47 protein-coding genes (2 of these 47 only partly in view) are annotated in these 57,671 nt (G+C 64.4%); 23 read left to right on the top strand and 24 right to left on the bottom strand.

Annotation, left to right across the window (positions count from 1 at the left end; genetic code table 11):
* Window positions 1-505: the 5' portion of a phosphoribosylamine--glycine ligase gene (purD, locus tag HD883_RS08850; protein ID WP_179586344.1), read on the bottom strand. The gene continues 782 nt to the left of window position 1, outside the view; 505 of the gene's 1,287 nt are visible here — the first part of the coding sequence; its start codon is at window positions 503-505; its stop codon lies off the left edge, out of view.
* A gap of 6 nt (window positions 506-511) precedes the next feature.
* Entirely contained in the window at window positions 512-1,237 is a 726-nt protein-coding gene (locus HD883_RS08845) for a YebC/PmpR family DNA-binding transcriptional regulator (RefSeq protein ID WP_179586346.1), read from the bottom strand.
* A gap of 265 nt (window positions 1,238-1,502) precedes the next feature.
* On the opposite strand from HD883_RS08845, the gene HD883_RS08840 reads away from it, so the two are divergent.
* Window positions 1,503-3,098 (top strand): helicase HerA-like C-terminal domain-containing protein, encoded by a 1,596-nt coding sequence (locus tag HD883_RS08840; RefSeq protein WP_179586347.1) that lies wholly within the window; start codon window positions 1,503-1,505, stop codon window positions 3,096-3,098.
* Between the two features lie 158 nt (window positions 3,099-3,256).
* Here HD883_RS08840 and HD883_RS08835 read toward each other — a convergent pair whose 3' ends face one another.
* The 6 genes from HD883_RS08835 to upp all read right to left on the bottom strand — a co-directional run bounded on the left by HD883_RS08835 (window position 3,257) and on the right by upp (window position 10,207).
* Window positions 3,257-4,888, bottom strand: a complete 1,632-nt coding sequence (locus HD883_RS08835) for a DHA2 family efflux MFS transporter permease subunit (protein WP_179586349.1) — start codon at window positions 4,886-4,888, stop codon at window positions 3,257-3,259.
* Window positions 4,889-4,912: 24 nt separating this feature from the next.
* Window positions 4,913-6,253, bottom strand: coding sequence for an HlyD family secretion protein (locus HD883_RS08830; protein ID WP_179586351.1), 1,341 nt, complete (start codon window positions 6,251-6,253; stop codon window positions 4,913-4,915).
* A 65-nt stretch (window positions 6,254-6,318) separates the two neighbouring features.
* Window positions 6,319-7,758 carry an efflux transporter outer membrane subunit gene (locus tag HD883_RS08825; RefSeq protein WP_179586353.1) on the bottom strand — a complete coding sequence of 480 codons (1,440 nt, stop codon included), beginning with the start codon at window positions 7,756-7,758 and terminating at the stop codon, window positions 6,319-6,321.
* Window positions 7,759-7,852: 94 nt separating this feature from the next.
* Window positions 7,853-8,350, bottom strand: coding sequence for a MarR family winged helix-turn-helix transcriptional regulator (locus tag HD883_RS08820; RefSeq protein WP_179586355.1), 498 nt, complete (start codon window positions 8,348-8,350; stop codon window positions 7,853-7,855).
* A gap of 155 nt (window positions 8,351-8,505) precedes the next feature.
* Complete coding sequence (locus HD883_RS08815; RefSeq protein ID WP_179586357.1) at window positions 8,506-9,537, bottom strand: AI-2E family transporter; 1,032 nt, start codon at window positions 9,535-9,537, stop codon at window positions 8,506-8,508.
* A gap of 19 nt (window positions 9,538-9,556) precedes the next feature.
* Window positions 9,557-10,207, bottom strand: a complete 651-nt coding sequence (gene upp, locus HD883_RS08810) for a uracil phosphoribosyltransferase (protein WP_179586359.1) — start codon at window positions 10,205-10,207, stop codon at window positions 9,557-9,559.
* Window positions 10,208-10,322: 115 nt separating this feature from the next.
* Between upp and HD883_RS08805 the strand changes: the two genes are divergently transcribed.
* The 6 genes from HD883_RS08805 to HD883_RS08780 all read left to right on the top strand — a co-directional run bounded on the left by HD883_RS08805 (window position 10,323) and on the right by HD883_RS08780 (window position 18,864).
* On the top strand, window positions 10,323-11,300 hold the full coding sequence (locus HD883_RS08805; RefSeq protein WP_179586361.1) for a quinone oxidoreductase family protein: 978 nt from the start codon (window positions 10,323-10,325) through the stop codon (window positions 11,298-11,300).
* Window positions 11,301-11,343: 43 nt separating this feature from the next.
* Entirely contained in the window at window positions 11,344-12,243 is a 900-nt protein-coding gene (gene lpxO / locus HD883_RS08800; RefSeq protein ID WP_179586363.1) for a lipid A hydroxylase LpxO, read from the top strand.
* Between the two features lie 452 nt (window positions 12,244-12,695).
* Window positions 12,696-13,931 carry an NAD(P)/FAD-dependent oxidoreductase gene (locus HD883_RS08795; protein WP_179586365.1) on the top strand — a complete coding sequence of 412 codons (1,236 nt, stop codon included), beginning with the start codon at window positions 12,696-12,698 and terminating at the stop codon, window positions 13,929-13,931.
* 45 nt (window positions 13,932-13,976) lie between these two features.
* Window positions 13,977-16,076, top strand: coding sequence for a hydantoinase/oxoprolinase family protein (locus HD883_RS08790; protein ID WP_179586367.1), 2,100 nt, complete (start codon window positions 13,977-13,979; stop codon window positions 16,074-16,076).
* Window positions 16,073-17,836 (top strand): hydantoinase B/oxoprolinase family protein, encoded by a 1,764-nt coding sequence (locus tag HD883_RS08785; RefSeq protein WP_257022091.1) that lies wholly within the window; start codon window positions 16,073-16,075, stop codon window positions 17,834-17,836. The genes HD883_RS08790 and HD883_RS08785 overlap by 4 nt, the downstream gene beginning before the upstream one ends.
* A gap of 35 nt (window positions 17,837-17,871) precedes the next feature.
* The gene (locus HD883_RS08780; RefSeq protein WP_179586369.1) at window positions 17,872-18,864 is read left to right on the top strand and encodes a tripartite tricarboxylate transporter substrate binding protein; all 993 of its coding nucleotides are present in this window, start codon (window positions 17,872-17,874) and stop codon (window positions 18,862-18,864) included.
* Between the two features lie 10 nt (window positions 18,865-18,874).
* On the opposite strand, the gene HD883_RS08775 is transcribed toward HD883_RS08780, so the two are convergent.
* The gene (locus tag HD883_RS08775; RefSeq protein ID WP_179586371.1) at window positions 18,875-19,603 is read right to left on the bottom strand and encodes a GntR family transcriptional regulator; all 729 of its coding nucleotides are present in this window, start codon (window positions 19,601-19,603) and stop codon (window positions 18,875-18,877) included.
* Between the two features lie 322 nt (window positions 19,604-19,925).
* Between HD883_RS08775 and HD883_RS08770 the strand changes: the two genes are divergently transcribed.
* From HD883_RS08770 to HD883_RS08730, 9 genes are all read left to right on the top strand, one after another.
* The gene (locus HD883_RS08770; protein ID WP_179586373.1) at window positions 19,926-21,239 is read left to right on the top strand and encodes an aromatic ring-hydroxylating dioxygenase subunit alpha; all 1,314 of its coding nucleotides are present in this window, start codon (window positions 19,926-19,928) and stop codon (window positions 21,237-21,239) included.
* 12 nt (window positions 21,240-21,251) lie between these two features.
* Window positions 21,252-22,697 carry a glutamine synthetase family protein gene (locus tag HD883_RS08765; protein ID WP_179586375.1) on the top strand — a complete coding sequence of 482 codons (1,446 nt, stop codon included), beginning with the start codon at window positions 21,252-21,254 and terminating at the stop codon, window positions 22,695-22,697.
* A gap of 64 nt (window positions 22,698-22,761) precedes the next feature.
* Window positions 22,762-23,958: an ABC transporter substrate-binding protein gene (locus HD883_RS08760; protein WP_179586377.1), complete on the top strand. Its 1,197-nt coding sequence runs from the start codon at window positions 22,762-22,764 to the stop codon at window positions 23,956-23,958.
* A 28-nt stretch (window positions 23,959-23,986) separates the two neighbouring features.
* Complete coding sequence (locus HD883_RS08755) at window positions 23,987-24,850, top strand: branched-chain amino acid ABC transporter permease (RefSeq protein ID WP_179588657.1); 864 nt, start codon at window positions 23,987-23,989, stop codon at window positions 24,848-24,850.
* On the top strand, window positions 24,847-25,842 hold the full coding sequence (locus HD883_RS08750; protein WP_179586379.1) for a branched-chain amino acid ABC transporter permease: 996 nt from the start codon (window positions 24,847-24,849) through the stop codon (window positions 25,840-25,842). The genes HD883_RS08755 and HD883_RS08750 overlap by 4 nt, the downstream gene beginning before the upstream one ends.
* Entirely contained in the window at window positions 25,839-26,591 is a 753-nt protein-coding gene (locus HD883_RS08745) for an ABC transporter ATP-binding protein (protein ID WP_179586381.1), read from the top strand. The genes HD883_RS08750 and HD883_RS08745 overlap by 4 nt, the downstream gene beginning before the upstream one ends.
* Window positions 26,588-27,292 carry an ABC transporter ATP-binding protein gene (locus tag HD883_RS08740; RefSeq protein WP_179586383.1) on the top strand — a complete coding sequence of 235 codons (705 nt, stop codon included), beginning with the start codon at window positions 26,588-26,590 and terminating at the stop codon, window positions 27,290-27,292. The genes HD883_RS08745 and HD883_RS08740 overlap by 4 nt, the downstream gene beginning before the upstream one ends.
* 173 nt (window positions 27,293-27,465) lie before the next feature.
* Window positions 27,466-27,792 carry a helix-turn-helix domain-containing protein gene (locus tag HD883_RS08735; protein WP_179586385.1) on the top strand — a complete coding sequence of 109 codons (327 nt, stop codon included), beginning with the start codon at window positions 27,466-27,468 and terminating at the stop codon, window positions 27,790-27,792.
* Entirely contained in the window at window positions 27,792-29,087 is a 1,296-nt protein-coding gene (locus HD883_RS08730) for a type II toxin-antitoxin system HipA family toxin (protein WP_179586387.1), read from the top strand. Before HD883_RS08735 ends, HD883_RS08730 begins: the two co-directional genes overlap by 1 nt.
* Window positions 29,088-29,168: 81 nt before the next feature.
* Here the strand turns inward: HD883_RS08730 and HD883_RS08725 are convergent, their stop codons facing one another.
* Both HD883_RS08725 and pepN read right to left on the bottom strand, forming a co-directional pair.
* On the bottom strand, window positions 29,169-30,185 hold the full coding sequence (locus HD883_RS08725) for a class 1 fructose-bisphosphatase (RefSeq protein ID WP_179586389.1): 1,017 nt from the start codon (window positions 30,183-30,185) through the stop codon (window positions 29,169-29,171).
* Window positions 30,182-32,887, bottom strand: a complete 2,706-nt coding sequence (pepN, locus tag HD883_RS08720; RefSeq protein WP_179586391.1) for an aminopeptidase N — start codon at window positions 32,885-32,887, stop codon at window positions 30,182-30,184. Before pepN ends, HD883_RS08725 begins: the two co-directional genes overlap by 4 nt.
* A gap of 197 nt (window positions 32,888-33,084) precedes the next feature.
* Here pepN and HD883_RS08715 point away from each other — a divergent pair, with 197 nt between their 5' ends.
* Complete coding sequence (locus tag HD883_RS08715) at window positions 33,085-33,789, top strand: DUF4136 domain-containing protein (RefSeq protein WP_257022086.1); 705 nt, start codon at window positions 33,085-33,087, stop codon at window positions 33,787-33,789.
* 64 nt (window positions 33,790-33,853) lie between these two features.
* On the opposite strand, the gene HD883_RS08710 is transcribed toward HD883_RS08715, so the two are convergent.
* Both HD883_RS08710 and HD883_RS08705 read right to left on the bottom strand, forming a co-directional pair.
* The gene (locus tag HD883_RS08710; RefSeq protein ID WP_179586393.1) at window positions 33,854-34,477 is read right to left on the bottom strand and encodes a TetR family transcriptional regulator; all 624 of its coding nucleotides are present in this window, start codon (window positions 34,475-34,477) and stop codon (window positions 33,854-33,856) included.
* Window positions 34,478-34,957: 480 nt separating this feature from the next.
* Complete coding sequence (locus HD883_RS08705) at window positions 34,958-35,320, bottom strand: H-NS histone family protein (RefSeq protein WP_179586395.1); 363 nt, start codon at window positions 35,318-35,320, stop codon at window positions 34,958-34,960.
* A gap of 246 nt (window positions 35,321-35,566) precedes the next feature.
* On the opposite strand from HD883_RS08705, the gene HD883_RS08700 reads away from it, so the two are divergent.
* Together HD883_RS08700 and HD883_RS08695 are read left to right on the top strand one after the other, a co-directional pair.
* Window positions 35,567-36,118: a YaeQ family protein gene (locus tag HD883_RS08700; RefSeq protein ID WP_179588659.1), complete on the top strand. Its 552-nt coding sequence runs from the start codon at window positions 35,567-35,569 to the stop codon at window positions 36,116-36,118.
* A 238-nt stretch (window positions 36,119-36,356) separates the two neighbouring features.
* Window positions 36,357-37,610 carry an SAM-dependent methyltransferase gene (locus HD883_RS08695; protein WP_179586397.1) on the top strand — a complete coding sequence of 418 codons (1,254 nt, stop codon included), beginning with the start codon at window positions 36,357-36,359 and terminating at the stop codon, window positions 37,608-37,610.
* A 10-nt stretch (window positions 37,611-37,620) separates the two neighbouring features.
* On the opposite strand, the gene ypfJ is transcribed toward HD883_RS08695, so the two are convergent.
* The gene (ypfJ, locus tag HD883_RS08690) at window positions 37,621-38,490 is read right to left on the bottom strand and encodes a KPN_02809 family neutral zinc metallopeptidase (protein ID WP_179586399.1); all 870 of its coding nucleotides are present in this window, start codon (window positions 38,488-38,490) and stop codon (window positions 37,621-37,623) included.
* 468 nt (window positions 38,491-38,958) lie between these two features.
* Here ypfJ and HD883_RS08685 point away from each other — a divergent pair, with 468 nt between their 5' ends.
* From HD883_RS08685 to HD883_RS08675, 3 genes are read left to right on the top strand one after another with little or no spacing between them, the layout of a single operon-like run.
* Window positions 38,959-40,206, top strand: coding sequence for an efflux RND transporter periplasmic adaptor subunit (locus HD883_RS08685; RefSeq protein WP_179586401.1), 1,248 nt, complete (start codon window positions 38,959-38,961; stop codon window positions 40,204-40,206).
* Window positions 40,207-40,258: 52 nt separating this feature from the next.
* Window positions 40,259-43,432: an efflux RND transporter permease subunit gene (locus tag HD883_RS08680; protein WP_179586403.1), complete on the top strand. Its 3,174-nt coding sequence runs from the start codon at window positions 40,259-40,261 to the stop codon at window positions 43,430-43,432.
* A gap of 1 nt (window position 43,433) precedes the next feature.
* Entirely contained in the window at window positions 43,434-44,882 is a 1,449-nt protein-coding gene (locus HD883_RS08675; RefSeq protein ID WP_179586405.1) for an efflux transporter outer membrane subunit, read from the top strand.
* 194 nt (window positions 44,883-45,076) lie between these two features.
* Here HD883_RS08675 and HD883_RS08670 read toward each other — a convergent pair whose 3' ends face one another.
* The 5 genes from HD883_RS08670 to HD883_RS08650 all read right to left on the bottom strand — a co-directional run bounded on the left by HD883_RS08670 (window position 45,077) and on the right by HD883_RS08650 (window position 51,841).
* Window positions 45,077-46,045, bottom strand: coding sequence for a Bug family tripartite tricarboxylate transporter substrate binding protein (locus HD883_RS08670; RefSeq protein ID WP_257022084.1), 969 nt, complete (start codon window positions 46,043-46,045; stop codon window positions 45,077-45,079).
* 161 nt (window positions 46,046-46,206) lie between these two features.
* Window positions 46,207-47,160, bottom strand: coding sequence for a Bug family tripartite tricarboxylate transporter substrate binding protein (locus HD883_RS08665; RefSeq protein ID WP_179586407.1), 954 nt, complete (start codon window positions 47,158-47,160; stop codon window positions 46,207-46,209).
* A 147-nt stretch (window positions 47,161-47,307) separates the two neighbouring features.
* The gene (locus tag HD883_RS08660) at window positions 47,308-48,729 is read right to left on the bottom strand and encodes a sensor histidine kinase (protein WP_179586409.1); all 1,422 of its coding nucleotides are present in this window, start codon (window positions 48,727-48,729) and stop codon (window positions 47,308-47,310) included.
* A complete protein-coding gene (locus HD883_RS08655; protein WP_179586411.1) occupies window positions 48,720-49,406 on the bottom strand; it encodes a response regulator in 687 nt (228 codons plus the stop codon). The genes HD883_RS08660 and HD883_RS08655 overlap by 10 nt, the downstream gene beginning before the upstream one ends.
* Before the next feature lie 68 nt (window positions 49,407-49,474).
* A complete protein-coding gene (locus HD883_RS08650) occupies window positions 49,475-51,841 on the bottom strand; it encodes a penicillin acylase family protein (RefSeq protein WP_179586413.1) in 2,367 nt (788 codons plus the stop codon).
* A 599-nt stretch (window positions 51,842-52,440) separates the two neighbouring features.
* On the opposite strand from HD883_RS08650, the gene azu reads away from it, so the two are divergent.
* Window positions 52,441-52,866: an azurin gene (azu, locus tag HD883_RS08645; protein ID WP_257022449.1), complete on the top strand. Its 426-nt coding sequence runs from the start codon at window positions 52,441-52,443 to the stop codon at window positions 52,864-52,866.
* A 160-nt stretch (window positions 52,867-53,026) separates the two neighbouring features.
* Here the strand turns inward: azu and HD883_RS08640 are convergent, their stop codons facing one another.
* The 5 genes from HD883_RS08640 to HD883_RS08620 form a co-directional block, all read right to left on the bottom strand.
* Complete coding sequence (locus HD883_RS08640) at window positions 53,027-53,218, bottom strand: hypothetical protein (protein ID WP_179586417.1); 192 nt, start codon at window positions 53,216-53,218, stop codon at window positions 53,027-53,029.
* A 176-nt stretch (window positions 53,219-53,394) separates the two neighbouring features.
* Window positions 53,395-54,177: a YdcF family protein gene (locus HD883_RS08635; protein ID WP_179586419.1), complete on the bottom strand. Its 783-nt coding sequence runs from the start codon at window positions 54,175-54,177 to the stop codon at window positions 53,395-53,397.
* A gap of 15 nt (window positions 54,178-54,192) precedes the next feature.
* Entirely contained in the window at window positions 54,193-55,539 is a 1,347-nt protein-coding gene (locus HD883_RS08630; protein ID WP_257022448.1) for a THUMP domain-containing class I SAM-dependent RNA methyltransferase, read from the bottom strand.
* A 560-nt stretch (window positions 55,540-56,099) separates the two neighbouring features.
* Entirely contained in the window at window positions 56,100-56,522 is a 423-nt protein-coding gene (locus HD883_RS08625; protein ID WP_179586421.1) for a CopD family protein, read from the bottom strand.
* 27 nt (window positions 56,523-56,549) lie between these two features.
* Window positions 56,550-57,671 carry the 3' portion of a glutamate-5-semialdehyde dehydrogenase gene (locus HD883_RS08620; protein WP_179586423.1) on the bottom strand. Its footprint extends 150 nt past the window's final position, so only the last 1,122 of its 1,272 coding nucleotides appear in the window; the start codon falls outside the window, past its right edge; the stop codon is at window positions 56,550-56,552.

Below are 57,671 nucleotides of genomic sequence, written 5' to 3'. Positions count from 1 at the left end.
TGCTGTCGATGGCGTCGTGCGCTTCCTGCACGGTGGTCGCAACGACCACGCCCTTGCCGGCCGCCAGGCCGTCGGCCTTGACTACGATCGGCGCGCCTTCGGCGTCGATATAGGCATGGGCCAGGGCAGGGTCGGTAAAGGTCTGGTACTTGGCGGTCGGGATGTGGTGCCGGACCATGAAGGCCTTGGCGAAATCCTTGGAGCTTTCCAGCTGCGCGGCGGCTTTGGTGGGGCCGAAGATCTTGAGCCCGCGCGAGCGGAAGACGTCGACCACGCCGGCGGCCAGGGGCGCTTCGGGGCCGACAACCGTCAGCGCGATGCCTTCCTGTTCGACGAAGTCGGCCAGGGCCGCGGAGTCGGTGATGTCGACGTTGTGCAGATAGGGATTGAGCGCCGTGCCGCCGTTGCCCGGGGCAACGAACACTTTTTGTGCCTTGGCGGACTTGGCCAGTTGCCAGGCAAGGGCGTGTTCGCGGCCACCGGAGCCGATAACGAGAAGTTTCATCTTGGCTTACGCGTCCATGACAGCAGTGGTGTAGACCTCCTGGACGTCGTCCAGGGATTCAAGGGCATCCAGCAATTTCTGCATTTTTTCGGCGTCTTCGCCGGTCAGGACGGCTTCATTCAGGGCTTTCATGACGACGCCGTCGACCTCGGCCTTCAGGCCAGCCTTGTCGAAGGCGGCCAGGACGGCGGGGTAATCGGGTGGCGAGGTGATGACTTCGATCAGGCCTTCTTCGTCGGTGATGACGTCTTCGGCGCCCGCTTCCAGCGCGACTTCCATGACCTTGTCTTCGGAGGTGCCCGGTGCGAACAGGAACTGTCCGCAATGCTTGAACATGAATCCCACGGACCCTTCGGTGCCGAGGTTGCCGCCGTTCTTGGCGAACGCGTGGCGCACGTCGGCCACGGTGCGGGTGCGGTTGTCGGTCATGCAGTCGACGATGACCGCCGCGCCGTTGATGCCGTAGCCTTCGTAGCGGATTTCTTCGTAGTCGGCGCCATCGGCACCGCCCGCCCCCCGCGTGACCGCCCGCAGGATCGTGTCCTTGGGCATGTTGGTCGCGGTGGCCTTGTCCCAGGCGAGACGCAGCCGGGGGTTGGCATCGGGATCGGGGCCACCGGCGCGCGCGGCGACGGTGACTTCACGGATGATTTTGGTCCACAGCTTGCCGCGTTTGGCGTCTTGGCGCCCTTTGCGGTGCTGAATATTGGCCCATTTGCTATGTCCGGCCATGGGATTCGCTTGTTGTAAGTCGGGGAATCCACCATTTTAGCTTGTACGGCCAGCCCCGACGCAAAACTGCTGAATCTGGGTTCGGATACGACACTCATGGTGTGCAAGCGGTGTTAATCAGGGCACCGTGGATCTGGCTTCGCCAGTCCACCAGTGCCGCCCCTGGGGGAGGCGCGAAGCGCCCAGGGGGGGGGCGAATGCCTGGGTTCGGATACGACACTCAGCGGGGCATATACTCGTTTTTCTCAACAGCAGGTTATGCACCATGGCCGACCCTATCCTGATCGCGAAACACGGCAGCACCGAAGTTTTCCTTCTTCCGGGTATGGCCAACCGGCATGGCTGCATCACCGGGGCGACCGGGACTGGCAAGACCGTTACGTTGCAGGTGCTGGCCGAGGCGTTCTCTGCCCAGGGCATCCCCGTATTTCTGGCCGACGTGAAGGGCGATCTGACCGGCCTGACCCAGGCAGGCACGCCATCCCCCAAGCTGACGGAACGCCTGGCTTCGCTGGGCATGGACACGCCCGTCTGGCGCGCCAGCCCCGCTACGCTATGGGACGTATTCGGCCAGCAGGGCCACCCGGTGCGCGCCACCGTGTCCGACATGGGACCGCTGCTGCTGGGCCGGATGCTGAAACTGAATGACACCCAGGCCGGCGTGCTGTCCATGGTGTTCCGGATCGCCGACGACAGCGGCATGCTGTTGCTGGACATGAAAGACCTGCGGGCGATGCTGCAGTACGTGGGCGACAACGCGGCGCAATTCAAGACGCAATACGGCAACGTGTCGGCCGCGTCGGTGGGCGCCATCCAGCGCGGGCTGCTCGCACTGGAAGACCAAGGCGGCGATCAATTCTTTGGCGAGCCCATGCTCAACATCGACGACCTGATGCAGACCGACGCGCAAGGCCGCGGCATCGTCAACATCCTGGCGGCCGACAAGCTGATGCAGTCACCCACCCTGTACGCCACCTTCCTGCTGTGGCTGCTGTCCGAGCTGTACGAACACCTGCCCGAGGCGGGCGATACCGACAAGCCGCGCTTCGTATTCTTTTTCGATGAAGCGCACCTGCTGTTCAAGGACGCGCCCAAGGCCTTGCTCGACAAGATCGAACAGGTGGTCCGGCTGATCCGGTCCAAGGCGGTCGGCGTGTATTTCGTGACGCAGAACCCGCTGGACATTCCGGACACGGTGCTGGGACAGCTGGGCAATCGCATCCAGCATGCCTTGCGGGCGTTCACGCCGCGGGATCAGAAGGCGGTGAAGTCGGCGGCCGACACGATGCGGCCGAACGCCGGGCTGGACATTGGCGCCGCGATCACCGAGCTGGGGGTGGGCGAGGCCCTGGTGTCGGTGCTGGACGAGAAGGGCCGGCCCTGCCCGACAGAACGGGTGTACATCGTGCCGCCCGCGAGCCGCATCGGGCAGGCTACCCAGGCCGAGCGGGAGGCGGTACGCGCCGGATCGCTGGTGGCCGGGGTCTACGAGACGGCGGTGGATCGCGAGTCGGCGTATGAAAAATTGACGCAGCGGGTGGAGGCAGCGCCTGCGGGAGCCGGCAAGGGCGCACCGGATGCGGGTCGGGACGGCGGTTCGTCGACGTCGACAGCGTCACCGATGCCCGTGCCCACGGCGGGCCGCGGTGAACCCGCCGTTGCCGACGAACCCGCATCCGGCGGCATGATGGACGGCTTGCGCGACGTGCTGTTCGGCAGCACCGGGCCCCGCGGCGGCCGCCATCCGGGCATGCTGGAATCGGTGGCCAAAAGCGCCGCGCGATCGGTGGGATCGCAAGTGGCGCGCGAGATCACGCGCGGCCTGCTCGGGTCATTGCTGGGCGGGCGCAAACGGCGGTAAGACGCATCGTGCTGTCTCGCCGGATATCGCCGGCAAAGGGCCAGCCGCTGACCTTCAACCGGCACCGCGAGCCCTCAGGAACGCACACAAAAAGGCGCCGATCCTGCTGCATGCAGTGATCGGCGCTTTGTCATCGAGGCGGTCGCCAGGCAGGCCGTTTAGTGCGCGCCGCCCCCATCCGCCGGCTTGCCACTTGGCTTGCCGGGCCGGGCGAACCACACCATGGCAATCAGGATCAGGAAGATGATGCCCGAGGCGTAGAAGATGTCCGTCACGGCCATCGTTGCCGACTGGGCGCTGATCAGGCCGTTCAACGACGCGAGGGCCGATTGCGGCGACATCCCGTTGGCCTGCATGCCCTGCAACGCGGCTTGCGCAGCGGCGTTCCCTGACGTGATGTTTTCGGTCAGGTGCGCGTGATGCATTGACGTGCGGTTTTCCCACAGCGTGGTCGAGATCGACGTGCCGAAGGCGCCGGCCGTGATCCGGCAGAAGTTCGACAGGCCCGATGCGCTGGCGATCTTGTCGGGCGGTTGCCCTGCCATGGTCAGCGACACCAGCGGCACAAAGAACGCGGCCATGCCGGCGCCCTGGATCAGGGTCGGGATCAGCAGCGAGTTCATGTCGACCTGCGGCGTGAAGTTGCCCCGCATGAAGCTGACGACCGCGAACACGATAAAGGCGGCGGTGACCAGCAGCCGGGGGTCGGTCTTGGCCAGCATCTTGCCGACGATGGGCGTGAGCACGATGGCCAGCAGGCCCACCGGCGCCGTCACCATGCCGGCATCGGTGGCCGGGTAGCCCATGACCGTCTGCAACCACAAGGGCAGCAGCACCACGTTGCCGAAGAACACGCCGTACGCAACCGACAGGGTGACCGCGCCGACCGTGAAATTGCGGCCCTTGAACAGGCGCAGGTCCACCACCGGATGCCTGTCGGTCAGTTCCCAGATGATGAAGAACACGAACGCGACGAAGGCCACCAGTGCGAGCACCACCACGGTGGTGTTCTCGAACCAGTCCAGTTCCTTGCCCTTGTCCAGCATGATCTGGAAGGCGGCCACCCACACCACCAGCAGCGTCAGGCCGATGGTGTCGATGGGCAGTTTGCGGGTCGGCGATTCGCGCTTGCGATAGATCATCCACGTCACCCAGGCCGACAGCAGGCCGACCGGAATGTTGATGTAGAAGATCCACGGCCACGAAAAATTGTCCGAGATCCAGCCGCCCAGCAGCGGACCGGCCACCGGCGCAACCAGCGTCGTCATTGCCCACAAGGCCAGCGCGATCCCGGATTTTTCCTTGGGATAGCTGCCGAGCATCAGTGTCTGCGACAGGGGAATCATCGGCCCGGCGACCAGCCCTTGCAGCACGCGGAAGGCGATCAGCGATTCCAGGTTGGGGGCGAGGCCGCACAGCCACGATGCCAGGATGAACAGCAGGACCGAACCGATGAACAGCCTGACCGTGCCGAAACGCTGCGTGAGCCAGCCCGTCAGGGGCAATGCAATCGCATTGGCCACGGCAAAGGACGTGATGACCCAGGTGCCCTGGCTGGTACTGACGCCAAGGTTGCCCGAAATGGCGGGCAGGGACACGTTGGCGATCGACGTATCCAGCACATTCATGAACACCGCGGCCGACAGCGCCAGGGTGCCCAACGCGCGCTGCATGCCTTCGAGCGGTGGATGGGCGGCCTGGCCGGGCGGCTTGCCCGGAGGCGCCGCGGGCCGGTCGGCCGGGGCGGCGCCGTCGCGCGGAAAGGAAGCGGTAGAAGAGGCCGTTGTCATGGGGAATCCGTTTGCGGCAATGCCTTACAGCGTGCCGACGGCACGGCGATTGGCGGCGGTGGCCGTCGTGGACTGGCGTTGCGCCGTGGCGTTGCCACGGGCAGGCGACCGGGTTGCGGCCGACGCGGCGGCATTGCCCTGGCGCACGTCACCCGACCGCTTGCCCAGGTTGTCGGCGATCGTCGCGGCGACCAGCTTGTCGGCGTCTTCCGACGTGTGATCCAGCGCCGTGGTGCTGTAGGCGGTGGCGTTGCGGCTGCCTTCGGACAGCGTCTTGCCGTCGGTCGACGTGATGTCCACTTCCGCCTGCATCGACAGGCCGACGCGCAGCGGATGCGCTTCGACTTCCTTGGGGTCCAGCGCGATGCGCACCGGCAGGCGTTGCACGACCTTGATCCAGTTGCCGGTGGCGTTCTGCGCAGGCAGCAGCGCAAAGGCTGCGCCCGTGCCCGCGCCCAGGCCGGCCACGGTGCCGCGGTATTCGACCTTGGATCCGTACACGTCAGCCGTCAGCTTGACCGGCTGGCCGATGCGCATCTTGCCCAGCTGCACTTCCTTGAAGTTGGCGTCGACCCAGACCTGGTCCAGCGGGACGATGGTCATCAGCGGCGTGCCCGGGGCCACGCGCTGGCCGACCTGCACGCTGCGCTTGGCGACATAGCCGCTGACCGGCGCGGGCAAGGACGACCGCGACAGGTTCAGATAGGCCTCGCGCACTTTGGCGGCCGCGCCCAGCACGTTGGGGTGCTGTTCGACGGACGTGCCGTCTGTCAGGGCGGTATTGGTGGCGAGCTGTTCGCGCGACGCGACCAGGGCGGCCTTGGCCGAGGCCACGGCCGACTTGGCGTTGGCCACGGTGGTTTGCGCATGCAGCAGTTCTTCACCGCTGACGGCGCCGGTGGCGGCCAGTTCTTCGCGGCGCTTGAGGTCGGCTTGCGCACGCGCCAGATCGGATTGCGTCTTGTCGATGTCGGCCTGGCGCACCGTGATGTTGGCGCCCAGCGCACCGTTGTTCGCGTACAGGGTGCGCACCTGGCGCACCGTCTGCGCCAGCGCGGCCTGGGCCTGGTCCAGCGCCACCTGCGCATCGGCCCGGTCCAGTTGCACCAGTACCTGGCCCGCCTTCACGAAGTCGGTGTCATCGGCATTGATGGCCGACACGGTGCTCGCGATCTGCGGCGTGATCTGCACCAGGTTGCCCTGGACGTAGGCGTCGTCGGTGTCCTCGAAATGACGGGCCACGATGGCCCAGTAGGCGCCGTAGCCGATCGCGCACAGGACAAAAACGCCGGCGGCGGTCAGCAGCAGCCGCTTGCGTTTTGGGTTGGACGCCGGTGCGGCGTTGGGAGTCTGAGCGTTTTCCATGGAAAGCCTCGGTGTTCGATAGATAAATAATTGTTGTGATGAGGGCGGTCGTCGTCAGCGCGGGATCAGCGCCTCGTGGCGGCTACCGTGGCCGGGGGCAGGGCGGTCAGGCTGTCGGGCAGCGCCACGCCGCCTCCCAGCGCGCGGGCCAGCGCCACGTCCAGCGTGAAAGCGCGCGCCTGCAGATCGGTATCCAGCCTTTCCTGCGCCAGCACGGTGCTTTGCGCGGTCAGCACCGTCAGGTAGTTGCCCAGCCCTGCCTTGTAGCGTTGCAGCGCCAGGTCGTAGGCCTCTTGGGTGGCCTGCCGCGCCTGTCGCTGTTCGTCGGCCTGGCGGCCCAGCGCGCGGATGGAATCCAGGGTGTCGCTGACTTCATGCACCGCGTCGATCACGGCCTGGTTGTAGCTGGCGATGGCCAGATCGATGTCGGCCTGCCGCCCCTGCAGGTTGGCGTTCAGGCGGCCCCCTTCGAAGATCGGGAGCGTGATCGCCGGGCCGATACCAAAGATGCCGCTGCCGCCTTCCAGCAGCTTGGGAAAGCCGAGCGACGACACCCCGGCAAACGCCGAGATGTTGATGTCCGGGTAGAAGGCGGCCTTGGCTACGTCGACGTTGCGCTGCGCGGCTTCGACACGCCAGCGGGCGGCCACGATTTCGGCCCGGTGACCAACCAGCGACAGCGGCACGTTGGCCGGCGCGGCATATGACGGCGCCGCCAGCGTCACCGGCTGCAGCCCGGCCACCCGGTCCGGACCGGCGCCCAGCAAGGCGGCCAGCTGATTGCGTTGCAGGGCGATGGCTTCATCGACCTGGGCGTTGTCGGCACGGGCCTGCGCCAGCAGCGATTCGGCCTGCTTGACCTCGACGCGCGTGTCGATGCCATTGCGGAAACGTTGCTGGGTCAGATCGAACACCCCGCCGCGCTGCTTGATCGCGTCTTCCAGCACCGCGTGCTGCGCGAACAGACGCTGCAGGTTGAAGTAGGACGCCGCTACCGAACTCATCAACACATTGCGGGCGGCGTGGGTTTCGGCTTCGGCCGCGCGCGATTCGGACAGCGCGGCTTTCAGCGCCGACCCGTTGCGATTCCAGAAGTCGAAGTCGTAGCTCAGGTTCAGGGCCAGGCGCGCGTCCGTGCGGATCGTGCCCCCCAGCGGCGGCGGCACGATGCCGTTTTCGGTATAGCGCTGGCGCGTCGCGGTGGCCGTGGCATTGGCCTGCGGGTACAGCGCGGCGTTGGCCGAACTGGCGTTGGCACTAGCGCGCGCCAGGCGGGCCTGCGCAGTCACCAGACTCGGGCTGCCGGTCACGGCATCGGCGATCAGCGCATTCAGCTGGGGATCGTTATAACGCTGCCACCATTGCTGGTCGGGCCACTGCATGGCCGGCGTGTCCTGCGCCCCCAGGGTCGCGACGTCGAGCGGACGGCGGGTGCTGCCGTTCGGGTCCATATGCGCGCAAGCGGCCAGGGCGATGACCAGCGGCGCAAGCAAGAAGGTTTTCATGGCGTAGTCTTACAGGAAGCTGAATATTGTTGTTTAGTCTGTAACTGCCTAGGCAGTCATTTGTTCGAAACACAAGCCTTGCGGCTGGCCACTGTCAGGCGGCGGGGCTTTCCCCATTGGCGATCATCCGCCGCAGGAAACCCTTGAACTGGTCGATGTCGTCCGCAGCAAAGCCGCGCGTCAGGCGTTCCATGACCGCTTCAAGCAGCTCCGGAATCTGGATGGCGACTTGCCTTCCTTCCGGCGTCAGTTCCAGCTTGATGACGCGCCGGTCTTCCACACTGCGCACCCGCCGCACCAGGCCCTTGCTTTCCAGCCGGTCCAGCATGCGGGTGACGGCGCCGGTATCCACACAGGCCTGGCGCGCCAGGTCGGCCGCGGTATCGCCCATGCCCATCGCGAGCATGATCAATGGCCGCCACTGCATGGCGGTCAGATCGATGGCGGTCATTTCGGCATCGACCGCGCGCTGCAACAGCACGTGGGCCTGCTTGACCAGGTAGCCAACGCTGTCGTCAGGGTTGTAGCGGCTGAGCGATTGACGCAACTGGGCGTCGTCGTCGAGAGGGGGAGTGGAGGATTGCTTGACCATGCCTGGCATTATTGTTGTCTAGGCAGTGATTGTCAATGCAGTTGCTGCCACGCCAATGGTTTTCAGGTGCCTGTCAGGTTCAGGTGCCCGACGAGCCGGTTCGGCGGGTTCGCCAGCACCGACAGCACGTGCAGCACCCGCAGGCTTTTTCTTGCCTACACCAGCTGCCGCCGCGCCAGTTCGCTTTTCAGGTAGGCGTAGTAGATCGGCGCGGCCACGAGTCCGGGCACGCCAAAAGCCGCTTCCAGCACCAGCATGGCCAGCAGGATTTCCCAGGAACTGGCCTGGATGCGCGCGCCGACGATCCTGGCATTCAGGAAATATTCGAGCTTGTGGATCAGGATCAGGAACACCAGCGCCGCGATGCCGACCGACAGCGAGACCGAGATGCCGACCAGCACGATCAGGGTGTTCGAGATCAGGTTGCCCACGACGGGCAGCAGGCCCACCACGAACGTCACCAGCACCAGTGTCTTGCTGAGCGGCAGCTTGACGCCGAACAGCGGCAAGGCCACCAGCAGAAACAGGGCGGTGAACGCCGTGTTCAGCAGCGAGATGCGCACCTGCGCAAACACCACGCGCTGGAACGCATTGCTCAGAAGTTCGGCGCGGCCGCCCAGTTCCAGCGCCAGCGGCTTGCGGACATGGCCCGGCTGAGTCTGCTGCAAGGCAATCATGGCGCCGAGCACCATCCCGATCAACAGATGGACAAAGGCGGTAATGGCGCCCTTGCCTGCGACCTGCAGTTGCTGGGTGTGCTCGGTCACCCAGTCGGTCACGGCAGCGCGGATCTCGGCCGGGTTGTCGGGCAGGTAGTCCACCACAAAGCCTGGCAGCTGCAACCGCGCCTGCGCGATGATGGCCGTCAGCCGGTCATACAGCATCGGCAGCCGCGCGGCTTCGCTGCGCATGAACGCCACGCCCGCCAGCACGGCGGCTGTCAGCAGGCCGATGATGACGGCCGCCAGGAAGGCCACCGCGATCAGCCGGGCGCGTTCGTCCGAAAACCGGCGCTGCATCAACGGCGCCAGCGTGTGCACCAGCTGATAGACCAGCAGTCCGGCCAGCAGCGCCAGCAGCAGGTGCAGATACAGGATCCCGATCAGGCCGATGGCCATGATCGCCCAACTGGCGAACAGACACAGCTGTGGGGTGTCGAAACGGCGCGCCTGCGGGCTGGGGATCATGAAGGGGGTGTGTCGTGGATCAGTGCTTGGTGCCGAACAGGCGGTCGCCGGCATCGCCCAGGCCAGGCACGATGTAGGCGTTTTCGTCCAGGTGGTCGTCCAGCGCCGCAATGTAGATCGGCACATCGGGGTGCAGGTCGCAATAGACCTTCATGCCTTCGGGGGACGCGACCAGCGCCAGGAACAGGATGTCGCAGGCGGGCACGCCGCGTTTCTTCAGCACGTCGACGGCGTGGGCGGCCGAGTAGCCCGTGCCTATCATCGGGTCGCACAGAATGAAGGTGCGGCCTTCCAGTTCGGGCAGGCGCACCAGGTATTCGACTGGCCGCAAGTCGGCGTCGCGGTACAGGCCGATGTGGCCGATGCGCGCCGACGGCACCAGATCCAGCAGGCCGTCGGCCATGCCGATACCCGCACGGAGCACCGGCACCACCGCCAGCTTCTTGCCGGCGATCACCGGGGCGTCCATGGTGGTCATGGGCGTTTCGACCTGGCGGGTGGTGAGCGGCAGATTGCGCGTCACGTCATAGCCCATCAACAGGGTCAGCTCGCGCAGCAACTGGCGAAACGTCCGGGTAGACGTCTCTTTGTCACGCATCAACGTGAGTTTGTGCTGGATCAACGGGTGATCGAGGATGAACATGTTCGGGAAGCGGGGATCTGTCTTCATAACGTACCTTGCAATACTCGCTGGGCGGCCCGCATCCGGTCGATGCCGGGCCGGCATTCACGGGGATTGTATGCGTGCGTTTAGAATCGCAGGTATCCAATTCAAGGAGTGACTCATGCCCAAGGCAATTCGTATCGACGCGTACGGTGGCCCCGAAGTACTCAAGCTGGTCGAGGTCGATGTTCCCAAGCCGGAAGCTGGCGAGGTCCGTATCCGTCAACATGCCGTGGGCCTGAACTTCATCGACATCTATTACCGTACGGGTCTGTACAAGGGCTCGCTGCCATCGGGTCTGGGCTTCGAAGGCGCCGGCGTGGTGGATGCGGTGGGTCCGCGCGTCAGGCATCTGAAGGTCGGCGACCGGGTGGCCTACGGCCAGAGCCCGCTGGGCGCCTACGCCGAAGTGCGCAACGTGCCGGCCGCGCAGGTCGTCAAGCTGCCCGATGGCATCAGTTTCGAAGAAGGCGCGGCCATCATGCTCAAGGGCCTGACCGCGCAATACCTGTTCCGTCAGACCTACCGCCTGCAAGGCAACGAGACGATCCTGTTCCACGCGGCTGCCGGCGGCGTGGGCCTGATCGCCTGCCAGTGGGCCAAGGCGCTGGGCGTCAAGATGATCGGTACGGCGTCCACCCCGGAAAAGGCGGCGTTGGCCAAGGCCAATGGCGCGTGGGCCGTGATCGACTACAGCAAGGAAAACGTGGCCGAGCGCGTGCTGGAACTGACCAAGGGCAAGAAAGTGCCGGTGGTCTATGACGGCGTGGGCAAGGACACCTGGGAAACCTCGCTGGACTGCCTGCAGCAGCGCGGCCTGATGGTCAGCTTCGGCAATGCGTCGGGGCCGGTCACGGGCGTGAACCTGGGTATCCTTGCGCAGAAGGGATCGCTGTTCGTGACCCGGCCGATGGTCGGCCACCACGTCAACACCCTGGAAAAGATGCAGGCCGCCGCTGACGACCTGTTCGCGCTGGTGCTGGCCAGGAAGATCAAGGTCCGCATCGAACAGCGGTTCCGCCTGGAAAACATTGGCGAGGCGCACGAAGCGCTCGCCACAAGAAAAACGACGGGTTCGACGGTGCTGACGCTGGACTGAGGGTCCTCAGTCTGCCGCCACCTCGCCCGCAAAGGACGTCACCATGAAATGGGTCATCATCGCGCTCTATCTCGGCTGCATTGCCTACGTGCATTTGCGCGGCCGGGTGCGACTGCGTTTCTTCCGCCAGCTGTTCGATCATTCGTCGATCGTCGCGCCGATCAACGTGTTCATGTACATGTTTTCGCGCGTGCCGGCCATTCCGTACATTCCGGCCGACCGTCTGCCGGCGCTCAAGGCGCTGGATGACAACTGGGAAATCATCCGTGACGAAGCCGTCAATCTGCGCGAGGCGCAGCGCATTCGCGCCGCCGCCAAGAACAATGACGCGGGCTTCAATTCCTTCTTCAAGTCGGGCTGGAAACGGTTCTACCTGAAGTGGTACGAGGCCGAGCATCCGTCGGCGGGCGAATTCTGCCCCAAGACGGTGGAAATCCTGCGCGGGATTCCCGAGGTGAAGGCGGCCATGTTTGCCGAACTGCCGCCGGGCGCGACCCTGAACAAGCATCGCGATCCGTTCGCCGGATCGCTGCGGTATCACCTGGGCCTGGAAACGCCGAATGATGACCGCTGCTTTATCGAGGTCGATGGCCAGCGCTACAGCTGGCGCGATGGCGAAAGCGTGGTGTTCGACGAGACCTTCATCCACTGGGCGCAGAACGGGTCCGACAAGGACCGCATCATCCTGTTCTGCGACGTGGAACGGCCGCTCAAGACACGCTGGGCGCAAGCCTTTAACCACTGGTTCGGCCGCAAGGTCATGACAGCAGCCAGCTCGCCAAACGAAGACGGGGACAAGACCGGCCTGATCAACAAGCTGTTCTACGTGGTGTGGGTGGGCGGCCAGTATCGGCGCAAGTTGAAGAACTGGAACCGCACGGTGTATCACCTGACGAAGGCCGCGCTGATTGTGGGTGTGGTGGCGCTGATCATCGTGATCTGATCTGGCAGTCAGTTTTCTTGGGCAGGACAAGAAGGGTCGCCTCGCGCGGCCCTTTTTTTACGTCTGCGCGTGCACCATGGCGGCACGTCTGGTTTGCACTGCGATGGGGCGGGGCTTGCTGGCCTGTTGGAAGGTCAGTGTGTGCGTGAACACGGCTTCAACCCTGCGCTGGCCAAAACTGGATCCAATCCGGACAAATCATGGCGATGTTGCAAAATTTAGTTGGATGACGGGGTAGGCCCTAAGCCCGCGAAAAGTGCCGTGTCATCAGGACTTTATGGCGCTGAACGGGCGTCAGCGCGGCGCGTCACGGCCTATTGACACCCCGGACGTTCTCCCGAATAGTGGATCGCAACCTGGCGGACTGAATTCAGTTTTGTCAGTTCTGGATCCACTTTGGTGCGGTGTGCCGACTGTCGTGCACTACGCCCGCGCACGTGTCGGGAATGTCCATGCATGTTGTAGTTATCGGAACCGGGATCGTTGGCGTCTGCACAGCAGCCTGGCTGCAGCGCGACGGCCACCAGGTCACCTTCCTGGATCCGCGCGAGGCGGGCGAAGCCTGTTCCTTCGGCAATGCCGGATCCCTGTCGCCCAGCGCCTGCCTGCCCGTCGGCATGCCGGGCATGTGGAAAAAGGTGCCGGGCTGGCTGCTGGATCCGCTGGGGCCGTTGACGGTTCGCGGCACCTATCTGCCTGCGGCCATGCCCTGGCTGCTGCGCTTCTTGCGGCATTCCAGCCCGGCTGAAGTCGTCCGGATCGCCACCGCCATGCGCAATCTGCTGGCGCCCATCTTCGACAATTACGGCCCCCTGTTGGCGCACGCCAACGCGCAGGGACTGGTGCGCCGGTCGGGCTGTCTGTACGTGTATTCGGGACGCGAGATCGCGCGGCAGTGGCAGTGGGGCATGGACCTGCGGCGCCGCCTGGGCGTCGAGATGCGGGACGTGGCGCAAGACGAACTGGAAACGCTGGAACCCGACCTGCGCGGCAAATTCCGCTTCGGCATCCTGGCGCCCGAAAACGGGTCCACGCTGGATCCGTCGGAACTGGTCAAGGCTTTGTATGCGCAGTGCATACGCGACGGCGCAAGCAAGGTGTCCGACCTGGCGACCGGTTTCGTGCGGCGGGGCGATACGGTGACGGGCGTCCGGCTGGCAGAGGGCGACGTGCTGGATTGCGATGGCGTCGTGATTGCGGCCGGGGCATGGTCAGGGTCGCTGACTCGCATGCTGGGCACACGCATCCCGCTGGAGACGCAGCGCGGCTACCACGTGACCGTCAACAGCTCGAATCTTCAGCTGAAGCACACGGTCATGGCGGTCGAACACAACATGATGGTCAACCCGATGGCCAAGGGCTTGCGGCTGGCCGGGTCGGTTGAATTCGCGGGGCTCAAGGCGCCGCCCGACTATCGCCGGTCCGCCGTGCTGCTGTCGCGGGGCAAGGACATGTTCCCGCATCTGGACGCCAGCCGCAGCACCGAGTGGATGGGCCATCGGCCGTGCCTTCCGGACAGCATGCCGGTGATTGATCGCGCACCGCGTGTGTCAAATGTCTGGCTGGGATTTGGCCACGGCCATGTGGGCATGTGCGGCGGGGCAACCACCGGGCGCGAGCTGGCGAACCTGGTGGCAGGGCGGCCGACCGGCGTGGACCTGTCGCCGTTTTCTGCGGCGCGGTTCTAGATGGACGGCATCGCTGTGAGAGAGGATGGGGTGGACGTCTCCGCGATGTCCGGGGCGCTCCGGGCCGACGCCTCTGGCTGGGAAGTCGCGGTCGATGTCGGCGGCACCTTCGTTGACGTGATCGCCGTGTCGCCCGACGGTGTCGTGCACGCGTCCAAACACGCACGGCGCGGCGCGGCGCCGGCCGAGGCTGTGCTGGCTGCGGTGGATACGGTGGCTTCCGTGCAGGGCTTTCGGGGCGCCGACGTGACCCGATGGTTGCACGGGACAACGATCGCCACGAACCTGCTGCTCGAACAAGATGCCGCGCCGGTCGGCGTGCTGGTGCCACGCGGATTCGCCGATGTGCTGACCCTGGGCCGCCAGAGCCGCCGCGATCTGTACGCAAGCCATGTCGGCGTGCAGACTCCGGTTGATCTGATGCCCGAAGACTTGCGGGTCGAGATCGACGGCAGGCTTGGTGCGGATGGCAGAGAGGTCGAACCACTGACCCGGTCGTCGGTCGTTGACGCCCTGTCCGCGCTGCACGCCGCCGGGGTGCGCAGCGTGGCGATCTGCCTGCTGTTCTCCCACTGCAATCCGGCGCATGAACGCCAGGTGGCCGCATGGTGCGCCGAGTGGTCGCCAGCCTTGCAGGTGTCCTTGTCGAGCGACGTGGACCCGCGCCCCCGCGAATTCGAACGCTGGCTGACCACGGCCATGGACGCCTACGTTAAGCCGGGCGTGTCGGCTTACCTGCAGGCGTTGAAGGCCGGCCTGGCGCAGCGCGGCTACCCGGCGCCCTGGGTCATGCGGTCATTCGGCGGCATTGCGCCCGTCGATGATTGCGCGGCCTTGCCGATCGCGTTGGCCATGTCCGGACCGGCGGCGGCAGTCAATGGCGTCGCGCGCATGATCGATCCCGCCACGGCCGCGTCGGCGGCGATCAGTATCGACATTGGTGGCACCAGCTCGGATCTGAGCCTGCTCGAGCAAGGCGCCGCGCGCTACACGCAAGCCTTGGCGGTCGGCCACCTGGACCTGCGCGTGCGGTCGCTGGACATCGTTTCCATCCCCTTGGGGGGTGGCAGCATCGTGCGCGTGAACGCGGCCGGTGCGTTGCGGATCGGTCCGGATTCGGCCGGCGCGCGGCCGGGTCCGGCGGCCTATGCGCAAGGCGGAACGCTGGCGACGGTGACCGATTGCCTGGTCGTGCTCGGTCTGTTGCCCGAACGGCTGGCCAGCGGCCTGATGCTCGATCGCGGCAAGGCCGAGGCGGCGGTCAACGACAGTGTGGCGGCGCCTTTGGGACTGTCGATCACGGCTGCGGCGGCAGCCGCCCTGGCCGTGGCCAATGCGTCGCTTGCCGAAGCCATCAAACGCACGGCCTTTGCGGCCGGCGTGAATCCGCGCGAGGTGACCCTGGTTGCCGCGGGCGGAGGCGGGGGCCTGCACGTGGCCGAGGCCGCCGCCCTGGTCGGTGCGCGGCGTGTGGTCGTGCCACCCCTGCCCGGCGTGGCCGCTGCCTACGGCCTGCTGCGCAGTCCGCGCATTGCGATGAAAGAGGCGGCAATGTCGGGTGTGCTGGATGACGAGGACGTGCTGCCTGCCGTCGAAGCGTTGTTGCGGGAGCTGACGGCCGCCTTGCCCGCGGGCAGCGCCGCGGGTCACTCGGAACGCGTCGTCGACAGCTTTATCGACGTGGGGTATCTGGGCCAGGAGTTCGCACTGGAAGTCGCGTACACGCCGGGCGTGGATACGGCGGCCACCTTGGCGGCGCGCTTTGATCACGTGCACACGCGCGTGCGCGGCCAGGCGTTTTCTGGCGGGCATCGGGTGCATGCGGTGCGTGCCGTGGCACGATGGGCGCCGGCGGCCAGATCGTTGACGTTGACAACGAAGGCGCATGCCGGCAGGGCGTCGGGCAACTCGTTGATATCGTCAACTGGACTGCCTCGCGCAGAAGGAAGCCCTGTGTCAGATACCCTGTCGCTGCAACTGCCAGGCGTGCCGTCCTGCGCCGTGTTCGCGCGCGCGGCACTCGCCGCGCACGACACCGGCATCGGCCCGGCGCTTGTCACTGCCCTGGACACGACTATCTGGATTCCGCCGTCGTGGCGATGGACCGTCGATGACGACGGCGTGCTGATCCTGGAGGCACCATGAATACCAAGGTGTCCATGCCGTCAGCCCACGCCATCACCGCAGGCGATGCCGCGTCTATCGGCAGCGTGCCGTCCCTTGACCGCGCTGCAGCCGTCATCGACCCGGCCTCCCTCGAAATCCTGCGCATGCAGCTCGAAGGCATCGCCGACCGCATGCAGGACGCGCTGGTGCGATCGGCCATTTCGTCCATCGCTCGCGAAGGCATGGACTGCGCCGCCGCCATCTTCCTGCCTGACGGCCGGGTGATCGCGCAGGCGCGTTCGCTGCCCCTGCTGCTTGGCAGCATGATCCCGGCCGTCGCGGGCATTCTGAACGCCTTTCCCCTGCAGTGCATGCGTGACGGCGACGCGTTGTTGATGAATGATCCGTGGTCAGGCGGCACGCATTTGCCGGACATGGTCATGATCAAGCCTGTCATGCTGGACGGGGCGGTCGTCGCGCTGACTGCCGCCATCCTGCATCACCAGGACATCGGCGGCAGCACGCCGGGTTCCTTGCCGCCGGATGCCACCGATGTGTTCGTGGAAGGCCTGCGCCTGCCGCCAGTGCGGTGGCGGCAAGGTGGCCAGATCGATCCCGGCCTGCGCGCCGTACTGGCTGCCAACAGCCGCACGCCTGACAACTTGCTGGGCGATCTGGATGCGCAATGGGCCGCGATCTCATTGGGCGAGCGTGAGGTGCAGGAGCTGGCGCGCGCACAGGGCGGGGTGTTTGCGCCGGGCTGCGATGCACTGATCCAGCAGGCCGAACGAATGACTCGGGCCGCCCTGGCGGCCTTGCCGGACGGCGTATTCACGCGCGCTGACCGGCTCGACGCACGCGGTACCCCGCCGGGCAAGCTGCCCATTCATGCAGCCGGTAACTCGCTCGGCAACGCACCGGGCGACGCATCCAGCCATGCGCCCGGCCACACCCCCGGCAACACCCCCGGCCACACCCCCGGCGTCACCCTCCACGTCACCCTGACCAAAACCGGCGATCGCCTGCACATCGACTTTACGGGATCGTCCCCGCAGGCCGCGGCTCCCATCAACGCACCGCCCGCCGCCATCCTGGCCGCGCTGTTCTTCTTCATGCGAACGCTCGCACCCGATGCCCCCAGCAACCAGGGCTGCCTGATGGCGGCCGACTGGGTGCTGCCCCAAGGGTCGATCGTCAACCCGCGTTTTCCGGCGGCAGTCAACGCGCGCACGGCCACGGTCAAGCTCGCCTGCAACACGCTGCTGGCGGCGTGGGCCAAGGCCGACCCGGCGCGTGCGTCCGCGCCCAATTCCGGGGTCGCGGTGGTGATGGCGGTGGGCGGCAAAGACGCCGCGGGCCGCCCGTATTTCTTTACCGAGATCATTGCGGGCGGCGCGGGCGCGGGTCCGGCCGGCGCGGGCGCCAGTGGCATCTCCACCGATGTGGGCAATGGCAAGAACCTGCCGGTCGAAATGCTGGAGAGCCAGGCGCCGCTGCGCCTTGAAACCTATCGCCGCCGCCGCGGATCGGGGGGCGCAGGGCGCCATGCCGGTGGCGACGGCGTGGTGCGCACCTACCTGCTGCTGGAAGGCGAGGCCACGGTGTCGTACCGCGGCGAGCGGCACGACGCCGGCGCGCCTGGTGCGCAGGGTGGAGCCGCCGGTGCGCCGTCGCGCGCCCAGGTCGTCCGCCGTGACGGCAGCATCGAGCCGCTGGCATCGAAGACACGATTCATTTGGCGCGCTGGCGATCGGCTCACGATCGAAACGGCGGGCGGTGGCGGCTGGGGTGCGCCATGACCGATTTCCGACGCATGTTTGTCCTGGAGGGTGGTATGAAAGTCGTGTTGTCTTTGCTCTGTGGTTCCCTGGCGATCGCCGCGTCCGGTACTGCGCAGGCGCAGGCTCCGGCCGGTGCCGGCGCCAACGCTTTTCCCAACAAGATGGTGCGCATCGTCGTGCCGTTTCCGCCGGGGGGCAGCACCGACGTGCTGGCCCGCAAGCTGGCGGACGCCATGACGCAAGACTTTGGCCAGTCCGTGATCGTGGAGAACCGGCCCGGTGCGGGCGGCACGGTGGGGTCGGCCTTCGTGGCCCGTGCGCCGGCCGACGGCTACACGCTGTTGATGGGGGTGACCGGGTCGCACGCGGTCAGCTACAGCCTGTATGCCAAGCCAAGCTACGACCCGGTCAAGGACTTTGCGCCGATCTCGATGATCGTCAATTCGCCCTTGATGCTCGTCAAGAATGCGAACGTGCCGGCGCGTACCGTGCCCGACTATGTGGCCTACGCCAAGAGCCGTCCCGCCCAAGTCACCTATGGGTCCCCCGGCAATGGCACGTCCATGCATCTGACCGGTGAAATGTTCGCGCTCGCCACGGGTTCGCAGTTGCTGCACGTGCCTTACAAGGGCAGTGCGCCGGCCTTGAATGACCTGCTGGGCGGCCAGCTCGATTCCATGTTTGGTGACCTGCTGGTGGTACAGCAGTTCGTGAAGTCCGGAAAGATCCAGGCGATTGCCGTGACGTCGCAGCAGCGCCACCCCATGTTCCCTGACGTGCCGACGGTGGCCGAATCGGGCGTGCCGGGCTTCGAGGCCTTGTCATGGCAAGGCCTGTTCGCGCCGGCCGGGACGCCACCCGAGGTCGTCAGTGCACTGAACGCCGAAGTCACCAAGGTGCTGGACCGGCCCGAGATGAAAACCTTCTTTTCGTCGCAGGGATTTATCGTCACGCCAAGTTCGCCCGATGCCTTCAAGACCTTCGTCGCCGCCGAGGTCAAGAAGTGGGCCGCGATCGTGAAGGCCGCGGGCGTGCCGGTGGAGTAGGGCAGACGCGTCAGTGATGCCCGAACATCAATCGCATCGCCGGCAGGAACTGCGCCGCGGTTTCGGGCTGTTCAAGGGCGTGGTCCAGATTCATCTGCGCCACGCTCACGTGTTCCTGCATCAGCGCCTGCGCCCGCGCGCCTTCGCCTTTTTCCATCACGTGCACCAGGGTGTGGTGCTGCAGATGCGCGTACACCATCCACTGCTGGCGTTCGTTGTCGGCGTTCTGCATCGGCAGCATGGTGCTGGGCGCCGCGAAGGGCAGGCGGTTGTTCATGTCGATGGCGCGGGCCAGCGCCGAGTTGCCGGCAGCGTCCACGATCAGCTGATGGAACCGGTCGTTCATGGCGCCGTACAGCGCATAGTCGTCATAGTTCATGCCGGACTTGCTCAAGGCCCGGTCGCCATCGCGCAGGCAGCTGCGCAAGTCCAGCGACAGCTGACGCGACACGCCATGCTCGGCCACCAGCCGCGCCGCCATGCCTTCCAGGTGGCCGCGTACGGCGATCGAATCGGCGATTTCGCGGGGTGTGAAGCGCCGCATCATGTAGCCATTGGTAGGCGACGGTTCGATCAAGCCTTCCTGCTCCAGCGCGGCAAGCGCCAGCCGGACGGGCGTGCGCGATACGCCCAGTTTTTCGGCCAGCGGGACCTCGGCAAGCCGCTCGCCCGGCGCAAATTCGCCCTTCAGGATCAGGTCGCGAAGCTGCACGAGAACGCGGGTCTGTTGTGATTCCACAGGGGTCTCCAGAGGGGCGGGGGCAAGGAACACAGGCATTGTAGCGCCGTGCACAAAGCTGGATCCAGTTTGGTGCGGATCGCACCGAATCGGGCAGACAGCGGCTTCAGGCACTACGACGGTGACAGGTGTCCAGAATGGCAGTTATACCCAGGTATATCAAGCGTTTAGGTGCTTGAAACAGCGTTCCTGAAGGGCGTCCAATTACGCGCCCGGAAAAACCTGTTTACTTCTCTGGATCCAGGATTTAGGATGCTGCATGCATTCACGGACCGCACCCTTTACGCGTGTGCCCAGGTCCCCCGGCAAGGAGCTTTCAACCATGATGACCGCAGCCCAGAACGAACGTCTTACCCGGGTCGGCCCGGGCACTCCCGGTGGCGCTTTGCTGCGTCAATACTGGCAACCCGTCGCCCTGCTGGACGAACTGGAAGGCGACCGCCCCATCAAGCCGGTCAAGCTGCTGGGCCAGGACTTCATCGTGTTTCGCGACGACACCGGCCGCTACGGCATGCTGGACCGGGACTGTCCGCACCGCAATGCCGACCTCGCCTTTGGCCGCCTGGAAGATGGCGGCGTGCGCTGCCTGTTCCATGGCTGGCTGTTCGATGTGAATGGCAACTGCATTGAAACGCCGGCCGAACCCGAAGGCAGCAAGCTCTGTACACGCGTCAAGCAAGGCGCTTATCCCGTGGTGGAAAAGGGCGGCATGCTGTTCGCCTACATCGGTGGCGGCGAGGCGCCTGCGTTTCCGGCGTTCGATTGTTTCATTGCCCCCGACGCGTACACCTTTGCGTTCAAGGGCTTCCTGGATTGCAACTGGCTGCAGGCGCTCGAGGTCGGCATCGACCCGGCCCACGCGTCCTATCTGCACCGCTTCTTTGAAGACGGCGACACTGAAGCCAGCTACGGCAAGCAGTTCCGCGGCGCGTCGGCCGACTCGGCCATGCCCATCACCAAGGTGCTGCGTGAATACGACCGCCCAGAAATCAAGATCGACGCGGTCGACTACGGCCTGCGGCTGACGGCATTGCGCAAGCTGCCCGACGACCAGACCCACGTGCGCGTGACCAACCTGGTCTTCCCGCAAGCCTTCATCATTCCGATGAGTTCGGAAATGACGATCGCGCAGTGGCACGTGCCGCTCGATGACGGCAGCTGCTACTGGTACGCCATCTTCACCAGCTTTGGCGCACCCGTGAACAAGCAGCAGATGCGCGACCAGCGCCTGGCCTTGTACACGCTGCCCGACTACATGCCCCGCGTGGGCCGCTTCAACAATTACGGCTACGACAGCGCCGAACAGCGCGCGCATACCTACACCGGCATGGGACACGACATCAACGTGCATGACCAGTGGGCCGTCGAATCGCAAGGCAAGATCCAGGACCGCACGCGTGAACACCTGGGGTCGACCGACAAGGGCATTGTGGCGTACCGCCGCCTGCTGGCCGATGCCATCGACGCAGCCGAAGCCGGCCAGACACCGCTGATGGTGGTGAATGCCGAACAGGCGTCGGCCATGACCGGCCCGCCATCGATCGACGGCGTGGGGCCTGGCGACACCTGGGGCAATTACTGGAAAGACGCCGACCGCAAGCGCCGCGATGCGTCGGAATGGGCATCGAAAGTCTGATCGGAGTCTCCCATGTCATTCGTTGAGCAATTCGGACTCTGGTCGGCGGTGCAGTCCGCCGCGGCCCGCGACGTCGTCAGTGCACTGGAAAGCGGCAGCATCGACACCGTGCGCTTTTCCTTTCCCGACCAGCACGGCATCCTTCGCGGCAAGACCCTGGTCGCACAGGAAGCCATCAAGGCCTTGCGCAGTGGCGTGACCATCACGACCACCATGTTCGCGAAGGACACGTCGCACCGTACCGTGTTTCCGGTGTTTTCGACCGGCGGCGGTTTCAGCCGGCCCGAAATGCAGGGCGCGGCCGACGTGCTGATGGTGGCCGACCCCACCACGTTCAAGGTTCTGCCGTGGGCGCCCGGCACCGGATGGCTGCTGTGCGATACGTATTTCCAGACGGGCGAGCCTGTCCCGTTCGACACGCGCCAGCTGTTTCGCCGCACGCTCAAAGGCGTGACCGATGCGGGTTATCGACTGATCACCGGGCTGGAAGTCGAATGCCATGTGTTCAAGGTGACGCAGCATCATATGCAGCCGCAAGACGCCGGCCAGCCGGGCCAGCCCGGCGTGCCGCCCGACGTGGAACTGTTGTCGCACGGTTATCAGTACCTGACCGAGCTGCGCTACGACAGCATGGACGATGTCATGCAGCTGGTGCGCACCACGGCGCAGCAACTGGGCCTGCCGCTGCGATCGCTGGAAGTCGAATTCGGCCCCAGCCAGTTCGAATTCACCTTTGCGCCTGATGATGCGCTGGCCACGGCCGACGCCATGATCCTGTTCCGCAGCGCGGTCAAGCAGGTGTGCCGCCGCCACGGCTATCACGCCACCTTCATGTGCCGCCCCAAGATCCCCAACGTGGTGTCGAGCGGCTGGCATCTGCATCAGTCGCTGGTGCGCACGTCGGACGGCGTCAACGCCTTCATGCCGACTACGGAAGGCGAACAGCTGTCGGATATCGGCAAGCAGTACCTGGCCGGTCTGCTCGCCCATGCTTGCGGCGCGACTGCGTTGTCGACACCCACCCTGAACGGCTACAAGCGCTATCGCCCGTATTCGCTGGCGCCCGATCGCGCGATCTGGGGCCGCGACAACCGCGGCGCCATGTTGCGGGTGCTGGGCGGCGTCGGCGACAAGGCCAGCCGCATCGAAAACCGCATCGGCGAACCCGCTGCCAATCCCTACCTGTACTTTGCGTCGCAGGCCATTTCGGGGCTGGACGGCTTGCGGCGCAAGCTGGATCCCGGTCCGTCGGCCGACATGCCGTACGAAACCGAAGCGCCCATCCTGCCGCGGTCGCTGGGCGAAGCGCTCGATTGCCTGCGCGCCGACGAAGGTCTGGTGGAAGGCCTGGGCGCCGGCTTTGTCGACTACTTCTGCCACATCAAGGAAGCCGAAATCGCACGCTTCCAGCTGGAAGTGAGCGACTGGGAACAACGCGAATACTTCGACACCTTCTGAACGTTTTATCCCTGATACTCGACACCCCTTCGCCGCAAGGCGGAACCTTTGCAATGGAGCTGATATGGTGATCAAGAGCAAGCTGGCAATGGCGCTGGCATGTGCATCCGCTGTGGGATTTGGCGCGGCCAGCGTGACGGCGCACGCCGCGGACGACACGCTGCGCATCGGTGTCATCGCATCGTATTCCGGCCCGTATGCCGACTACGGCAAGCAGTTCGACAACGGCATCGCCATCTGGCTGAAGGAACACGGCGGCAAGCTTGCCGGCCGCAAGGTCGAGATCATCAAGAAGGACACGGCGGGCGCCGCGCCCGACCTGGCCAAACGCTTCGCGCAAGAACTGGTGGTGCGCAACAAGGTCAACTTCCTGGCCGGCATCGACTTCAGCCCCAACGCGTATGCGGTGGGCGCCGTGGCGGCCGAAGCCAAGATCCCGACCATCGTCATGAACGCCGCGTCGTCGGCCATCACGACCCGGTCGCCTTACGTGGCGCGCACGTCCTTCACGGTGCAGCAGGTGTCCGCACCGATGGCGCAGTGGGCGCTCAAGAACGGCATCAAAGAGGTCTATACCGTCGTGGCCGATTACGCGTCGGGTGTCGATGCCGAAAGCGCCTTCAAGAAGGCGTTTACGGCAGGCGGAGGCAAGATCGTGAACTCGGTCCGCACGCCCATGAACAACCCCGACTTTTCGGCCTACGTCCAGCGCATCAAGGACGACAAGCCGCAAGCGGTGTTCATCTTCTTCCCGTCGGGTGTCCAGCCGCCTGCCTTCCTGAAAGCCTTCAAGGAACGCGGCCTGGAAGAAGCCGGCATCAAGCTGATCGCCACGGGCGAAGCGACCGATGACAGCTATCTGGACGCGACCGGCGACGTCGCCCTGGGCCTCGTCACCAGCCACCATTACTCGTACGCCCATGCGTCCCCCAAGAACCAGAAGTTCATCAAGGACTTCAGCACGCAGTTCGGCGACAAGCTGCGCCCGAGCTACTTTGCCGTGGCCGCGTACGACGGGATGGCCGCGCTCGACGCCGCCCTGGCCAAGACCAAGGGCGATGTGAATGGCGATAAGGTCATGGAAGCCCTCAAGGGCGTGTCGTTCGAAAGCCCGCGCGGCCCGATCGCCATCGACCCGGCCACGCGCGACATCGTGCAGACCGTCTACATCCGCCGTGTCGAGAAGGTGAACGGCAAGCTGGTGAACGTCGAGTTCGATCAGTTCGAAAAGGTCAAAGACCCCGAGAAAGAAGCCCCTTGAACCGGTTGATGTCGGAGCGTAGACGATGATGTCGGTCGGATTGGGCATCCTGTTCGACGGACTGGCCTATGGGATGCTGCTGTTCCTGATCAGCATCGGGCTGTCCGTCACGATGGGGTTGATGGGGTTCGTGAATCTGGCCCACGGCGCCTTCGCCATGTTTGGCGGCTATCTGGCCACCGTGCTGATGCAGCAGGCAGGGTGGCCGTTCCTGGCGACCCTGCCGGCGGCCTTCGTGGTCGTCGCGCTGGCCAGCGTGCTGGTCGAACGGGTGCTGTACCGGCGCCTGTACCGGCGGGGGCCGCTGGACCAGGTGCTGTTCACCATCGGCCTGACCTTCATGGCCGTGGCCGGCATCACCTGGATCTTCGGCCCCAGCCAGCAGCCCGTGGTGCTGCCGGATTTCCTGCAAGGCCAGACCCGGGTCATGGGCCTGGACTTCGGCATCTATCGCCTGTTCCTGATCGCCGTGGGCGTGGCGGTGACGGCGGCGGTGGTACTGGGCATCGAACGCACGCGCTTCGGCGCCATGGTGCGCGCGGCCGTGGACAACCCGATCATGGCGACCGGTCTGGGCATCAACGTCGGTGGCGTTTTTGCCGTCGCGTTCGCGCTTGGCAGTGGCCTGGCCGGGCTGGGCGGCGCGCTGGGGATCCAGATCCTGGGCCTTGATCCCAGCTTTCCGCTCAAGTACCTGGTCTTCTTCCTGATCGTGGTGTCGGTGGGCGGATTGGGCTCCGTCAGCGGCACGCTGCTGGCCGCCTGTCTGGTCGGCGTTTTCGACGTGTTTGGCAAGTACTACCTGCCGCAAGTCGGCGCCTTCATCATTTACGCCGTGATGGTCGGACTGCTCATGTGGCGACCGAACGGCTTGCTGGGGAAACGTGCATGAGGACGATGTCCACACCCGGCGCGGCCCCGGGGTGGCTGCGCCGCCGCGGCTGGGAAATCGTGCTGTGGCTGGCGCTGCCCGCGCTGGTGTTCCTGCTCTTTCCGAGCTATCTGGTGCTGGCCAGCCAGGTGTCGGCGGCGGCGCTGTTTGCGTTGTCGCTGGACCTGCTGATCGGCTATGCGGGCCTGCTGTCCTTGGGCCACGCCGCATTCTTTGGCGTGGGCGCCTACACGGCCGGTCTGCTGTCGACGCACGGCTGGACCGAGCCTTTCAGCGGCCTGGCCGCCGCCGGTCTGGTCGCAGGCGTGCTTGGCTTTCTGACCGGCTTTGTCGTGGTGCGGGTGCGGCATCTGGCGCAGCTGATGGTCACCTTGGGCATTGGTCTGTTGATCTTCGAAGGTGCAAGCCGACTGCGCGATGTGACCGGTGGCGATGACGGCCTGCAAGGCATGGTCATCGCGCCGCTGTTCGGTCTCTTTCCCTTCGATCTCTATGGACACACCGCGTTCGCCTACGCCTTTGGTGTGCTGCTGGCCTGTTTCATCGTGTTGACGCGCATCATCGATTCGCCGTTTGGCCTCGCCTTGCAGGGTCTGCGCGACAACCCGCAACGCATGGCGGCCATCGGCACGCCGGGCAGTGCGCGCCTGCGCAAGGCCTATACGATCGCCGCCATCTTTGCGGGCATCGCGGGCGGCCTGCTGGCGCAGACCACGCAGTTCGTCGCCCTGGAAACGCTCAGCTTCACCTTGTCGGCCGAAGTGCTGATCATGCTGGTGCTCGGCGGTGCCGGTCATCGGTATGGCGGATTGGTGGGCGCCGCGGTATTCATGATCGCGCGCGACATGCTGTCCGACATCAATCCCGAATACTGGCAGCTTGGCATCGGCGGCGTCATGGTGCTGGTGGTGCTGTTCGCGCCGGGCGGCGTGCTCGGTGGACTGCGAGGACTGAGGGAGTGGGGCGGAGCGTCAAAGGAGGTCCGGCCATGACCCTCGCGCTGCAGACCTCCGGCCTCACCAAGTCCTTTGGATCTCTGAAGGTCACCCAGTCCGTCGACTTTGCGCTGCCCGCGGGCGCACGCCATGCCCTGATCGGCCCGAACGGCGCCGGCAAGACGACCTTCATCAACCTGCTGACCGGCGCGTTGCCCGCGTCGGCCGGGCGCATCGATCTGCTGGGTGAAGACATTACGTCCTTGCGCCCTGACCAGCGCGTCAAGCGCGGTCTGGTGCGTACCTTCCAGATCAACTCGCTTTTCCCGCAACTGACGCCGCACCAGTCCGTCACCCTGGCCATTTGCGAACGCGATGGCGTCACCGGGCAATGGTGGCGGCGCACGGGCGCCTACACCGCCGCGCTGGATGAAGCGTCCGCCATCCTGGCGCAGTTGCGATTGACGGCGGTCGCGCACACGCCCACCCGCATGCTGCCCTATGGCCAGCAACGCATTCTTGAAGTCGCCGTCTCGCTGGCGTTGCGGCCGCGCGTGCTGCTGCTGGACGAACCGGCCGCCGGTATCCCGTCATCCGAAAGCGCCGAACTGTTCGAGGTCATCGGCAACCTGCCCGCCGACATGGCGCTGCTTTTCATCGAACACGACATGCATCTGGTTTTCCGTTTTGCCACCCGCATCACGGTGCTGGTTGCCGGCGCCGTCATGGCCGAAGGCACGCCCGAAGACATTTCGGCGAACCCCGACGTCAAGACGGTCTACCTGGGCAAAGGAGGCCGGCGATGAGCACCGCACTGTTGGAGTTCGACCGGATCAGCGCCGGCTACGACCGCGCCACGATTCTTGAAAACCTGAGCCTGACCGTGCATGAAGGCGAGAGCCTGGCGCTGCTGGGCCGCAATGGCGTCGGCAAGACCACGCTCATCTCCACCATCATGGGCGCCACCGTCATGCGCGGCGGGGCCGTGCGCTGGCGCGGCGCGGACCTGGCCCGCGTCGCGCCGCATCGCCGTGCCGGCCTGGGCATCGGCTGGGTTGCGCAGGAACGCTGGATCTTCCCGTCATTGACCGTGAAGGAAAACCTGCTGACCACCGCCCGGGGCGGCGCCTGGACCCTGGACCGGATCCACCAATTGTTCCCCCGCATCAAGGAACGCGAGCACAACCTGGGCAACCAGTTGTCGGGCGGCGAACAGCAGATGCTCGCCATTGCCCGCGCGCTAATGCTAGATCCCAAGCTGCTCCTGCTCGACGAGCCCCTGGAAGGCCTGGCCCCCGTCATTGTCGACGAGCTGGTGTCCGCCATCACCGCCATGTGCGCTACCGGCGACATGACGGTGATCCTGGTCGAACAGCACGCCCACGTGGCGCTGGGCCTGACGAAAAAAGCCGTGGTGATGGACCGGGGCCGCATCGTGTTCGAAGGCGACAGCGCCGGCCTGCTGGACGACGATGGACAATTGGAGCGGTTGATTGGACTGGGATGATGGAGCTTATTAATGTTCTGTTGAGAACACTTAAGTTGTTTAAGAGATCTCGTTGGAACGTTTAAAGTGTGGAGCTTGGGTTTCAGCTAGAATGGTGCGCATAGCAAGTGCCGGTCGCGTGCAAGGTTCACTGCACGCCATTCACCTGCGATCCGTCCCCAGGATTCAGCACCATGGAACTTCCCCTTCCCGCACCCGTTGAACGCGCCCTGCGCAAACTTGGCGGGGACATCTCGCTGGCCCGCCGCCGTCGCCATATTTCGCAAGCGTCGTTAGCCGAACGTATGGGCGCATCGGTCTCTACCGTGCGCCGAATGGAGCAGGGCGATCCCCGCGTGCCAATTCACTTTTTTGCGCGGGCACTTCACGTGTTCGGGGAAATCCGTGCGCTGGAGGATGTGCTGGACACGCCCAACGACGACATCGGTTTGACGCTGATGGACGAGCAGGTACCCAAGCGCGTGCGACGCACGGCAGGTCATCGATCAGGCGCTTTGTGATGAGCAGCGCCACGGCTGCCCTCCGTCGCCAAGTGCAGGTCTGCCTTGGCAAGGCCGACGCGTCGCTGGGGACCCTGACCTACGTCAGGCAAGGCCGGCGCGAACACTGCGCCTTCGCATACGACTCCGCCTGGTTGGCGAATACCGCCGGATTCAGCATATCGGCGGATCTTGCGTGGGTACCGGGTCACCAAGCGCACAAGGCGGCGTCGGCCCATGATTCCACCTTCCACGGCGCCTTTGCGGACACCGCGCCCGATGCCTGGGGGCGCCGTGTGATCGCTCGTGATCATGCCAAGCGTCGTCAACACGACGCCAGTCTGCCAGCGTTGACCGAACTCGATTACCTGCTTGCTGTCGACGATTTCAGTCGCGTCGGCGCATTGCGTTTGCATGATGGCGACCACGCTTGGCACCGCTCGGTACCCCAGGGCCGCCGCAATACACCACCGCTAATTGATCTTGGATCCATCTTCGAAGCCAGTCGCGCCGTCGAGCGTGGCCAGGAGACTGCTGAAGACCTTCGCTACCTTCAGGGAAAAGGAACGTCGCTGGGCGGGATGCGGCCCAAATGCACTGTCGTGGACGAAGACGGCTTTCTGGCCATCGGCAAGTTCCCGAGCGTCAACGACACGCGCAGCGTCACTAGGGGTGAAGTGCTTGCCCTCAAACTCGCGCATCAGGCCGGTATCGACGCAGCGGCCGCACGCGTCGTGACCTTGGCCGACGTACCGGTGGCGGTCATTCGCCGCTTTGACCGGGACGCCGATGACGCGCGCATTCCTTACCAGTCGGCAGCCTCGATGTTGCAGGCCTCGCGTGAGGACGAACGCAGCTACACCGAGATTGCCGATGCGATTCGCTCGGTGGGTTACGCGCCTGCAGAGGATGTCCGGCAGCTCTGGCGCCGAATGCTGTTCAACCTGTTGATTACCAACGTCGATGACCACCTGCAGAATCATGGCTTCCTGCATCGGGATCGTGGCCTTTGGCGAATGGCACCCGCATTTGATGTGAACCCGTTCCCCGATAAGGAGCGAGAGTCCAAGACCTGGCTGTCCGAACAAGACGGCCCCGTGACCGATGTAGCCGTCTTGTTGGCCCGCGCGCCTTACTTCGGCCTGGACGACACCCAAGCGTTGAAGGTCATCGCCGAGGTGGTCTCGGCGGTGAAGGGCTGGCGACAGATTGCCTGCAGTCGAGACGTAGGCTTGCGTGCGAGCGAACTCGACGATTTCGCCCCGGCCTTTGAACACCCGCAGAGGGTAGCCGCCGAGGCGTTGCTGCGGCGCTGACAGTCTGTCATTCTGGACAAAAAGCAAAAAACCCGGCCAAGGCCGGGTTTTTCACACCACATCAAAGCAAGCGGCTGACGATCAGCCCTTGGCTTCCAGGTGGTACTTCGTCGCCAGGTCCACTTCGGTCTTGGACCCGAGGATCACGCTGACGCGTTCATGCAGGGCGCTGGGCTGGATGTCCAGGATGCGCTGCGTGCCGTTGGTGGCCGCGCCGCCGGCCTGCTCGACCAGCATGCTCATCGGGTTGGCTTCGTACATCAGGCGCAGCTTGCCCGGCTTGCCGGGTTCGCGGGCGTCCCACGGGTACAGGAACACGCCACCGCGGCTCAGGATGCGATGCACGTCGGCAACCATCGAGGCCACCCAGCGCATGTTGAAGTCCTTGCCGCGCGGGCCGGTCTTGCCAGCCAGGCACTCATCCACATACTGCTTCACGGGCGGGGCCCAGTGGCGCATGTTGGACATGTTGATCGCGAATTCCTTGGTGTCGGCCGGGATCTGGATGTCCGACTGCGTCAGCACCCACGAACCCAGTTCGCGGTCCAGCGTGAAGCTGTGCACGCCCGAACCCACCGTCAGCACCAGCATGGTCTGCGGGCCATACACGGCGTAGCCGGCGGCGACCTGCTTGCTGCCGGCCTGCAGGAAGTCCTGTTCCGTGACTTCGCGGCCGGCGGCTTCGTCGGGCGCGCGCAGCACCGAAAAGATGGTGCCGATCGACACGTTCACGTCGATGTTGCTCGAGCCATCCAAAGGATCGAACAGCAGCAGGTATTCGCCCTTGGGATAGCGGTTCGGAATCAGGTGGATGGTTTCCATCTCTTCCGAGGCCATGGCCGCAAGGTGGCCGCCCCATTCATTGGCTTCCAGCAGGATTTCGTTCGACAGCACGTCGAGCTTCTTCTGCACTTCGCCTTGCACGTTTTCGCTTTCCAGGCTGCCCAGGACGCCGCCAAGCGCGCCCTTGCCAACGGCATGACCGATCGCCTTGCAGGCGCGGGCAACGATTTCGATAAGGAGGCGAACTTCTGACGGCAGCGCGGCTTTGTCGCGTTGCTGCTCGATCAGGAACTGGGTAAGCGTCTTGCGCTTCATGCGGAGATCTCCAGGGCTTTTGAAACGATTTCAGTGACGTTGCGCGACAGCCCGGGATGATTGCGGACATCCTCGAGCGCCTGCTTCATCTGGGCGCTCAGCGCCGGCACGTACCGGATCCAGCGATCCATGGCACGGGCCAGCCGCGCGGAAATTTCGGGGTTCAGGCGATCCAGGGCCAGCACCTGCTCGGCCCAGTAGCGGTAGCCGCTGCCGTCGGGGCGATGGAAGCCGTACGGGTTGTTCAGGCAGAACTGGAACACCAGCGACCGCGCACGGTTCGGATTGCGCAGCGTGAAGGCCGGATGCACCATCAGGCCATTCACGGTTTCCACATCGGTGTGGCGGCTCGTGGCCTGCAGCGTGAACCACTTGTCGACCGACAGCGGATCGCTTTGATAACGCTCGAAGAAGTCGGCCAGCGCCGTGTTGGCGGCTTCACGCGGACCAAAGTTTACAAGCGCCGACAGTGCGGCCATGCGGTCGGTCATGTTCTTCGACGACGCATATTGCTCGCTGACTTGCGCTTCGGCTTGCGGAGCGCCGCCGGCCAGCAGGAAAGCCAGGGCCAGGTTCTTCATGGCGCGCTTGCCGGCAGCAATCGGGTCCGGTGAATACTCGCCCGGCGTCTGGTTGGCGTCGACGGCGGCTTGCCAATCGGCGGCCAGGCGGCGGCCCAGTTCGGCGCGCAGGTGGTCGCGCGCCGTCGCCAGGGCAATCGGGTCGACTTCGGTCATGCGTTCGGCCAGCGTCTTTTCGGCAGGCAGCGCCAGGGCGCGCGCACGGTAGGCGGCATCCAGGTCGGTCGCCGTCAGCACCGACCGCCAAGCCTCGACAAAACTGTCCGACAGGCTGGCAGGCTGGCCACCGCGCACGGCGTCGGTCGCGGCCAGGATCTGGCGCGTCGCCAGTTGCTGACCGGCTTCCCAGCGGGCAAAGGCGTTGGTGTCGTGCGCCATCAGCAGCGCCAGTTCGGCATCGCTGAAGTCGTACTCGACGATCACAGGCGCCGAAAAGTCGCGCAGAAGCGACGGCACCGGACGGCTCGGAATGTCTTCGAACACCCACTCGGCAGTTTCGGTCGTCAGTTCCAGCAGGCAGCTGTCGGATGCGGCGGCATCGCTGCCCGCGAGCTTGAGCGGCAACGCCTTGCCGTCGGCGTCCAGCAGGCCCATGGAAAACGGGATGTGCAGCGGCGGCTTGACGGCAATGCCGGCCAGGCGCTCGACACCCACCGGCGCGCACGATTGCGTCAGGCGCAAGGTGCAGCGGCGCGTGGCGTCGTCATAGCGCATGTCGACCTTGACCCGCGGCGTGCCGGCCTGGCTGTACCAGTGGCGGAACACGCTCAGGTCACGGCCCGGATGGGTCTTCTGATAGACCGATTCCATGGCGGCCACGAAGTCGTCGCAGGTCACGGCCTGCCCATCATGGCGGCGGAAGTATTCGGCCAGCCCCTCGTTGAAGCCGTCGGGGCCCAGCAGCGTCTGCTGCATGCGGATGACTTCGGAACCCTTCTCGTACACGGTCGCCGTGTAGAAGTTGCCGATTTCCTGATAGCTTTCCGGGCGGATCGGGTGGGCCATGGGGCCCGCATCTTCGGGGAATTGCGCGGCGCGCAGCGTCACCACGTCGTCGATCCGCTTGACGGTGCGCGCGCTTGCGGCCGCCGTTTCGTCCAGGCCGGTCGCCATCATGTCGGCCGTGAATTCCTGGTCGCGGAACACGGTCAGCCCTTCTTTCAAGCTGAGCTGGAACCAGTCGCGGCAGGTCACGCGATTGCCGGTCCAGTTATGGAAGTATTCGTGGCCGATCACGGCTTCGATCGCGCCGTAGTTCGCGTCGGTGGCGCTGTCGGGGTCCGCCAGCACATAGGCCGCGTTGAACACGTTCAGGCCCTTGTTTTCCATCGCGCCCATATTGAAGTCGCGCGCCGCCACGATCATGAAGCGGTCCAGGTCCAGTTCCAGCGAAAAGCGGGTTTCGTCCCAGCGCAGCGCGCGTTCCAGCGATTCCAGCGCAAACTGGGTCTTGTTCTCGTTGCCCGGATCGCTGTAGACCTGCAGCAGCACTTCCCGGCCCGACTGGGTGTTGACCCGAGACTCGCGCCAGGTCAGCTTGCCCGCCACCAATGCAAACAGGTAGCAGGGCTTCATGAACGGGTCTTCCCACTGCGCTTCGTGCCGGCCATCAGGCAGATCGGTCTGGCCGATCAGGTTGCCGTTGGACAGCAGCACCGGAAATTCGGCCTTGGCCGCGCGCAGGGTCACAGTAAACCGAGACATGACGTCGGGGCGGTCTGGAAAGTAGGTGATGCGCCGGAAGCCCTCGGCTTCGCACTGCGTGAAGAACACCCCGTTGGACACATATAGACCCATCAGGGTCGAATTCGCCTGGGGCGAACACCGGTTGGCGATTTCCAGTTCGACCGTCTGGCCCAATCCGTGAATCGTCAGGCCGTGTTCGCCGACTTCGTAGCGCGACGCGTCCAGCAACTGGCCATCCACCTTGATCGACACCAGGTCCAGCTCTTCGCCGTCCAGCACGAGCGGCGCGTTGGCTTCCTTGCGATGCAAGGACAGACGGGACGTGACAAGCGTGCTGGCCGGATCCAGGTCGAAGTCCAGATGCACCGCCGTGACCTCGAAAGGGTAGGGGCGGTAACTCTGGCGGCTGATCGTGACGGGGCTATCGGTGCGCATAGGAATTCTTGACCGGAGAAAATGACGGGAGTCGGAAGGACAGGAATGCGAGTTGCGACGGGGATTGTACGGGCGGTGGACAGGTAAACCCAGCCGCCTACGGTATCTGGCCGAGGCAAGTGAACCCGGGAGGATAATCCGGGTCAGAAGCCTATAGTAGTAAAAAACACGTTCCCGACTTTTCTCCGGAAGCAAATATGTCGATGTTCAAATGTAATTATTCGTCAGACACGGGCGCCGCGCTGCGGTCGTTGCGCCGGGGCGCTGGATGGGCGGTCAAGCTTGGCGCGGTGCTGGTCCTGGCGGGTTGCGCCTCGACCTTGCCGGCACGGGTAACCACATTCCAGCAATGGCCCGCCGACGCGCCGGGGGCCACCTACAAACTGACGCCGACCACCGAGCAGCAGGACAGCCTGGAATATCGGCAATATGCCGACCTGCTGCGCACGGCAATCAGCCCGGTGGGTATCGTCGAGGCCAAGCCCGGCGCCCAGGCGCGTTTCCTGATCACCATGAGATACGGCGTCGAGCCGGTGCAGGTCAGGGTGGAACGTCAGTACGATCCCTTCTATTCGCCGTGGGGCCCGTATGGCTATGGGTATGGCGGCTTCGGCGGCCGTCGGGGCGGTGGCTTTGGCTTCGGCGTGCCCTTTGGGGGCGCACCGTATCCGCAGACGTGGTCGTCCACGACGATGGATGCGTCGCGCGCCAACTTGAAGGTAGAGATTCGCGACGCCGCGCAAAACAACGCCAAGGTCTATGAATCGACGGCGGTCAATACCGGATCGGGCGGCTCGTTGCCCGAGATCATGCCGTATCTGGTTCGCGCGATATTCGACCGGTTCCCCGATACGAATGGGCAGGTGCGCCAGGTGAATTACGAGCTGGAGAACCGGCGTTAATCAGGCGCGTAAGTAGAAGACCCAAGTAAAAAGCCCGACAGGACATCCTGTCGGGCTTTTGTCATTACGGGCGGGTATTCTTCAGCCCGGCAATGAAGGTATCAACCATATTGGTGCCCACCACTGTCAGGTCGAACTCTTCTGGCGCCAGAAGCCAATCCATCAATATGCCGTACAGCATGGCGTGAAAACCAATCGCAGCATGACGGGGGTCAACGGCCTCGGTCAGTTGATTGCGCGCCATGGCATTCCGGAATGCCGCTTCGTAGTGTGCCAATGAATTATTACGGTCTTCATGGTGGCGCCGCTGCAGGTCGATCGTTTCGGCCACATATTCGCACTTGAAAATCAGGATTTCACAGACGCGGCGCGCGCTGGGATCCTCACGCACCAGATTCAGCGTTTCCGTCGCGCTTTGGCGCAGCTGACCCAAGGGATCGGACGCACTGACGTCACTGCTGCGGCGCAGCCCTTCTTCCATGGGCGTCTTGACCCGCTGCACCATCGCATCGAGCAGGTCGATCTTGTTCTTGAAGTGCCAATAGATGGCGCCGCGCGTGACGTTGGCGGCCACCGCGATATCTTGCAGCGACGTGTGGGCCACGCCCTGCTCGCTGAAAATCTGTTCAGCCGTGGCAAGAATGCGCGCCCGGGTCTCGAGCGCCTCTTCCTTGGTCTTGCGTACCATGCGTTAAGCCTTGCCGCCCGATGCGACGGGGCGGATTCATGTCGTTTCCTGCGTAGCGGGGCAGGAAGATAGCGATGCAGCGGTGCTTCGAAGGCCGACTGCGCCCGCCCGAAGCTCAAATATACATACGTGTATGTATGTAAATATAGCATGGAAAAGCCCTTGTCCAAGTACGGTCTTGTAAGGGCCTCATCCAAATGCAGTAAGCGCGTGGAGGTAAACTCTGACAAACGATGCAGCATTATTCGCTGCGTATGCAGCCTGCGGGTCTTGCACGCTTGATGGCATAATCCGGCGGCATCAACCGTCAATCCACTACGCGGTGAGCAGATATTGCGTACGTAATACGTAATGGAAAGCGTCCCAGCCAGAAGGCGAGCCCAGTTAACACGGCGCGCCCAGCTAAAAGGCGCACCGAAGTGCGCCTTGAGCCTGAATGCAGTCGCGGCTGCCGATGTGCGTTGGCAGCGTGCGGCGGGATCAGTCCTTGATCAGGAAGCTGTCACGCTCGGCGCCCGACGCTTCGGCGGCAACCAGCCAGCGTGGGGGTTTGCCGCGGCCGGTCCAGGTGTCGCCGGTATCCGGATGGCGATATTTTGGCGCGACCTGGCGTGCAGGCTTGGCAGCGCCCTTGGCGGCAGCAGGACGGCCCGGGCTTTTGCGCGTGGTGGGCACGCCCTTGGCAATCGCATTCTTGAGTTCGTCGAGCGTGATGGAATAATCATGCATCGAGCGGACAATGGACGCGATGACCGGCTGGCGTTGCTTGACGCGGACGGACTCTGCCTTGTCCTGGAGCCTTTTGATCTGAGCCTGCAAGGCGAGGTAGGTTTCTTTGGGCATTTTTATCCGATGGAGTGAACACGCGCGTAACATGCGCCGAATGATGCGTCTGAAAGCAGGCGGCAATCAATCAGTGCGCGGTGGTGTGGGTAAATGTCTGCAGAATAGATAGTATTTAAGCCGCAAAGTTCAAGCATTGCAATCGATAAGAAAATAATTTGTCCTGTCGATTACTGCGTGAGTATCGGAAAGTATGTCAACCCTAAGACTTTCGCATTGGCCGAAGGTCCACTGTGTAATGGATTTATGGCTCTAGGTTCGGTGGTATATAAAGCAGCCTTGCAGGTTGCTGACATGGACAGGCACTACTACGCGGACCATGCCCTCGTGCTCGCCCAGCATCCTTCGGAAACTTCCGAACGCATGATGGTGCGGCTGCTGGCGTTCGCCCTGCACGCAAATGAATATCTGGTATTCGGCCAGGGATTGAGTAATGACGAAGAACCTGATCTCTGGATTAAAGATCTGACTGGCGCAATACAGCTTTGGATTGAGGTCGGATTGCCGGATGAAAAATGGGTGCGCAAAGCCTGTTCGCGCGCGGATGAGGTCATCGTGTATGCCTATGGCCGCACGGCCGATGCGTGGTGGGCCAAGCACCGCGCCAAACTCGAACGTCTGGATAATCTGACGGTGTATCGGCTGCCGGTCGAGCAATCACGGGATATTGGCCTGCTGGCCAAACGATCCATGCAAGTGCAGTGCACCGTGCAGGATCAGGAAGCCTGGTTGACCGATGGCGACGCGGCCGTACGGGTTGTACGCGAAACCTTGACGCCAAAGCGTAAGGCGGGGTGAGGCGTAACGCGGGGGATACCGCCCGATGAGCCTTCGCGGTTGAGTTGTGTTTGTCCCTAAGCGCGTCAAGGATTTATACGTAGTTTCCGGGGTGTCGGGCTTAAGATAATTGGTAAGTTGTTAGTGAGATTGATCAACGACGCGGCACAAGGACCTCCGGTCCGCTTTTGATCAGGTCGAGTGCCTTCCCCCCTCGGCTCGCTGGAACCCGGCGGCCGAAGCTACTCGGAATCATTGAATGAACGCGCTTTTTTCCCATGCCGAGCGCCAGCTCGCCGCATTGCCTGTTCCTGTTCAAATCACCCTTCCCGATGGGGGCCGCCTTGGCCCCGACAACGCCAAAGTCCGCTTCACCACCAAGACCTTGCGATCCCTGTCGCACCTGGTGCGTGGCCGCGTTGGCGAATTGGGCGCCGACTATGTGGAAGGCCGCATTGACATCCAGGGCACCATGCGAGACGTGATGGCGGCCGCCGCCGGCATGCTGCATGAATCGCCTGTTGCCAGCGGCAATCGCAATTGGTTTTCCGCCGTTGGAAAGCGGGGCGTGTCGATCATCCGGCACACGCGTGAACACGATGCACGCCAGATCGAATTCCACTATGACCTGTCCGAAGCGTTCTATGCGCTATGGCAGGACCCGCGCCGCGTGTATTCCTGCGCGTATTACCGGGATTCCAATATGGATCTGGCGCAGGCGCAGGAAGCCAAACTGGATCACATCTGCCGCAAGCTCGACCTGCAAGCCGGCGAGCGATTTCTGGATATCGGGGCAGGGTGGGGCGGTCTGCTGCTGTGGGCGGCCGAGCATTATGGGGTGGATGCCACCGGGATTACGCTGTCCAGGAATCAGCATGCGCACGTCACCCGTCTGATCGAGGAAAAAGGCCTGTCGGGCCGCGTGCGGATGATGCTGCTCGATTATCGGGATCTGGATGAATCCCGGTCATTCGACAAGATTGCGTCGGTCGGCATGTTCGAACATGTCGGGCAGGTCTATCTGAAAAGCTATTTTTCCAAGATCCGCCGCCTGCTTCGCCCGGGGGGGCTGGTGCTGAACCACGGGATTACCGCGGGCGGTACGAGCAACAGCCAGCTGGGCAGCGGCATGGGCGATTTCATCGAAAAATACATATTCCCGGGCGGCGAACTGGTGCATGCCAGCCGGGTGCTCGAATCGCTGAGCGATGGCGGCCTGGAAGCGGTCGACCTGGAAAACCTGCGGCCCCATTACGCACGCACCCTGTGGGCGTGGAGCGATAACCTGGAAGCGCGGCTGGACGAGGCCTATCGGATTCTGGAAGGCAGCCGGGGCGCCAAGGCGGTACGGGCGTACCGCCTGTATCTGGCGGGTTGCGCCATGGCGTTCGAACGGGGCTGGATCTCGCTGCAGCAGGTGCTGTGCCAGGTGCAGGGCAGCGTCAAGGGCGACGAACTGGATGGCCCGCCAGGGCAGGCCTATCCCTTCCGCCGCGACTACATGTATCGCTGACCGTCCGGCATCAGAGCTGGCGTGCGGTGAACGTATCGCACGCCTGCGGCTCGCCGCTTTCCAGTCCCCGCTTGAACCAGCGAACGCGCTGCGCGGAGCTGCCATGGGTGAAGGCATCGGGCACAACCTGGCCCTGCGACTTCTTCTGCAGCATGTCGTCGCCGATGGCGGTAGCGGCATTCAGCGCGGATTCGACATCGCCGGCTTCCAGGATGTGGCGGGTGCGGTTGGCATGGTTGGCCCAGATGCCGGCATAACAATCGGCCTGCAATTCCACCCGCACCGACAGGCGGTTGCCTTCGACTTCGCTGAGGCGTTGGCGCTCGCGGCTGACCTTGGCGGACACCCCGGTCAGGTTCTGCACGTGATGACCCACTTCATGCGCAATCACATACGCGCGGGCAAAGTCGCCCGGTGCGTTCAGCTTGGTCTGCATGTCCTGGAAAAAGCTCATGTCCAGGTAGACCTTGCTGTCGGCCGGACAGTAGAACGGACCCATGGCCGACTGGCCGGTGCCGCAAGCCGTCTGTGTTGCACCGCGGAACAGCACCAGCTTGGGATCGACATAGCTGGCGTTGGCGGTTTTGAAGATGTCTTTCCAGGTGTCTTCGGTGTCGGCCAGCACGATGGAGACGAAACGCGCCTGGGCGTCGTCGGCCGGAGGCGCCTGCGCAGGGCCTTGCGGGGCCTGCACCGAGGCCGGTCCGCCGCCGCCTGCCATGTCGAGCACGACGCGCGGGTCGACGCCAAAGTAGGCCGCCACCAGAGCCAGCACGATGGTGCCGATGCCGATCGAACCGCGGCCAATGAAACCGCCTCCGCCGCCACTGCCACGACGGTCTTCAACATTATCGCTTTCGCGTCCATTATCCAGGCGCATGGTGGGTGTCCTCGGGGGCAAAGTCGCGGGGCGACGTTCAAGGTCTGGACTATAGCCGTTGCGTGCGGTGCTCAGGGCAGCCCGACGGGATTGGTTACCGCCGTCGCACTTGGTACAGTACAAAACGGCCGCTGCCGCCCCGCCCAGCGGGCGCCGTGTGCTCACAACTCCGGGCGGATTGCAATAATTGGATCGCACTTTGCGTGCAGAATATTTTGCTGCCCAGGCTTACAAACATTCATGTATGTTTGTATACTGCTTCACCTTCCATGCACGTCGTACGCTGCAATGCCGCAAGAATCCAGTGAGGATTTACCCTCATGCGCAGCGCGACGCTACCCGTTAGCCCGCCACTTTCATTGTGTCGGGCCATCCGTGCATGGTGCGCTGCAGCAGGCGCGCTCCACCCCATCAGAGTTCCCTCCGGTCGCCCTACAGGCCCCGGACCGTCAATGCCAGAGGAAGACTATGCAACGCAACGGACGCCCACCCTATCTGTTAGGCGCAGTGTCGCTCGCCGCTGTTTTGGCGCTTGCCGCCTGCGGTAAAGGTAAAGAGGCGCCCGCTGCGGCCGCGCCGCCGCCGATGGAAGTGCCGACCATTACGGTCGCCCCGTCGCGCGAAGTGCTGACCAGCGAACTGCCCGGCCGGATCGAAGCCACCCGCGTTGCCGAAGTGCGCGCCCGGGTCGCCGGAGTGATCCTGCAGCGTGCGTTCGTGGAAGGCAGCGACGTCAAGGCTGGCCAGTTGCTGTTCCGCATCGACCCCGCGCCGTTCCAGGCCGACTACAACAGCGCCAAGGCCAACGTCGAACGTGACGAAGCCAACCTGTTCCAGACCAAGGCCCAGGCCGAACGCTACGAGACCCTGGTCAAGGCCAATGCGGTCTCCAAGCAGGAATACGACACCGCCGTGGCCGCCTACAAGCAGGGCCAGGCCGCCGTGTCGGCCAGCAAGGCTGCGCTGGAACGCGCCCGCCTGAGCCTGGACTACGCCACCGTCAAGGCGCCGATCTCCGGCCGCATCGGCCGTGCGCTGGTGACCGAAGGCGCCCTGGTGGGCCAGAGCGAAGTGACCCCGCTCGCGACCATCCAGCGTCTGGACCCGGTCTACGCCAACATCACCCAGTCGGTGGCGCAGCTGACCGAAATGCGCGCGGCGTTCGCCAGCGGCAAGATCAAGCGCGTGGCCGAAAACCAGGCGCGTGTGAATCTGTCGCTGGACGACGGTTCCAAGTACGCGCTGTCGGGCAAGCTGCTGTTTTCTGACGTGACCGTCGATCCGACGACCGGCCAGGTGACGCTGCGCGCCGAATTCCCGAATCCGCAGAACGTGCTCCTGCCGGGCATGTACGTGCGGGTGCGGGTGGAGCAGGGTGTGGACGAAGCCGCGATCACGGTGCCGCAACAGGCCATCCAGCGCGGTACGGCGGGCGAAGCGTCGGTGTTCGTGGTGAACGCGGAAGGCAAGGTCGAGCCGCGTCCGGTCAAGACCGGCGCCGCCCTGGGCGATCGCTGGCTGATCAGCTCGGGCCTGCAGGCCAATGACGTGGTCGTGGTAGCCGGCTTCCAGAAGCTGCGTCCGGGCGCCCAGGTCAAGCCGGTGCCGTGGAAGCCTGAAGCGGGCGCTGCGGCGGCCCCCAGCAGCGTTGCGCCTGCCCGTCCGGCAGCAACTCCGGCTGCCAGCCCGGCCGCTGCGCCGGGCACCAAATCTTGATCGGCGCCTGGCGGTTCGCCGGTCCTGAGCTTCTCTAAGAGAGTCACCAGACATGTCGCAATTTTTTATCAACCGCCCGATTTTTGCCTGGGTGGTCGCGTTATTCATCATCCTGGGGGGCATTCTTGCCATCCCCAGCCTGCCGATTTCGCAGTACCCGGCCGTGGCGCCGCCAAGTATCACGGTGTCCGCCATCTATCCGGGCGCTTCGGCCGACACGGTCGACAAAAGCATCGTTTCGCTGATCGAAGACGAACTGAACGGCGCGACCGGCATGCTGTATTTCGAATCGACCAGCACGACCGGTCAGGCTGAAATCAACGTGACCTTCGCCCCGGGCACCAATCCCGACCTGGCGGCCGTTGACGTACAGAACCGGATCAAGCGGGTCGAATCGCGGCTGCCCCAGTCGGCGCAGCAGCAGGGTATCCGGGTTGAAAAGGCCAGTACCAACTTCCTGATGGTGGTCACGCTGTCGTCCAAGGAAGGGGATGTCGACGTCATCGAACTGGGCGACTACCTGACGCGTAACGTGCTGAGCGAAATCCGCCGCGTGCCGGGTATCGGCCGCGCGCAGCTGTTTGCGTCGCAACGCGCGATGCGGGTCTGGATCGACCCGGTAAAGCTGCGCGGCTACAACCTGAGCGCATCGGACGTCAACGCCGCCATCGCGGCGCAGAACGTCCAGGTGACGGCGGGCGCCATCGGCGACCAGCCCAGCCTGCCCAACCAGCAGATCAGCAGCACCATCATCGTCAAGGGCCAGCTGGCCACCGCCGATGAATTCGGCGCGATTGTCCTGCGGGCCAATGCCGACGGTTCGACCGTGCGGGTGCGTGATGTCGCGCGTGTGGAAATCGGCGCCGAGTCCTATCAGTTCTCGTCGCGCCTGAATGGCAAGCCCACGGCCGCCATTGCCGTGCAGCTGTCGCCCGGCGCCAACGCCTTGTCGGCCGCCGAAGGCGTGCAGGCCAAGCTGAAGGAATTGTCGGCCCGCTTCCCGCAGAACTATGTGTACGCCACCCCGTACGACACGTCGCCGTTCGTGCGCGTGTCGATCGAAAAGGTGATCCACACCCTGCTTGAAGCCATGGTGCTGGTGTTCCTGGTGATGTTCCTGTTCCTGCAGAACATCCGCTACACGCTGATTCCGTCGATCGTGGTGCCGATTGCATTGATGGGCACCTTCGCGGTGATGCTGGTGGCGGGATTCTCGATCAACGTCCTGACGATGTTCGGGATGGTGCTGGCCATCGGTATTCTGGTGGACGATGCGATCGTGGTGGTCGAGAACGTGGAACGGATCATGGCGTCCGAGGGCCTGTCGCCCAAGGAAGCCACCAAGAAGGCCATGACGCAGATCAGCGGCGCCATTGTCGGTATCACCCTGGTGCTGACGGCCGTGTTCCTGCCGCTGGCGTTCATGGGCGGTTCCGTGGGCGTGATCTACCAGCAGTTCTCGCTGTCGATGGCGGCGTCGATCCTGTTCTCGGGCTTCCTGGCGCTGTCCCTGACGCCGGCCCTGTGCGCCACGCTGCTCAAGCCGGTCAAGAAGGGCCATCACGACGAAAAGAAGGGCTTTTTCGGCTGGTTCAACCGCAAGTTCGACCGCACGACCGACGGCTACCAGAACGTCATCGGCCGCATGCTGGGCCGCACCGGGATCTTCATGATCGTGTACGCCGGGATCGTGGCGATCCTGGTCTGGACCTTCATCAGCCTGCCGTCGTCGTTCCTGCCTGCCGAAGACCAGGGTTACCTGATCACCGACATCCAGACCCCGCCGGGCGCATCGTTCAACCGCACCCGCGATGCCGTGGAACAGGTCGAACAGCACTATCTGTCGCGTCCGTCGGTCGCCTCGATCATCACGATTCTGGGCTTCAGCTTCTCGGGCCGCGGCCAGAACGCCGCCATCTCGTTCGCCACGTTCAAGGACTGGTCTGAGCGCGGTCCGGATGAATCGGCGGCTGCCGAAGCCGGTCGCGGCACGGGCACGTTCATGGGCCGCATCAAGGACGCCATGGCGTTCTCGGTGGTGCCGCCCGCGATCACGGAACTGGGTAACGCCACCGGTTTCGCCCTGCGTCTGCAAGACCGCGGCGGCCTGGGCCACGACGGCCTGCTGGCTGCCCGCAACCAGCTGATGGCTGCCGTGCCTAAAAGCCCGGTCCTGGCGTACGCCCGGGTCGAAGGCCTGGAAGACGCGCCGCAGCTGCAACTGGTGATCGACCGTGTCAAGGCCAACGCCCTGGGCGTGACCTTCGGCGCGATCACGTCGACGTTGTCAACCACGCTGGGTTCCTCGGTGGTCAACGACTTCACGAACAACGGCCGCGTGCAGCGGGTCGTGGTCCAGGGCGAACCGTATTCGCGTACGTCCGCCGACGACATCCTGAAGCTGAACGCGCCCAATACCTCGGGTGGCGTGGTGCCGCTGTCGGCTTTCGCCAAGGTGGAATGGCAGAGTGGTCCGGTGCAGCTGGTTCGCTACAACGGCTACGGCGCCTACAAGATTTCGGGTGACGCCAAGCCGGGGTATTCGAGCGGTGAAGCCATGGCCGAAATGGAACGCCTGATCGGCGAACTGCCGCCGGGCATCGGCTACGAGTGGACCGGCCAGTCGCTGCAGGAACGCGTGTCGGGCTCGCAAGTGCCTATCCTGCTGGGTCTGTCGCTGCTGGTGGTGTTCCTGGTGCTGGCCGCGCTGTATGAAAGCTGGTCGATTCCGGTGTCGGTGATGCTGGTGGTGCCGCTTGGCGTGATCGGTGCGGTGCTGGCGGTGACCTTGCGGGGCATGCCGAACGACGTGTTCTTCAAGGTGGGCCTGATCACCATCATCGGACTGTCGGCCAAGAACGCGATTCTGATCGTGGAATTCGCGAAAGACCTGTACGCCGAAGGCAAGGGCCTGGTCGAGTCGACGCTGGAAGCTTCGCGTCTGCGCTTCCGTCCGATTCTGATGACGTCGCTGGCGTTCATCCTGGGTGTGCTGCCGCTGGCCATCGCCACCGGCGCCAGCTCGGGTGCCCAGCGCGCCATCGGTACCGGCGTGATCGGCGGCATGATCTCGGCCACCATCCTTGCGGTGTTCTTCGTGCCGGTGTTCTTCGTGGTGACCCTGCGTCTGTTCAAGACCAAGCAGGGCGAAGTCCGCCACGACAACGGCACTATTGACGACACCCCGCCGGCCAACGGCGCCGTCGTCAAGCATGAAGGGAATTGATATGAGCAAGCACGTATTCGCGCTCGCGACGGCGGCGGCCCTGCTGGCAGGGTGCTCGTTTGCACCCACCTACGAGCGCCCCGCGGCGCCTGTCGAGGCGAGTTTCGCGTCGCATGGCGCCCCGGCGCCGGTAGCGGGCCAGACGTCGGCCGCCGACATCGGGTGGCGCAATTTCTTTGGCGATCCGCGCCTGCAGCGGCTGGTCGAGCTGTCCTTGCAGAACAACCGCGACCTGCGCGTCGCCATCCTCAATATCGAGGCGGCGCGCGCGCAGTACGGCATTACCAATGCCGACCGGCTGCCGACGCTGAACGCGCAGGCAACGGGCACCCGTGCCCGCACGCCGGCCGACCTGTCGATCCTGCGGCAGGCGACCACGAGCGGCCAGTTCACGGTCGGCCTGGGCGTCACGGCGTTCGAACTGGACCTGTTCGGCCGGGTGCGTAACCTGAGCGAAGCGGCCCTGACGCAGTACCTGTCGACCGCCGAAGCAGCCGCATCGACCCAGATTAGCCTGGTCGCGCAGGTGGCCAACGCCTACCTGAACGAACGCGCGGCCGACGAACAGCTGGTGATCGTCGGGCGCACGCTCGAAGCGCGCCAGCGGTCGCTGGAACTGATCAAGCTGCGATTTGATAACGGCGCTGCGTCGGAACTGGAATTTGCGCAGTCCAACGCGCTGGTCCAGACGGCACGCGCCGACCTGGCGATCGCCCTGCGCAATCGTGCGCAGTCGACCAACGCCCTGGTGCTGTTGATCGGCCAGCCGATGCCGGCCGATCTGCCGCCGCCCCAGCCGCTGTATCAGCAGAACATTCTTGCGGATGTGCCGGTGGGCCTGACGTCGGACCTGATCGAACGTCGTCCGGACATCCGGTCGGCCGAGCAGACCCTGCGTGGCAACAACTACAGCATCGGCGCCGCGCGGGCGAACTTCTTCCCGCGCATTTCGTTGACCGGGTCGGCAGGCACGTCGAGCAGCCAGCTATCGGGACTGTTCGGCAGCGGGTCGCAGGCGTGGAGCTTCGCGCCCCAGATCGTCTTGCCGATCTTTGACAACGGCCGCAATCGCGCCAACCTGACGCTGGCCGAAGTGCGCCGCGACATCTCGGTGGCGAACTACGAAAAGACGATCCAGACCGCGTTCCGCGAAGTGGCGGATACGCTGGATGCGAAGGCGACCTACGACGACCAGATCCGGGCAACCGAAGACCTGGTGCGTGCATCGCAGCGCAACCTGGAACTGTCCGACTTGCGCTACCAGAACGGCATCGAAAGCTTGCTGCAACTGGTGGATGCGCAGCGCACGCTGTTCACGGCGGAGCAATCGTTGCTGCAAGCGCGGCTGCAGCGCCTGAACAACCTGGTGCAGCTGTACAAGTCGCTGGGTGGCGGTTGGTCGGAAACGACCGCGGCCCCCGCGCCGGCGCCGGTGTCGCAACTGCGGTAAGGGTAGGTGGCGGGGAGGGATCCCCGCCGGTTGGCCGCAGGCGTGAATGCAACGCCCCAAGGAAAGGACGTGATCCTGAACTTCGGGCGTTGTTGCGTGTGACGTTGGGTTAACTGGAAAGGCGGCTTGGCGGGTGGCCCGTGTTGCTGGCGGGCTGCGTCGTTACGGCCGGCGTTGTTTACGGCCGGCTTCGTTCACGGCTTGGACCGCTTCGGGTCGTTCCAGAAGGCGTACGACGCCGTCAGTTCCCGTTTGGCGCCTTCCAGGTCGGTGGGGGCCAAGTGCATGGGCATGTCGGCGATTTTGGCCTTGACGCTGTCGTCGGCCAGCACCTTGTGAAGGGCGGCGTTGAAGCGTTCGGCCAGCGGCTGCGGCAGTCCCTTAGGCGCAAAGAAGGCGGTGAAGCTGTTGACGTTCACGCCCGGAAAGCCGAGTTCTTCAAACGTGGGCACGTCGGGCAGCAGCGCCGACCGTGACGTGCCGGACACCGCAAGGATACGCAGCTTGCCGCCACGCGCCATGGCCACGCCTTCGGCTTCGCCGGTGACCCCTGCTGCGATCTGGCCGCTGATCAGCTGCGGCATGACGGCGGCTGACCCGCTGAAGGGCACCGGCTGCAGCAGCACGCCGGCCTTGCGGTCGATCGCCGTTCCGATGATGTCGGGCACGCCGCCGTGCAGCGGAACACCGTAATTGGCGTCTGCCGGATGCTTGCGGGTGTGGTCAACGAATTCGGTCAATGTCTTGGCCGGGCTGGTGACCGGCACCGCAAAGGTCCACTGGAAACGGGCGACCTGGCCCACGGGCGTGAAGTCCTTCATGGCGTCATAGCCTGCGGTGGGCGTGATCAGCGGCACCACGACCACGGCATGGTCGATCGACAGCAGGAAGGTATTGCCGTCGGGCGGCGCCGCCTTGACGGCTGCCGTGCCGATCTGGCCGCTGGCCCCCGCCCGGTTCTCCACCACCACGTGTTGCGCCAGTTCCTTGGACAGGCGAGGCGCCAGCAGCCGCGCAAGCGCATCCGTGGCGCCCCCGGCAGCGTAAGGCACGACTATCCTGAGCGTCGGTTTGCCGTCTTGCGCGTGCGCGGCGCCGGTGAACAGGAGGGTAGCGAGTCCGGCCGCCATGACGGTCGTCAGCCAGTGTCGTCGTGAAAGCATGATCATCCTTGCAGTGAACAGAACGTAGGGACGTCAACAGTGCAAGGGCGGCCAGGAATCTTCAATGCGCGAAAGTGGCGACCGGGGAATTGCGTATGCAAGGTCTGCGACGTTCGCCCGGACTGCCGCAGCGCCTGCGATGGCGCCACGGCTGTCACCCCTCATTTTTTCGGCTGGGTGGCCTTGTCCCAGAAGTCCTGCGATTTGGCCAGTTCGCGTTTGGCGCCTTCCAGATCGGTGGGGTCCAGCACCAGGGGCATGTCCTTGATCTTGCGCTTCACCTCCTCGTCTTTCAGCACGGTGCGCAAGGCGGCGTTGAAGGTGTCGGCCATGGCGGGGGGAAGTGCCTTGGGCGCGTAAAAGGCGTGGAAACTGTTGACGTTGACGCCTGGAAAGCCAGCCTCTTCGAAGGTCGGCACGTCGGGAAGGACCGGCGAGCGGGCGCCGCCGGATACCGCGATGATGCGAATCTTGCCTTCGCGCGACAGGGCCAAGGCTTCGGGCTCGCCCGTCACGCCGGCGCTGATTTCACCGGCGGCCAGCGGCGGCAACACGGCCGCAGACCCGCTGTAGGGCGTGGCCTGTAGCGGGACGCCCGCCTTGCGTTCGATCACGGTCCCGATGATCTCGGGCACGCCGCCCTTTAGCGGAATGCCGTAGTTGGCGTCTTGCGGTTTTGCGCGAAGCAGGTCGACATAGCCGGCCAGATTCCTGGCAGGACTGCTGGCCGGCACGCTGAGCGCCCACTGATAGCGGGCAATCTGGCCCAGGGGCACGAAGTCCCGGATCGCGTGATAACCGGCTGTTGGCGAAATGAGCGGAACCACCACGGTGGCGTGATCCGGCGCGAGTAGCAGCGTGCTGCCGTCGGGCGCAGCCGACTTGACGGCGGCGGTGCCCACTTGGCCGCTGGCGCCGGCCCGGTTTTCGACCGTAACGGTCGTGCCGAGCACGTTGCCCAGACGAGGCGCCAACAGGCGGGCCAGCTGATCGGTCGCGCCGCCTGCGGCGAAAGGCACGATGACTTTGATGGGCTGTTTGAAGTCCTGGGCCGACGCACCGGTGGCGATACAAGCAAGGGCGGCGGCAATAACCACGTGGCGCAGGGGTGTCATGGGAATCCCTTTGGACGAATGACGATGGCAAACCGCAGCACAAATGGGCATGCGGGGTGGGTTGCCACAATGCAATCGTTGGCGCTCACGCTCAATTCGCGGTGCTGCCAAAGGGAAGGCTACGTAGCCGAAGTAAAACGGAGATCGTCACCCCACGAAGTCGACCCGCGCCGCCAGGCCCAGACCAATAGTGCTGCGTGACAGCGTGATCGAGGCACCGTGCCGATTCAACACGGAGCGCACGATCGCCAATCCCAGCCCCGAGCCCGTTTGGCTCGCGTCCGGACAGCGATAGAAGCGGTCGAACACACGCTCGCGCTGGTGCTCGGCAATCCCGGGGCCTTCGTCATGGACAATCAGGCAGACGCCGTTCTTGACACGTTCAATCTGTACTGTGACCCGGCCCCCTTGCGGGCTGTACTTGATGGCGTTATCTACCAGGTTATCGATCAGCGAAATCAGACTTTCATAATCTCCTTCAATGGTAATTGGTGCATCCATGATCTGGAGCTCCAGTTCCACGCCGTATTTGCCCGCCAATGGATCAAATGCCGCAAGGCGATTTTGAACGAGGGTATCCAATCTGAGTTGCTGCAGGATCATCGTATCGGCCATGCCCTCATTGCGGCTGAGCTGAAGCAATTGGTTGACCAGGCGCGATGCGCGCATGTTGCAGCGGATCAGCGCATCCAGAAGTTCTCGTTGTCCACTATCGCCGGTGCAGTCGTGCAGTGCTTCGGCATTAACGCGCATGGCCGCTAGCGGAGTGCGCAATTCGTGCGCCGCGTCGGCGATCAGAGCGCGCTCGCGCGTGGCGCTCTTCCGAACCCGTTCCAGCAACAGGTTGACGCTTGCAACGAAGGGCTGGAGCTCTCCCACCCGAGTCGCGATCTGGAAGGGTCGCATGTCTGCGGGGTCGCGCTTTGCGATTTCGTCGCTCAACTGGTTCCAGGGGCGCAGGGCACGATAGACTGACCAGCCCGCCGGCAGCATCAGGAAAGGAAGGCTGATCAGGAGCGGCAGCACAAACAGACCCCGGGAATGAAAGGTCAGAACATGCTCCCGGAGGTCAGGTACGACAAGTGTGGCCTCGGTTGCGGTGTGTCTTGAGCGCAATGTCCTGACTCGAAACGTGCTGCCCCGTGTTTCGTGATCTTCCCTGACGGAAAACCGCGTCTGGCGGACCAGAGGGACGCGCTCGGAAGACCGATACACAAGCTTGTCATCCTGCCAGACCAACAAAGCCACCAGGAAAGGCGCATTCGTTGGTCGTGCGTCGGCGCCCTCGGCGCCATGCTGAACATCGTTTAGCGCATCGACCATGCGCGCCAGGCTTTCACGTTGACGCTCGGGGTAATGGGCCAGGTTGTCGGCGACGGAAAGAACTGCCGCGAAAATCGCATCGTTGTCGAGGATGTCGTTGGTGGTGCTGGCTTCGTGGACAGTGAGTCCCATCAAGAGTGTCCACAGCAAAAACAGCGTTATGGCCTGCGCGATCATCAGCCGCCGGAACAAGGAGGGCCGCGCCAAACAGCGAGACCCGGCGCGCGCCATGGATATCAGCGACATGATGTCACCTCGGTGGATGCGGTCGACATGGCGTAGCCAATCCCGCGCACGGTACGAATGGCATCTTTCCCGATCTTTCTTCGCAGATTCGAAATGTGGACGTCGAGCGTGTTGCTGGCGCCGGCACGGCCGTGCGGCAAAGCGGTTTCTTCCAGCAGATATCGCGCGACGACCCGTCCGGGCTGCCGCAGCAGGACAGCAAGCAAATCGAATTCGGTGCGCGACAGCTCGATGTTGACGCCGTCCAGCGTGACGGTGCGTGTGGCCTCGTACAGCACCAGCTGCTGCGATGCCAGGCGGCTTTCGCCTGCCGTGGCGGCACTGCGACGCGCCAAGGCGCGTACGCGTGACAGCAATTCGGCCAGCACAAACGGCTTGACCAGGTAGTCATCGGCGCCGCTGTCCAGGCCGTACAGCCTGTCGTGGATGGCAGTACGTGCACTGAGGATCAGGATAGGCAAGCGGCTTCGGTCACGTCGCAATCGGGCGAGAAGATCAAGCCCGTCGCCATCCGGCAGGCCGAGGTCCAGCACGACCACGTCGACATCCCCCGCATCCAGCGCGCGAGGAACGTCGACCAGGCGACGCACCCAAACGACGTCAATGTGCTGTGCCTGCATGGCCAGACCGACGCCTTTCCCCAAGTCCAGGTCGTCTTCCACCAGAAGAATTTTCATGCGCTCTGTCTCCCAACGCTTCGTTGACTTGCCGCATTCTGGCGAAAGCAGGTACCCACGAAAATCCGTCATTCCGCGATCAGCAAGCGGCGACGGCTGGGGTCGGCGCTGATCTCTCGGGTCGTGAAAGGAAGCGTCACCCATTCCTTTCGTGCGAATAGCAAGGTCTGGTCCAGTGCGTGCGGCGATTCGGGGTCGGACGACTGGGAATACGCGAGAATGGCCTTGGCGCGCGGCCCGTTGTTGTCGAAGCTGACGACCTGGAGATAGCTCGCGCCTGCTTCCACCTCCCTTACCGACGCCTCGGACTGGACGCGGCTCGCCATGGCGTTGTAAGTGCCAAGTTCATCCGGTCCTCCGTGAATGCCTGTCAGTTGGCCGCCAAGCCGCGCGCGCTGGATGTCCCCCCAGCGGCGGCCCGCGCTCCAAAGCCCGGACTGATCGACCGCTTCCACGGCGGAAGCCAGGCGCTTGCGCACTGCTGCCTGAATCTCGGTGTCGTTCACGCGTAGCCCGGCTGGGGTGTTGACCGGATCTGCGGGATCGAAGGGTATGCGCCACCATGCATCCGGCGTACTTGCCGCCATGACAAACGCTTCGAAGTATCCAAAACCGACGCCGGCATCCAAATTCGCCTTGCGGTCCCAGGCGCGCAGAGCGCTGCACCCTGTTTCGAGTTCTGGTACACCCGCGCAGGCGAGCAGCAAATCGTCCAGCCAGAGGTCGGCTTGGTACACCCGGTTTCCGGTCACCAGGGCTTGCACGTCGTCGGGTGCAAGCGTCCCGCCGCGTCGGGCAACCGCAGCGATTTGACTCAAGCCAAAGCGGGCACGCGCCGGGAGCGGCTGCCGTTCTTCGCTGACCAGTGGCGAATAGCCCGTCAGCGGGGCGGCAGGTTGCGCGATCCAGGCGCTGTCGTTGGCGTTGTGGACAAAGTCCGTGCGCAGCAGCGCCGGCATCGATTTACCAGCAACGATGCCTGCCTGAGGCGCGTCGGGATCGATCTCCCAGTGGCAGTCCTCCCGCGCTTCCAGCAGGAAGCTTCCGGGTACCAACTGAAGTTCCGGCTCGGTGATCAGACACCGCTGCAGGCGTTCAGGTGACAGCTTTGGCACTGGCGTGACGGCGAGGAATATTGTTGCACCAAGACGGTCAGCGGCAATCGTATTGTTCCAGGGGTTCCCCACGTTGCGTTGAATGAAGGTCTTGATCTCATCCAGCGAGCGGGCGCGATTGATGCCGTACCACTCTTCCACCAGCCGATGACTGTCCACCAGGGCGTCTTTGTAGGCAATGGCGGTGCCGTCTTCTTTCCAGGCTACGATCCAGCCGAATTCCGATGTGTACAAGGTACGGCGATCAATGCGCACCGCGCCGGAACGCTCCTTGACCGTGACCTGGACCGTGCGGCCGCGCATGGGTCGGCTCTGTCCGTTCACGAGATAGTTGGTGGCGTTGCCGGGATCGAGCTGCAGTCGGTAGAAGGTGCCGTGGCGCGACGTTGTCGTCGTGTGCGTCCACGCAAATTGGTCGTTAAAGCCGATGCCGACGACCGGCACGCCGGGGAGCGTTGCGCCCATGGTGTCCAGCTTGTTTTCAAGCGTGACATGCAGCATTCCCATTCGCAATGGGCCGTGCCACGGAAGGTGGGGATTGCCCAGCAGAATGCCTCGACCATTGGCGGAAAGGTCTTTGCCGATGGCCAAGGCGTTGCTTGCGGTCGGACGTCGGGCGACGGCCTGCGACAGGTGCGCGGTGACGACGTCACCGTGTGACGCCTTGCTCGATGCCCGGCTGCCAACCGAAGCGCCGGTAAAGGCCGGGGAAGGCGGAGCCGCCGCTGCGATGACGCCCTGCAGATCCAGCATGCCGCCTATCGCATTATAGAAACGCATCAGCCTGGCCAGGTCTCGTATCGTGACGGGGCGTACCCACTCGGCATTGCGGCAAGCGGCGGGCAGCGACGACGCTGCCGTGTCTCTCACAAAGCGGTTATAGCCGGCCACCCAACCCTGCATCAGCGCGGTCACTTCGGGAGTTTGCGCCGACTGCGCCGCCACGACCGAATCCTCGTCGTTCAGCAGTCTGAAAAAGATGTCGGATGACAGGTTGGCTGGCACGCCCAAGGTTTGCGGCAGGGCAACGCCCTCGCCGAAATATCTGGCGCGTTCGCCGGCCACTTCGACGAACTGCTCCGCCAGTGCGCATACGCCGTCTTGCGCCTGTACGAAGCCCACCCCATATCCCAAGCTTGCCTCGTCGACGGCCTTCACGTGCGGAATGCCATATGCGGTGCGGGTGATCTCCGCGACCAGCGGTAAACGGGACGTCGCGGATGTGCTGTCGCCGCTGCAACCGGGCAGCGCTGCAGCAAGCAGCATCGCGGACGCATTGCGCAGCAAGGCAGTGTTCAGAAGCAGGGGGCAAATCATCATGGATGGCTCGCATCGGTTGTGAAGGCGATGAAGTCTGCCGCCGTCACCTGAAGCCGGGCTGATCCGAACATGAAGATCTGATGAAGTGGCGTGCCCGATCAGGTCAAACTGTCTTGTAAGGTCCACCCTGCATATAAAGAGATGGCCGGAAGACCGATGCGGCTTGCGCGATCAAGCATTGCCCGAGTTTTTCCGGAAACGCTACACACGCGCATGAAGATGGCATAGGTCATGTAGAAGCAGAAAAACATCGACGCTGCGAACAATCCTGTCCAAAGCAGTTCGGACACACCGCGAAGCCACCAAAGAAGCGGTAGTCGATCGCTGAAAGTTCCCAAGGGGGGAAGAGGCGCACCAATGGAGCAGAAGGCTCGGTACACGATGGCCCAAGGGCAAGACATAATCATCGATCAATTCCACTGACGAAGCTTGACCTCAAGTTTCGTGGGCGCGCCTGAAGACCACCTTGGTGTGAGATGAAGAGTCGATGAAGCCGTGGCATGACCGTGCTTCTGGAGCGGTCAAGTATGATGGGCTTCGCTTGTCATCAGGAAGAGTGAATCACCATGAAGAAACACCTTATTGCCGGTATCGCGCTGATGGGCGCCATTGCAGTGCCCGGGCTGGCTTCGGCTGCCGCGTCCTGCTCGGTCGAGGTCCAGGGCAACGATGCCATGCAGTTCAACACCAAGACCATTGCGGTCGACAAGAGCTGCAAGCAGTTCACGGTCAATCTGACGCACCCGGGCAAGCTGCCCAAGGCATCGATGGGTCACAACTGGGTGCTGACGACCCAGGCGGACATGCAGAAGGTGGCGACCGACGGCATGTCGGCGGGGCTGGACAAGGATTACGTCAAGCCGGGCGACGCGCGCGTGATTGCGCACACCAAAGTCATTGGCGGTGGCGAGAAGGACTCGGTCACGTTTGACGTGAGCAAGCTGAAAGCCGGCGAAAAGTACGCCTACTTCTGCTCGTTTCCGGGACACTGGGCGATCATGAAGGGCGAGTTGACGCTGAACTGAGTCAACGCGGCAGGCAGGCCCGGCGTTGACGGTTGAGATGACCTGTCGGCACCACGGCCTGACGTCCGCTCGGATCCTGAGTCATGCATTTCGAGCGGGCAAAACAAAGGGCGACACCTTTACAGGTTCGCCCTCTCTTTTTTACAGCTAGCGAAACAGCTTAGCCATTTGCGTACTGCACGTCTTGCTTGCGCGCGATCGACTTCAAATCAGCCATCGTGGAAATGAATGCCATCGCGACTTTCGTGACAAAAGCGAAAGGTTGCGGGGCGGCATGTCCGTTGGCCAGTTCGTTGCGGACCAGTTCGCGTTCGAGAGTGTCAGTCAACTTGCTTTCTTGAACGTAGTTCATGGTATTGCTCCGTCTGGGGTTTTCACCTAGGAGTAATCACCTAGGGAATAACCCTATATTAGGGCAAACCCTAGACGAGAGCAAGCCTTGGTTCAGGAACCTGTCAAGAATGCGGGGTTTTGTGTTGCTTGCACCACAAACATGCGGCTGATGCGCCACATCGGTGCTCGCCAGGCCTAGCGAGAGCTGGCGAATGACGGCGCGTGGGCGTACAGCCAGGCGCCCAGACCCTCATGAACGATGAGCACGCTGTTCGAAAAGGAGTTGGCGTCGGGCAGCAGCCCATAGAAGGGGCGGCCGTTGGGCGCGCTGAGGTAGCCCATGGGCGCCGGGATCACCGTAAAGCCCTGTTGCAGGAACAGCCGGCGGGCGCGGGGCATATGCCAGGCCTGCGTCACCAGGACGATGCGTGTCTTGCCTTCCGGCTCCAGAAGGGCCCAGCTGCGCTCGGCGTTTTCCTGAGTGGTGCGGCTGTTGCCTTCGCGCCAGCGCACGGCTTGCTGGTGATCCTGCTCGAAGACCTCGGCCATCAGGTCGGCTTCGCTGGGGTGGCTGTCGTCTTCCCAGACCTTGCCGCCTGACACCAGCACCGGCAGGTCGCTGGACTTGGCGATGCGGGCGCCGTAGCGCACCCGTTCGGTGCTGTAGATGCCGGCCACGTCCTTGCCCCAGCCCGGATCGGACTCTCGCCGGCCGGCGCCCAGCACAACAATGGCATCGGCCCGTCCCGCCAGGGCAGGCCAGGACGCCGCGGGCAGCGGGGCATCGGTTTCCAGGCGGCGGCCGCCCCATTCCACGAACCAGGGGGTGGACAGCATCCACAGCATGGCGACGCTGCCCAGGAACAGGAGCGAGGCCAGCCTGGGCAGGCGGCGCCGGAACAGCCAGGCCAGCAGCAGCACGAGCAGCAGGCAGCCTGGCGGCAGCGCCAGCATCTTCAGCAGATAACGCAGGTCCATGGACGGTCGAACGCCCTAGCGGCGGAAGCCGCCCGCGACCAGCTCGAAGCCGAACAGGCGGCATTCCAGCGCGCCGTTGTACAGCGGCGTGCGGCGCGACGGGTTCAGACGCAGCTTTTTCGGCAGGTCCAGGTCGTTGGTGATCATGTGCATCTGCCAGCCGCCGAATTCGCGCTTGAGCGTGGACGCCCACTCGGTCCAGAGCTGCGTGTCCGTTTCCACGTCGAGTCGTTCGCCATACGGCGGGTTGGTGATGATCCAGCCCACCTGCTCGTCCAGCGGGCAGGTATCGCGCGCGTCGGCCACTTCGAAGTAGACGGCGTCTTCGGTCAGGCCGGCCCGATTGGCGTTGTCGCGAGCAGCGGCGATCGCACGTTCGTCGATGTCGGCGCCGGCCAGCTGCATGGGCAGCTTGGGCAGGATGTGGGCGCGGGCGTCTTCCTTCAGGTCGCGCCAGCGCCATTCCTGGTGGCCGCGCAGCCGTTCGAACGCAAATGGGCGGCTGATGCCGGGCGGCACGTTCAGCGCCTTCAAGGCGGCTTCGATCACGATGGTGCCGCTTCCGCAGAAGGGGTCGAGCAGCGGGCTGTCGATGCGCCAGCCCGACAACGCGAGCAGGCCGGCCGCCAGGTTTTCGCGCAGGGGCGCTTCGCCCTTGTCCAGACGCCAGCCGCGTTTGAACAGGCTTTCGCCCGACGTATCCAGGTAGAGCGTGGCGGTCGTTTCGGACAGGAAGACATGGACGCGGGCGTCGGGGCGCACGGTGTCGATGCTGGGCCGTTCGCCTTCGCGATCGCGCAGGCGGTCGCAAATGCCATCCTTGGCCCGCAGGTTGCAGAACTGCAGGCTTTTCATCGGGCTGCGGACGGCCGAGGTGTCGACACGCAGGGTCTGTTCGGCGCCGAACCAGCGTTCCCACGGGGTAGCGCGGGCCAGTTCCAGCAGGTCGTCTTCGGTGTGGACGGTGCCGTAGTTGACCTGCACCAGAATGCGGGTCGCCAGACGCGATTGCAGGTTGACCCGCATGACTTCGGTCCAGTCGGCCGTGAAATGGGCGCCGGCGCGGCCGGCCCAGGCGTCGGCAAAACCGAGGCCCTTCAATTCATCGACCAGCACGCCTTCCAGGCCTTGCGGGCAGGGTGCGAACACCGGAAAGATTTCGACGCCCGGCTTGGCGCGGGCCGCGACGGCTTCGGCCTGGGCCGTGGACGGTGGCGGAGCCGTGCGCGACGGCGAATTACGCGGGCGGAACCCGCCGCGTTGCGCACCCGGCGCGCCGCGGCCGGCGTCCATGGTGGGGCGGGCGGCGCGCGACGTGGTATCGCCGACCGAACGGTCGCCTTCATGGGCGGCGACGCTCAGGTCCTGTTCGGGTTCGGTGGAACGGTAGGTCGGGCGGCGTTCGCGGGCGTTCGGGTTGCCGGAAGACGACGCCCCGGCGGACCGGCCTTCGCCAGGGCGGCCGCCGGCTGAACGATCACCGCGATCAGAATAGGGTCGGTCGCCACCGGATCGAGGTGCAGCGGCCCGGCCTTCGCCGGAACGGCCGCCTGCTGCCGCCGGAGGACGTGCCGACGGGGACCTTGCGCCGGCCGCGGCGGGGTCTGAACGTTCCGACGATCGTTCCGACGATCGCTCCGGAAAGCGATCCGACATCCGCGGCCCCTCGGCGCGGTCCGGGCGTCCGGCGTCACGGCCGGGAGCGCCATCACCGCGGTCAGCGCGATCACCCTGGCCGGGCTCGCCGCGTTCCAGCCGGCGCGCCTTGCCGCTTTCCAGCGCCGCCTGCACCACGCGCCGCGCGCGCGGGCCGGAGCGGCTGCGGCCGTCGTCCGGCCGCGGCGAAGCGTCGGCGGGCGCGCGACCGGCCGGGTTCAGGGAAATCTTCTTGCGCGGAGGGGTGTCGGACAAAATAAGACCAATTAGAAAGGTTTGACGACCACGAAGATCACGGCGGCCAGCAGCAACAGCACGGGCACTTCGTTGAACCAGCGGTAGAACACATGCGACCGCACATTGCGGCCGGCTTCGAATTTGCGGAGCAGGCTGCCACAGGCGTGGTGGTAGCCGATGGTCAGCACGACCACCGCCAGCTTGGCGTGCATCCAGCCATTGCCGGGGCCCTTCCCGATACCATAGCCCAGGTAGAGCCACAGCCCAAGCAGCACGGCGGGCACCGACAGGATGGACGTGAAGCGATACAGCTTGCGTGCCATCAGCAGCAGGCGGGACACCACGGCCGGCTGCGTTTCCTGCGCCAGGTTCACAAAGATGCGGGGCAGGTAGAACAGCCCGGCGAACCAGGACGCAACAAACAGGATGTGAAAGGCTTTGACCCACAACATGGCGAATTCCTGAAAAAGTGAGGCGGGCTACGGCGTGCCGCGCGTCTGCGCGTCGCCGGACAGCACCCACTTGAGCGTGGTCAGGCCTTCCAGCCCGACCGGCCCGCGCGCATGCAGCTTGTTGGTCGAAATGCCGATTTCGGCGCCCAGGCCATACTCGAAGCCGTCCGCAAAGCAGGTCGGCAGATTCACATAGACCGAGCTGGAGTCGACTTCGCGCTGGAAACGGCGCGCGGCGCCGATCTGCTCGGTCACGATGGCGTCGGTGTGGCCCGACCCATGCGTCTCGATATGGTCGATGGCATCGTCCAGCGACGTCACGACCCGGACAGCCAGGATAGGCGCTAGGTATTCGGTGTCCCAGTCTTCAGCCGTGGCCGCTGCAATGCCTGGCAGCACGGAAAGTGTGCGCTCACAGCCGCGCAGCTCCACGCCGTGTGTCGCAAACGCGGCCGCCACCTCGGGCAGGAAGGCGGGCGCCACCGCTTCGTGCACCAGCAGCGTTTCCATCGCGCCGCAAATCCCATATCGGTAGGTCTTGGCGTTGATCGCGATCGTGTGCGCCTTGCGCAAGTCGGCATCCCGATCCACGTACACATGGCAGATGCCATCCAGGTGCTTGATCATCGGCACCCGCGCTTCTTTCGACAGCCTTTGGATCAGGCCCTTGCCGCCGCGCGGCACGATCACGTCCACGTGTTCCGTCATGGTGACCAGGATGCCTACCGCCGCGCGGTCGGTGGTCGGGACCATCTGCACGCCGTGCAGCGGCAAGCCGGCGGCGGCCAGGCCGTCCTGCACGATCTTGCCCAGGGCGGTGTTGGAATGGAAGGCTTCCGAGCCGCCGCGCAGAATGGCTGCGTTGCCCGACTTGATGCACAGGGCAGCCGCGTCGATGGTCACATTCGGCCGCGATTCGTAGATGATGCCGATCACGCCGATCGGCACGCGCATGCGGGCGATCTGCATGCCGTTGGGGCGGATGCGGGTGTCGGTCAGTTCGCCGACCGGGTCCGGCATGGCGGCGATCTGTTCCAGCCCGGTGGCCATCAGTTCCAGCGCGCGGTCCGACAGGGTCAGGCGGTCCAGCAGTGCCGCTTCCAGCTGATTGGCGCGGGCGGCGTCCAGATCCTTGCGGTTTTCTTCCTG

Source organism: Pigmentiphaga litoralis (genome assembly GCF_013408655.1).
Lineage (GTDB): Bacteria > Pseudomonadota > Gammaproteobacteria > Burkholderiales > Burkholderiaceae_B > Pigmentiphaga > Pigmentiphaga litoralis_A.
This window is presented reverse-complemented; position numbering and strand designations above follow the sequence as displayed.

Coding starts and splice junctions, on each gene's coding strand:
- HD883_RS08845 (WP_179586346.1), bottom strand. CDS start 1,237: ATGGCCGGACATAGCAAATGGGCCAATATTCAGCACCGCAAAGGGCGC.
- HD883_RS08840 (WP_179586347.1), top strand. CDS start 1,503: ATGGCCGACCCTATCCTGATCGCGAAACACGGCAGCACCGAAGTTTTC.
- HD883_RS08835 (WP_179586349.1), bottom strand. CDS start 4,888: ATGACAACGGCCTCTTCTACCGCTTCCTTTCCGCGCGACGGCGCCGCC.
- HD883_RS08830 (WP_179586351.1), bottom strand. CDS start 6,253: ATGGAAAACGCTCAGACTCCCAACGCCGCACCGGCGTCCAACCCAAAA.
- HD883_RS08825 (WP_179586353.1), bottom strand. CDS start 7,758: ATGAAAACCTTCTTGCTTGCGCCGCTGGTCATCGCCCTGGCCGCTTGC.
- HD883_RS08820 (WP_179586355.1), bottom strand. CDS start 8,350: ATGGTCAAGCAATCCTCCACTCCCCCTCTCGACGACGACGCCCAGTTG.
- HD883_RS08815 (WP_179586357.1), bottom strand. CDS start 9,537: ATGATCCCCAGCCCGCAGGCGCGCCGTTTCGACACCCCACAGCTGTGT.
- upp (WP_179586359.1), bottom strand. CDS start 10,207: ATGAAGACAGATCCCCGCTTCCCGAACATGTTCATCCTCGATCACCCG.
- HD883_RS08805 (WP_179586361.1), top strand. CDS start 10,323: ATGCCCAAGGCAATTCGTATCGACGCGTACGGTGGCCCCGAAGTACTC.
- lpxO (WP_179586363.1), top strand. CDS start 11,344: ATGAAATGGGTCATCATCGCGCTCTATCTCGGCTGCATTGCCTACGTG.
- HD883_RS08795 (WP_179586365.1), top strand. CDS start 12,696: ATGCATGTTGTAGTTATCGGAACCGGGATCGTTGGCGTCTGCACAGCA.
- HD883_RS08790 (WP_179586367.1), top strand. CDS start 13,977: ATGTCCGGGGCGCTCCGGGCCGACGCCTCTGGCTGGGAAGTCGCGGTC.
- HD883_RS08785 (WP_257022091.1), top strand. CDS start 16,073: ATGAATACCAAGGTGTCCATGCCGTCAGCCCACGCCATCACCGCAGGC.
- HD883_RS08780 (WP_179586369.1), top strand. CDS start 17,872: ATGAAAGTCGTGTTGTCTTTGCTCTGTGGTTCCCTGGCGATCGCCGCG.
- HD883_RS08770 (WP_179586373.1), top strand. CDS start 19,926: ATGATGACCGCAGCCCAGAACGAACGTCTTACCCGGGTCGGCCCGGGC.
- HD883_RS08765 (WP_179586375.1), top strand. CDS start 21,252: ATGTCATTCGTTGAGCAATTCGGACTCTGGTCGGCGGTGCAGTCCGCC.
- HD883_RS08760 (WP_179586377.1), top strand. CDS start 22,762: ATGGTGATCAAGAGCAAGCTGGCAATGGCGCTGGCATGTGCATCCGCT.
- HD883_RS08755 (WP_179588657.1), top strand. CDS start 23,987: ATGTCGGTCGGATTGGGCATCCTGTTCGACGGACTGGCCTATGGGATG.
- HD883_RS08750 (WP_179586379.1), top strand. CDS start 24,847: ATGAGGACGATGTCCACACCCGGCGCGGCCCCGGGGTGGCTGCGCCGC.
- HD883_RS08745 (WP_179586381.1), top strand. CDS start 25,839: ATGACCCTCGCGCTGCAGACCTCCGGCCTCACCAAGTCCTTTGGATCT.
- HD883_RS08740 (WP_179586383.1), top strand. CDS start 26,588: ATGAGCACCGCACTGTTGGAGTTCGACCGGATCAGCGCCGGCTACGAC.
- HD883_RS08735 (WP_179586385.1), top strand. CDS start 27,466: ATGGAACTTCCCCTTCCCGCACCCGTTGAACGCGCCCTGCGCAAACTT.
- HD883_RS08730 (WP_179586387.1), top strand. CDS start 27,792: ATGAGCAGCGCCACGGCTGCCCTCCGTCGCCAAGTGCAGGTCTGCCTT.
- HD883_RS08725 (WP_179586389.1), bottom strand. CDS start 30,185: ATGAAGCGCAAGACGCTTACCCAGTTCCTGATCGAGCAGCAACGCGAC.
- pepN (WP_179586391.1), bottom strand. CDS start 32,887: ATGCGCACCGATAGCCCCGTCACGATCAGCCGCCAGAGTTACCGCCCC.
- HD883_RS08715 (WP_257022086.1), top strand. CDS start 33,085: ATGTCGATGTTCAAATGTAATTATTCGTCAGACACGGGCGCCGCGCTG.
- HD883_RS08710 (WP_179586393.1), bottom strand. CDS start 34,477: ATGGTACGCAAGACCAAGGAAGAGGCGCTCGAGACCCGGGCGCGCATT.
- HD883_RS08705 (WP_179586395.1), bottom strand. CDS start 35,320: ATGCCCAAAGAAACCTACCTCGCCTTGCAGGCTCAGATCAAAAGGCTC.
- HD883_RS08700 (WP_179588659.1), top strand. CDS start 35,567: ATGGCTCTAGGTTCGGTGGTATATAAAGCAGCCTTGCAGGTTGCTGAC.
- HD883_RS08695 (WP_179586397.1), top strand. CDS start 36,357: ATGAACGCGCTTTTTTCCCATGCCGAGCGCCAGCTCGCCGCATTGCCT.
- ypfJ (WP_179586399.1), bottom strand. CDS start 38,490: ATGCGCCTGGATAATGGACGCGAAAGCGATAATGTTGAAGACCGTCGT.
- HD883_RS08685 (WP_179586401.1), top strand. CDS start 38,959: ATGCAACGCAACGGACGCCCACCCTATCTGTTAGGCGCAGTGTCGCTC.
- HD883_RS08680 (WP_179586403.1), top strand. CDS start 40,259: ATGTCGCAATTTTTTATCAACCGCCCGATTTTTGCCTGGGTGGTCGCG.
- HD883_RS08675 (WP_179586405.1), top strand. CDS start 43,434: ATGAGCAAGCACGTATTCGCGCTCGCGACGGCGGCGGCCCTGCTGGCA.
- HD883_RS08670 (WP_257022084.1), bottom strand. CDS start 46,045: ATGCTTTCACGACGACACTGGCTGACGACCGTCATGGCGGCCGGACTC.
- HD883_RS08665 (WP_179586407.1), bottom strand. CDS start 47,160: ATGACACCCCTGCGCCACGTGGTTATTGCCGCCGCCCTTGCTTGTATC.
- HD883_RS08660 (WP_179586409.1), bottom strand. CDS start 48,729: ATGTCGCTGATATCCATGGCGCGCGCCGGGTCTCGCTGTTTGGCGCGG.
- HD883_RS08655 (WP_179586411.1), bottom strand. CDS start 49,406: ATGAAAATTCTTCTGGTGGAAGACGACCTGGACTTGGGGAAAGGCGTC.
- HD883_RS08650 (WP_179586413.1), bottom strand. CDS start 51,841: ATGATGATTTGCCCCCTGCTTCTGAACACTGCCTTGCTGCGCAATGCG.
- azu (WP_257022449.1), top strand. CDS start 52,441: ATGGGCGCCATTGCAGTGCCCGGGCTGGCTTCGGCTGCCGCGTCCTGC.
- HD883_RS08640 (WP_179586417.1), bottom strand. CDS start 53,218: ATGAACTACGTTCAAGAAAGCAAGTTGACTGACACTCTCGAACGCGAA.
- HD883_RS08635 (WP_179586419.1), bottom strand. CDS start 54,177: ATGGACCTGCGTTATCTGCTGAAGATGCTGGCGCTGCCGCCAGGCTGC.
- HD883_RS08625 (WP_179586421.1), bottom strand. CDS start 56,522: ATGTTGTGGGTCAAAGCCTTTCACATCCTGTTTGTTGCGTCCTGGTTC.